We start from the raw sequence: 57,671 nt of genomic DNA, 5'->3' as shown, positions 1-57,671 counted from the left end.
GATCGGTGAGGAGGAGACCGCCGATCTGCGGTACGTCGTCAGCGGGCCGGGCGGATACCTGAGGGTCCTCGGCGGTATGGTCCGCGCCAACCAGCCGTGGCGGTTGGTGCCGGGCCTGTCGAAAGCCCTGGCGGCCGCCCTTGCCACGGGGGCCATCGCCACGGTGAACTCCACCCTCTGGAGTCTGTCCGAGGCGCTGAGCTCGCTGCGTCTCGTGATCGCCATGGTCGGATCCGTCGCGCTCATGATCGGCTGGTTGATCGTGGACGCGCACCTGTGGCATCGATCGGCGGACGACTCGCCGGAGGAGCGGAAGAGGACGGCCCTCTACAACGCGTCCACGGTCGTGACCGTGGGCATCGGCGTGGTCGTCTGTTACGCGGGCCTGATGGCCGTCAACCTGGTGTGGGCGCTCTTCATCCTCAACGACCAGGTCTTCGCCTCGATGACACGCACCCCGCTGCATGCCGCGGAGTACTGGACGCTGTCCTGGTTCGTCGCGTCGATCGCCACGGTGGGCGGCGCGCTGGGATCCGGCCTGGAGAGCGACGAGGCGATCCGGGCAGCCGCCTATTCCAAGCGCGAACAGGAACGTCGCCGCATGCTGGCGGACGACCACGATGACTAGCCGGTCACCCGAGTCCGAGACGTGCCCCGCATGACGGCCGTCCGAGTACGGCACATCCGCTGATCGATCGATGGAGGGCCGTTTCACGTGGCATGCCGACGGGGACCCGCACCGCACGCCGCCGGAGTGCCGAAGCTCCGCCGAGCAGGCCGGCGGCGGAACCACCGTTCCACCTGATCCGGGTGAACGGTCCGCAGAGGCGTGCCGGAGCCACGGACTCCGTCGTAGCACTTTTGAGAACCAGGCTCTTCGCGCCGTCTCGTCATCGCCGTGCCGCGGTCAAGCCGTGACACCGAGAGAAGTCATCATGAAAGCAGCGGTATACGAAGGTCCGCGAACGGTCACGGTGAAGGACGTACCGGACGCGAAGATCGAGCACCCCTGCGACATCATCGTCAAGATCACCACCACCAACATCTGCGGTTCGGACCTGCACATGTACGAGGGCCGCACCTCGTTCGAGTCCGGCCGCACCCTGGGACACGAGAACATGGGCCAGGTCGTGGACGTCGGCCCGGCCGTCCGCAAGGTACAGGTCGGCGAGTACGTGGTCCTGCCCTTCAACATCGCCTGCGGCTTCTGCAAGCAGTGCGAGCAGGGCCTGACCAACTACTGTCTGACCATGCAGCCGGAACCGGCCCTCGCGGGAGCCGCCTACGGATTCGCCGACATGGGCCCGTACCAGGGCGGCCAGGCGGAGCTGCTGCGCGTGCCCTACGGCGACTTCAACGCGCTGCGTCTGGGCGAGGACGCCGCCGAGCGGCAGACCGACTACGTGATGCTCGCCGACATCTTCCCGACCGGCTACCACGCCACCGAGATGGCCCACGTCAAGCCGGGCGACCAGACCATCGTCTTCGGCGCCGGTCCCGTCGGGCTGATGGCGACCTACTCCGCCCTCCTCAAGGGCGCCGGCCGCGTCTGGACGGCCGATCACCAGCCCGACCGGCTGCGCAAGGCGGAGGAGATCGGGGCCATCCCGATCAACACCGCCGAGCAGAACCCGGCGGAGGTCGTCAAGGAGGCCACCCTCGGTCTGGGCGCCGACAACGGCTGCGAATGCGTCGGCTATCAGGCGCACGACCCCCAGGGGCACGAAGACGCCAGCCTCACGCTCAACGGCCTGATCGACTCGGTCAGGTTCACGGGCGACATCGGCGTGGTGGGCGTGTTCCTGCCCCAGGATCCCGGTGGCGCGGAGGCCCAGGGAGAGCTGGAGGCCCAGGGCAAGGTACCGATCGACTTCGGCATGATGTGGTTCAAGGGCCAGCACATGGGGACCGGGCAGGCGCCGGTGAAGAAGTACAACCGGGCCCTGCGGGATCTGATCGCCGGAGGGAAGGCGAAGCCGGGCTTCGTCGTCTCCCACGAACTCGGCCTGGACGAGGCCCCCACCGCCTACGAGCACTTCGACGCTCGTGACGAGGGCTGGACCAAGGTGGTCCTGCATCCCAACGGACACGGCAACGGCCACAAGCGGTAGAGAACCAAGGCCGCCGGCTGCCCGTTCTCCGGGACCGGCCGGCCGACGAGTGCGGTCCGGCCCCGGCTTCTGCAGGGGCCGGACAGGCCGTCGTCGCGATCCATTCCGTCCGGCCCGGGAGGACGGAGGGCGCCACCCCGGCACGCAGTCTGACCGGCGTCACTCGTACGGCAGGGCCCTCGTCGAACCCCGAGCACGCGTCACATGCCCGCCGCGACGGGACGGCTGCGCGCGTCCGTGACGGGAGTCGAGGATTGGACGCGCGCTTCGCGGAAACTCCGGCGTCGTCCGTTGTCCGCGCTGCCCCTTCTCCCTCAGGTGGCACGCCTTCCGTTCACCTCACCGCACGTCGGGAGCACTCGATGAAGACAGACACCCGTTCCGCCTCCCGCCCACGGCACGATCCGCTCGTGCGTGGCCTGGGCTGGGCCAGTGCGCTCCTGGGCGTGCCCCAGGTCGTCGCCCCGGCCGGGTTCGCCCGGGCCTTGGGGGTGGGCGACGCCTTCCGGCACCGCTCGGCCACGACCGCCGTCGGCGTGCGCGAGCTGGCGGTGGCGACCGGGCTGCTGGGGCGACCGCATCCGGCCTGGCTCTGGGGCCGCGTCGGCGGCGATCTCATGGACCTGACGATGCTGACCCGGGCCCTGAAGAACCACAACGGGCGCGGCCTCGGCCGCACCGTCGCCGCGACCGCCGCGGTCACCGCCCTCACGGCCACGGACGTCTACGCGGCCGTGACCCGCACCCGTAGGAGCACTCCCATGGAACTGACCGCGGCCACCACCGTCAGCCGGCCCCCGGACGAGGTATACGCCCTCTGGCGGGACCTGGAGCGACTGCCGGACTTCATGGCGCACCTGGAAGAGGTGCGCGTCACCGGCCCGCGCACCAGTCACTGGCGGGCCGGCGCGCCGTTCGGCAAGGCGGTCGAATGGGACGCCGAGATCACGGAGGAAGTCGCCGGCCGGCGGATCGCCTGGCGGTCGGTGGACGGCGCCGACATCGACAACTCCGGCGAGGTCCGCTTCGAGCCCGCCCCCGGCGGCCGGGGCACCGAGATCCGGGTGACCCTGCGCTACGACCTGCCCGGCGGAGCAGTGGGCAGGGCCGCGGCGCGCTACTTCGGCGAGGAACCGCACCAGCAGCTGGACGACGACCTGCGCCGCTTCAAGCAGATCGCGGAGACCGGCGAGGTCGTCCGCTCCGAGGGCGCGCCCGGCGGCAAGCGGGCCCGCGGCGAGTTCCCGCAGCACCCGGCCCGACCGCTGACCGAGGACGAATTGAAGGAGGCCCTGGCATGAAGGCGAACTGCTGGACGGGACGCAACTCGGTCGAGGTGCAGGAGGTGCCGGACCCGTCGATCCTGAGCAGCCGCGACGCCATCGTGAAGATCACTTCGACGGCGATCTGCGGCTCCGACCTCCATCTGCTCGACGGCTACGTCCCCACCATGCAGAAGGGCGACATCATGGGCCACGAGTTCATGGGAGAGGTCGTCGAGGTCGGCCCCGGCATCACCGACGGCAAACTGCGCGTCGGGGACCGGGTCGTCGTGCCCTTCCCCATCGCGTGCGGCGCCTGCGCGTCCTGCCGCGCGGAGCTGTACTCGTGCTGCGAGAACACCAACCCCAACGCCGGCCTCTCGGAGAAGTTCTTCGGCCACCCCACCGCCGGCATCTACGGTTACTCCCACCTCACCGGCGGCTTCGCCGGCGGCCAGGCCGAGTACGCCCGGGTGGTGCTCGCCGACGCCAACGCCCTCAAGATCGAGTCGGATCTCACCGACGAGCAGGTGCTGTTCCTGTCCGACATCCTGCCGACCGGGTACATGGGCGCCGACATGTGCGACATCCAGGAAGGCGACGTCGTCGCCGTCTGGGGCGCCGGTCCGGTCGGCCAGTTCGCCATGGACAGCGCCCGGGTCCTGGGCGCGGAGAAGGTCATCGCGATCGACAAGGAGACCTACCGGCTCGACATGGCCGCCGCCCAGGGATACACCACCATCAACTTCGAGGACACCGACGTACGGTCCGCCCTGCTCGACCTCACCGGCGGCCGGGGCCCCGACAAGTGCATCGACGCGGTCGGCCTGGAGGCCACCCACGGAGCCTCCCACGTCCACCTCTACGACCGCGCCAAGCAGGCGGTCCGCTCCGAGACCGACCGGCCGCACGCCCTGCGCCAGGCCATCATGTCCTGCCGCAGCGGCGGCGTGGTGTCGGTCATCGGTGTCTACGGCGGGCTGATCGACAAGTTCCCGGCGGGTGCCTGGATGAACCGGTCCCTCACCCTGCGCACCGGGCAGTGCCACGTGCACAAGTACATGAAGCCGCTGCTGGGTCTCATCGAGCAGGGCAAGATCGACCCCACCCGGATCATCACCCACCGGCTGCCCCTGACCGACGCACCGACCGGCTACGACCTGTTCAAGAACAAGAAGGACCACTGCGAGAAGGTCGTTCTCACGCCGTGAGGGCCGTGAGGGCCGTCATGGACTGCGGGGTCCTCCGCGTACGGTGACGTCTTCCGCGGGGCGGCCGAGCCCGGCCTGTGCGACCTCGGGCATCAGACAAGCCGGGACCGTACCCCGCGGCGTTCCCGAACTGCCCGGTGCGCCGCCAGGAACGGCAGGACGACGCCGGCCATCTCGTCGGGCACTTCCTCCGCGAGGTCGTGGCCGGCGTCGAAGACGTGTCCGGTGACGTGGTGGGCCACCAGCCGTGCCTGGGACTCGTTGCGCTCGCCGATGAAGGCGGAGCCACCGAGCGCGAGCACCGGGATGTCCAGCTTCTGCCGTGCGGCCTGCCGGTTCTGTTCGGCGTCGGTGAGCATCGCCCGGTAGATGGCGAGCATCGCGCGGATGCCGCCGGGCATGGAGTAGCAGCGCACGTACTCCTCGATCGCGTCGGGGGTGGCGGTGTCGGGGTGGCTGCGCTCGTTCTTGATCATGTAGGTGATCAGTTCGCGTTCGTGTCCGGCGATCAGCATCTCGGGGACGTCGGGCTGGAAGTAGAAGCCCAGGTGCCACAGGTGCATGCCGCCGCAGACGTTCTCGGGGGTGAGGGCGGTGTGCTCCTCGAAGCCGAAGCCGGGAAGCAGGGCCTCGGCGAAGACCAGGGCGGTGACGTGGTCGCGGCGGCGGGCGGCGAGCTGGTAGCCGATCACCGCACCCCAGTCCTCGCCGATCACGGCATAGCTCTCGTGTCCGAGGCGGGCCATCAGCTCGGCGATGTCGTCGCTCATCGTCGCGGAGTCGTAGCCGTCAGCCGCGCGGGCGGAGTCGCCGAGACCGCGCAGGTCGGGCACGACGACGGTGTGGCGGGGCGTCAGCTTCGGGACGAGGTGGCGCCAGTGGTAGCCGGTCTTGGGCACGCCGTGCAGCAGTACCACGGCGGGGCCGGATCCGGCCGTCCGGTAGTGCAGGCCCGTTCCGTTGACGGCGGCGCGGCCGGTGCGCAGGGGCGTCGTGGTGTGGTCGTACATCATGACGTGGTGCTTCCTGTTCTGGGTGGGTGCGGTGGGACGGATCCGTATTCTTGATCGAGCGTTACAGATTCCGGGTATGGGAAACCCGGGCCGAGACGGCCGGCTCTTCAGCCGAGAGTGGTCAGCGCGAGTTCCACGAGGGGTTCGAGCGCCGACGCGTCCGGTGTGATCTTCGAGGAAACCAGCAGTCCGTTGAGGAAGGTGACCAGGAACGCGGCGACCGTCTGTGGGTCGTGCCGTGCCGCGATCTCGCCCCGTTCCATCGCGGTCCGCAGTACCTCGGTGAGCGCTTCCCGGCTCGCGTCCTGCATGTCGCGCACGGTGCGCCGGGTCGCCTGGTCCTGGGGCAGCCGCTCGCAGACGGCGTTGACGGCCAGGCAGCCCTGACCGCCGCGGTCGACGGCGATGCGGATCCGCTCCGTCAGCAGCGTGCGGATCGCCGCGCGGGCATCCGTCTCCTGCTCCAGGCTGCGCAGGGCGGCCGCCGCGAGGGTCGTGCGGTAGTGCTCCAGCGCGGCCCGGTACAGGCCCTCCTTGTCGCCGAACGCGGCGTACAAGGATCCCTGTCCGATCCCCAGGTGCTGGGTCAGGTCGCGGACCGAGGTCGCCTCGTAGCCGCGTGTCCAGAACAGTTCCATGGCGCGGCTCACGGCCGCTTCGGTGTCGAACTCCCGGGTCCTTGCCATGGTTGCACCGTAGCTTATCTGGATCGAACGCTCAAGAAAGAGGGTGCTGCGGTAGCGCACCCGCCGGCTTGCAGGTCGGCCGTTGTCATCACCGGCTCCGGCACAGTGCGTCCGAAGGCGGACCCTGATCAGTACGCCAGCTGCCCGATGCCCCCGTCGACGCGCAGCACGGTTCCCGCGGTGTAGGCGGATTCGTCGGAGGCGAGATAGACCGCTGCCTTCGCCAGCTCGGTGGCGGTTCCCAGGCGGTGCAGCGGCACGGTCTTTCGGAGCTGCTCGTACAGGGCGGCCTGGCGCTCCGGACCGAGGGGGCGCGAAGGCGTTGGGGACCGTCGGGCCCGGGCAGGGCGGGCAGGAGCGGGCCGGTGTCGAGGGCGGCGGTCAGATGCCGCTCGTAGACCTCCCAGTAGAGCCTGACCGCTTCGAGGTAGAAGCGGCGTTTGTCGCCGAACGCGCCGTAGAGGCTGCCGCGCTCCACGCCCAGCGCGTCGACCAGGTCCTGGATCGATGTCGCCCCGTATCCCCGGGACCAGAACAGTTCGAGTGCGCGCTCCAGCGGCTGTCGCCGTTCTTCCTGATCAGGTACCTGCTGCCGCTCTTCTCGCAGCAGTCCTCGGTCATCCTCGTCGGATCGGTCTCCGCGTACATCGGCCACGAGGACGCGACGGTCTACGGCGCGGCCAGGCGGGCCTGCTCTCCTACACTCGCGGACTGACCCATGAACTGAGGGACCGGGGCATCCGCGTCAACGGACTGAGCCCGAAATCCTGACCCATCCCGCGAGGCTCGACGAGCTGATCTCCGACGTGGGCGCGCCGCAGGGCTGCCTGGTAGGCAACACGACCGCCGAACTCGTCCCCCAGGACAGCGACGCCACACAGATCGTCAACCGCTCCTACCGCCGGTTCACCGACATCGTCGCCGACGCCCTCCGCCGCGCACAGGCCACCGGAGAAGTCACGGACACGTCCTCCCCCGAGGCCCAGGCACAGCTCTTGCTCTACATCGTCCAGGGCCTGTCGCTCGTATCGAGGGCGGGGCTCGACCGGACGGCGGCCCTGACGGCGATCGAGACGGCGCTGGACGGACTGCGGGCGTGACCCGAGCCGCTGGAAGAATTCGCCGCTCAAGTACTCCTGGCAGTCGGGGACCTGCTCGGCTTATTCGGCACCGAGCCTCACTGACGGCTCCAGCAGCCCGCCACTCTCCCCGGCCGACCGGCCGGGACGCTTGGGCGAAGATGCGTGCCCACCAGGGCGGCGGCGTCGCATGACCCCGGCCCCGGCCCTGGACCACACCGCCCTGGCCGCCCTGTTCCGTACGGACCCCTTCTCCACCGGCCTGTGCGCCGAGCCTCGCGCGGCACGGGCCGGGTCGTCATCCCGTTCCCGCCCGTGCCGGCCGCCGAACGGCAGGTCGCCGAAGCGGGCAGGCACGCGGCACGGGGCAGAGTCTCCCGCCCGGCCCCTGGCCGCGCACACGTAGCGCCGGGCAGCAGGGCGGGCGTGCCTCCGAGCGTCGGGGCGTCGGTGCGGTTCGCCCCGTCGGCCGGCTCCTCGCTCGTCCTGCGGGCCCTCAGGGCCGCTCGCGCGACGCCCGCCATGCGCCCGCCATCTGGATCCGGGCGTACCCACCGCCGGCTGCTCACGCTGTACGACGTCTCGCGCAGCCGGGGGGTCAGCGGGCGAGGAGGGGGAAGAGGACCTCGGCGTTCCCGCGGTCGATGGCGTCGGCCTGCCCCGGGGCGTAGTCGGGGTAGGTCTCCAGGTAGTGGTTGTAGTAGCTGCCGGCGTCCTGCGGGGCGAAGGGCCAGTCGCTGCCGTAGAGGACGTGGCCGGGTTCGGCGAAGGCGAGCAGGGCGGGCAAGGCGCTCGGGCTGGCGGACAGGGCGGTGTCGAAGTAGAACCGCTTCAGGTCGCGCAGGACGTCCTCGGCCGTGCGCCGCCGGTCGACGACGGTGGAGGTCAGGCCGGTGAAGCGGTACGCGGCGTAAGGGAGGAAGCCGCCGCCGTGGGCGAGGATCACCCGTACGTTCGGGTGGCGGCGCATGACACCGTTCAGGACCAGGTTCAAGGCACTGCGAGTGGTGTCGAAGACGTAGTCGGCGAGCGGGGCGGGGGTGCTCGGGAGCAGGTCCATCGGGGGCTGGGCGGGGTGGATGAAGACGATCGCGCCGCGGCGGTCGAGCTCGGCCCACAGCGGTTCGAAGTCGGGGTCGCCGAGGTAGCGGCCGCGGGCGTTGGACATCAGTACGACGCCGTCGGCGTGCAGGGTGTCCAGCGCGTGGACGGCCTCCGCCACGGCGGCGTCGACGTCCGGCAGCGGGATGCTGGCGAAGTGCCCGAACCGGTCGGGGGAGTCCTTGACGACCTCGGCGCCGTACTCGTTCACGCTGCGGGCGAGATCCCGGGCCTGCGCGTCGTCGCCGAGGTGCACGCCGGGAGCGGTGACGGACAGGACGCCGGCGGCGATCCCCTGTTCGTCCATCATCGCGATCGCGCTCGTCGGGCTCCAGGCCGGGATGGCCCAGCCGCCGGAGTCCAGTCCCTGCGCGGCGAGGGTCTCGGCCCAGACAGGCGGAACGATGTGCTGGTGGACGTCGATGCGAGCAGGGAAGGACATGGTGTTTCACTTCCTGACGCTTAGCTTGCTAATAAAATTCATTTAGTAAGCTAACAGTCATGCGAGAGGTCAGCAATCCCGAGACCGGCAGCGCCCCCGCCCTGCCGGTGGATCCTGGTGTCGAAGAGCTGGCCCAGGCCGCCGACCGGCTCTTCTACGCGATGCGGCGCTCGCGGTCCGCGACCGTCGGCCAGTCCGCCGCCGGCCTGTCCATGGCCCAGCTGGCCCTGCTCGCCCCCCTGGCCGAGGACGCCGCCGGCGAGGGCCTGCCCGTCGGCCGCCTGGCCGCGCACGCCGAGGTCAGCGTGCCCACCGCCACCCGCATGCTCAAGCAGCTGGAGGGCCGGGGCGTGGTCACCCGACGCCGCTCACCACGCGACGAGCGCCAAGTCCTCATCCGCCTCACCCAGGAAGGCGCCGAGCACCTCGCGGTCATGCGGGCCCGGCTGCGCGCACGCCAGTACGCGGCCCTGTCGCAGTTCGCCCCGCACGAGCAGCACGTACTCGCCGCACAGCTGCGCCGCCTGGCCGGCCTCATCAACGAGACCGTTCCCAGGGCGGCCGGATCGGCGGCGGACGAGGACTGAGCGTCCAGCGACGGATATCGCTGACCCGGCCCCGACGCCGGGCACCGCAACCCCTGCGAGCCGCAGTACGTTCGAGGTGGTCGGGCGAGCGCGGCGAGGAGTTCGACCAGGGCGTCGGCGGATGTCGCCAAGCCTTCGGTGCCGTCGGGGGTGCGGGTGGGGCGAGGGGTTCCCACACGGAGTCGCCGACGCAGGCCCAGGCGGCCTCGGCGAGCGGCCCAGGGGGAGGCGGAAGTCCCGGGCGAGCGGGAGACCTTGGCGCAGGCAGGCGACGAGCAGCATCCGGTCGCGCCCGCTGTCCTGGGCAGTGGTCCACTGGGCACCGGGGGCGGCCGGGGCGCGTTCGGCGCCGCGGATCCGGTGGCTGCCCGTCCAGCGGTCGTGGGCGGCGTCGCCGGCGCGGGCCCCGGCTTGGTGGGCGCTCGTGTCGGCGGGTCGCCGGGCTGGGCTGTCGCCGTGGGCGAGGATGGCGGGGTCGGCGGTGGTGCGGCGTGTGGGAGTGGAGCGGTGGCACAGGACCGGGTCGGTCTGGCGGGGCTTTTGGCCGAGGCGGAGGCTGCGGCGCCGGTGGCGTCGTTGGACCTGGTCGCGGCGAATCTGCGGGACCGGTTCGGCGCCCGTTACGTGTCCTTCCTGTTCGTTGATGTCGTGGGCCGGCGGATGGTGCGGATCAGTGAGGACACGGCCTCGCAGCAGGCCCGGCGCGCCGATCAGATCCCTCTGGCCGGAAGTCTCTTCGACCGGGTCCTGCGTGAGCAGACGCTGCTGCAGGAGCCCGATGCCGGGCAGGGGCAGCGGGTGGTGGCCCCGGTCACCAACCGCGGCGATGCGATCGGGGTGCTGGAGCTGTTCCTTCCGCAGGCGGGCCCGGACGTGCTGGAACAGGTGCAGGAAGCCGCGCACGCGCTGGCCTACATCCTTGTGACCGACCGCCGTTTCACCGACCTTTACCTATGGGGCCAGCGCACCGTCCCGCTCAGCCTGGCCGCCGAGATCCAGCGTCAGCTCCTGCCCTCCGCGCCTGCCTGCGAGGCGCCGGAGTTCGCCCTGGCCGCGGCACTGGTGCCGGCCGACTCCGTGGCCGGGGACACCTACGACTACAGCCTCGACCACGACACCCTGCACCTGGCCGTCACCGATGCCATGGGCCACAGCGTCGACGCCGCCCTCATGGCCACCCTCCTGGTCAACGCCTCCCGCGGCGCTCGCCGCGACGGAGACGACCTGGCCACACAGGCCCGCCGGACCAGCCAGGCCCTCCTCGACCACGGCCGCGGCACCCACGCCACCGGACAGCTCCTGCGCATCGCCCTGAACGGATCGGGCGCACAGATCGTCAACGCCGGCCACCCCTGGCCCCTGCGCCTGCGCGACGACGTCGTGGACGAAGTCCACCTGGACGTCGACCTGCCCTTCGGCGTGCACGCACCCCTCTCCTACCGGGTGCAGGAGCTGGACCTGCGACCGGGCGACCGGCTGCTCCTCTATACCGACGGCGTGCAGGAACGCGAAGCCGAATCCGTCGACCTGCCCGACGTGCTGCGCAACACCGCCGGCGACCACCCGCGCGAGGTGGTCCGCACCTTCACCCAGGCGATCACCGACGCCTGCGGGGGATCCCCGAGGGACGACGCCACCGTCATCTGCCTGGACTGGCACGGCCCCCGGCGAGCGGACCGGCAGGCCCCGACCGGATCCGACGACTGAGCCGGCCCGCACCGAGTTGCGGCCACCGGCGGCTGCGCGGCGCGGCTGGGGCCGATGCCCGACGGCAGGAGGGCTACCCGGGGTGCATTCTTCTTGACCTCCTACGGTCCGCTGCCTCCGGCAGAGCAGGGCAGCCCCGGCCCAACCGGGCCGGGTGGGGGTCAGGTGAGTGCCGCCACCGGCCCGGCGTGGCCGTCCCGAGTGGCGTCAGCCGCGCGGCGGGACGGGGACGAACGCCTCGCGCGGCGAGTGGCTCGGCGTGTAGCGGGTGACGCCCGGCGTGGGCGGCACCAGATCCTTGTGGATCGCCTTCGCCACGTTCTGGATCGTGGCGACCCCGTACTCCATGGTGCTGTTGTCCTGCGTCAGCACACTGATCATGTAGTCGTGGCCGGCACCGTTGAAGGTACCCAGGCTGTGCACCCGCCAGCCGTGCGTGGAGCGCTGCAACCAGCCGTTCTTCACGTGGACGGCGACGGACGAAGGCGCCCCCGCCGGCGTGCCCCAGCGCTGGTCCGCGATGACCTGGCCCATCAACTTCAGGATGTAGGCACGGGAGTTGTCGCTCAGTACGGTGTTCTTGGCGGTGATCAGCTTGAGCAGCTTCTGCTCGTCCTCGACGTTCTCCTGGGTCAGACCCCAGTAACCGTCCGCACCCGGCACGGTCTTCGTCATGCCGGCCGCCGTCAGGAAGCCCTGAATCTTGGCCACGCCCAGCTGCTTCCACAGCTTGCTGGTCGCGTCGTTGTCCGACACGGTGATCATCGCCTTGGCGAGGTCGGCCTCGGTGTCGGTCAGGTACCGGTTGGTCTTCTTCGCGTCCCACAGCAGCGCGGCGAGGACGGTGACCTTCACGGTGCTGGCCGAGTCGAAGGCCGTGGCGCCGTTCAGCGTGCAGGTGGTGCCGGTGGAGCGGTCGTAGACGCCGAGGGCGACGGTGCCTTCGCGGTTCGCGAGGGCCGCCGTGATGTCCCTTGTCAGCTTCTCGGCGAGGCCGGCGGTGGCCGACGTGCACTCGACGGCAGCCGCCGGTGCCGCCGCGGCCGGGAGGGCGGTGGCACCGACGAGCAACGTTGCACCGAGGGTGGTCGTGATGGCCCCGGTTCCGCGGGATATCCGGTGGGTCATGAAAAATTTCCCCCTTGACGTTGGACGGACGTCCTGTGGGTACGCATGTTCGCAGCAAGGGAGTTGGCCCGATCGGGTGGGGTCGGCCACCGGGGTCGCGGCCCGGCGGCGAGTTGTCGGCCCCGGGAGCGGAATGCCGGCCCGGCAGCGCGCGCGGCATCGTGGGGAGGACCCCCTCTGGGGGCGCAGCGGTGGACGTCGGCGGAAGTGAGCACCTGCCACCGCCGGCATGTCCCCAGCGACCGTCGGCGGTGTCCCTGGCCGACCTGCAGGTGGCCGGCCCCCGGGCGGCGGGCCACTCGTCACCGGCGGGCCGCGTGCTGTCGCCGGCGGTGTAAGCGGGGGAGGGGGCAGCCGAAGAACGAGGGCTCGGCGAGGAAGGCGACGGTACGTCCGAGGCGGTCGCCGCTGCTGTCTACGACGACGGCAGCGGCGACGACCGCCACACACAGGCGGCTGTGGCCGAGGCTGGTGCGTTTCGCGTGGGCGGGCCGGAACCGCTCGTCGGACGACAGGTCCCGGGCGAGACCGATCAGGTCGGCTACCAGCGTCGGCTGAGGCGGATCGGCGGGCCCGGTGACGGCCGTGGTCTGGCTGGCGAGCAACTCACCGCATGCCTGCGCGAGGCTCGGGGGCTGTCGGTCGACCGGATGGTCCCTTCGGCAGAGCCCTTTCCACCAGCCGGCGTGGATCATCGCCCATGCCCCGCCCGCTCACGACACCGCCCCTACCAGCAGTGCGCCGATGTCCTGGACGCCGGCCGTCTCCCGGGCCGGCCTCGCCAACACGCCGGCCAGGTCCTCGACGTCCTGCCCCCCGGCGCCGGACGTGCGCCCTCAGCGCTGCCGCTCCCACTGTTCCTTGGTGATCTCGTACCGTACGCCACCATGCTCGGAGCCCTCGACCATCTCCATGTCGGGAGGAGTGGGGATGGTGTCCGCGAGTGACATGCCGAGCTTCTCCATGACGTTGCGCGAACCGCGGTTCACGGACATCGTCTCGGCCCAGACCACGCGTACGCCGAGCTCCGTGAACGCCTTGGCCAGCAAGGCACGGGAGCCCTCGGTGGCATAGCCCCTGCCCCAAGCCGCCCGCCGCAGCCGGTAACCGAGTTCGACTTCGTCGAGCGGCCCCTCCGGCTCGGGACGCAGGATGTACCAGCCGATGAATGCGCCGCCGTCCTTCTCGTGCGCGGCGAACAGTCCGAGGTCGCCGCCCCACTTCTCGTAGCCGGCGAGGATGTTCGGCAGATAGCGCTCGCGGACGATCTCCGGCGGGGTGGGAATGCCGCCGGACAGATAGCGCATCACCGCCGGGTCGCTGTCCAACTCGATCAGCAGGTCCGCGTCATCGGCGGCGAAACGGCGCAGGGTGAGACGCTCGGTCTCCAGGTAGGTGTCCACGAGTCGATCATGCCTGGAACAAGCCGGGCGGCCCAACGGTTTTCCTGCGACTGCGGGTGCTCCCGACGCCGCCTACGACGTCGACCGGATCGCGGAGATGTCGAACTGCAGCCGGACCTTCTCGCTCACCATGGTGCCCCCTGCCTTGAGGCGCTGGTTGTAGACCAGGCCCCACTCGGTGCGGTCGATGGTGGTGGTGCCGTCGAAACCGGCCCGCTCGAAGCCGAAGGGGTCCAGAACCGAGCCGAGGTAGTCGAGTTGCAGGTCGACGGGCCGGGTGACGTCGCGGATGGTCAGGTCCCCGGTCATGCGGAAGGTCTCTCCGCCTTCGTGGACGGTGGAGGTGCTGCGGAAGGTCATTTCCGGGTACCGGCGCGCGTCGAAGAAGTCGGCGCCGACGATGTGCGCGTCCCTCTGCTCCACGCCCGTGTCGACGCTGGCGACCCGGATGACGAGGTCGGCCCGCGACTCGGAGGGCTGGGCTCCGTCGAAGTACAACGTGCTGTCGTAATCGGTGAAAGCCCCCCGGACCGTCGTGACCATGGCGTGCCGTACGGAGAATCCGATGCGGCTGTGCGGGCGGTCGATCGTCCATCGCCCGGTCAGGGCTTGAAGTGCCGGGTCGAGTGCGACACCCCCGGACGTGGCTCCCGCGAGAGCCGGGGGCGGCTCGCTGACGGCGGTCTGGCGTCGGCCGAAGATACCCATGATCGTGAGCCCTTTCCCATCTGATTGCTCGTGCTGCCAAGGTGCCGCCGGGGCGCTGCCCGGATCGGTGACCCCGCCCGAGGCGGATGCGGTCGACGGTGAACCCGCTGCCCAGCGCTACCTCGGCGGCGTGGGCGTGTCGTGGGTGCGGTACATCGCCTGTACGTCCAACTCCAGTTGGACGGTCGGCCCGACGACGGCGATGCCGCGGGCGAGCATGGAGCGCCAGTTGAGGGTGAAGTCCTCCCGGTGGAGTTCGGCCTTCGCGAGGGCCGCGCAGCGCAGTTCCTGTTCGTAGCCCCCGTTGATCGACCCGAGGTAGGTGGTGTCGAGGCCGACGGAGCGGCTGGTGCCGTGCATGGTGAGGGTGCCGTGCAGGGTCCACTTGGAGCCGCCGAGGTGGGCGAACCGGGTGCTGGTGAAGTCGATGTACGGGTAGCGTTCGACGTCCAGGAAGTCGGCCGAACGCAGGTGGTTGTCGCGGGTGTTGTTGCCCGTGGTGATACTGGAGGCGTCGATGCGCACCGCCACCTGTGAGTCGGCCATGTTCGGAGCGATGCGGATGCTGCCCTGGAAGCGGGTGAACCGCCCGTGGACATGGGCCATGCCGACGTGCTTGGCGATGAACCGGATCGCGGTGTGCGGAGGGTCGAACAGCCAGGTACCGGCTGTCGGAAGTTCCAGCTGACGGGCGGGCTGGAGCGCGACCTGTGCGGTGGGCAGGGCCACCCCGGCCGTGATGTCGAGGTCCTCGCGGGCGGGCGACAGGCCCTCGGCCACGATCATCACGCTGTAGGAGCCGGGTGGCAGCGTGGCTATGAAGTAGCCGTGGGGGTCCGTGACGCCGCGCGTCGCGATCCGGTGGCTGTCCAGCGCGGTCACGGTGACCTCGGCTCCGCCCATGGGCTGCCCCATGGGATCGAGCACCTCGAAGCCGAACGCCCCGGCGCCGGGCGGCAGCGGGACCGAGATGCTCGACACGGCACCGGAGGCACCACGGGAACGCCGACGACGGAGCAGCCCGAGAGGCATGGAGTTCACCCTTCTTCCCCTGCGTCTCGGTCACGCGACTCGCTCGGAGTTCTTGCATTCCCGGTCGCCAAGAAACGTCGACGGCAGGAGAACGGACGCAAAGCCAGTAGTTCGCCGACGATCATAAAGCGCTCCGCGAGTAGGCCACCCGAGCCGGTGTCGTAGCTGCTCAACCCACTCGGGTACGGGTGCGAGGCCACATATCGGTACATCGGCCGACCATATCGCCACAGCTCGATTCGTTGCTTTGCAGCAATGCTGTGGTGAAGGGCACGGAAAGAAGCCCGGACATTCACAACCGATCTGCGGTTTCATCACGGGCCCGACACAGAACTCGCCGTGCTGCCGTCCTTCCATGGGCCGGAGAGCGGGAGGCGCTGCCAGACGTCGACGAGCATCTCGACATCCACACCGCCCATCGGCCGACCCGCTGCGCGCCGGCCTCGCGCGCACCGAGTCACCTGACCAGGGGGTGCGTCTGCTCCAGCTTCCGCTCCTCGTTTCCGGGGAAGGGCACGCCGAGCGCGGCGACCACAGCGCGTACCACTCCTCGCCGACATGCCTGCACTCGCGATCAACTGCCTGGGCACGGACCGGTAGCACGTGCGCTATGGCCATTGGGGCGTCGGCGTACCGTCCGGATCCAGGCCGTACGGCCACAGGCTTTCGAGCGTCGCCGGCATGTCATAGAGCTCCAGGGAGCGGGTGTTGCCGTGGTCGGCGACCTGCCGGGCCAGAGTCTCAGCGCCCTCCCGGTCCCCGGCTTTCTCCCGCATCTCGGCCAAGAGGAGCAGGGCATCGATGTTGCCGTGGTGGGCGGCCTGCCGGGCCAGAGTCTCAGCGCCCTTCCGGTCTCCGGTCTTCTCCCGCCTCAAGGCCAGGTCCTCCAGGGCGTGGATGTGACCGCGGTCGGCGGCCTGCCGGTAGAGGGCTTCGGCGCCTTCCCGGTCTCCCGCTCTTTCCCGCATGTCGGCCAGGGTGTACAAGGCGGTGAAGCTTCCGTGGTCGGCGGCCTGTCGGGCCAGGTTTTCGGCGCCCTCGCAGTCCTGGGCCTCCTCCCGTAGCCGGGCCAGGCGCTCCAGGGCATGGGTGTGGCCGTGCTCGGTGGCCTGCTGGTAGAGGGTTTCGGCGCCTTCCCGGTCCCCGGCCCTTTCCCGCAGTTCGGCCAGGCGGATCAGGGCGTAGGTGTGGCCGCGGTCGGCGGCCTGCCGGTAGAGGGCTTCGGCGTCCTCCCGGTCCCCGGCTCTTCGCCGCATGGCGGCCAGGGTGTACAAGGCGTCGAAGTCCCCCTGATCGGCGGCCTGTCGGGCCAGGTTTTCGGCGCCCTCGCAGTCCTGGGCCTCCTCCCGCAGCCGGGCCAGGTCCTCCAGGGCGCGGGTGTGGCCGTGCTCGGCGGCCTGCTGGTAGAGGGTTTCGGCGCCTTCCCGGTCCCCGGCCCTCTCCCGCAGTTCGGCCAGGCTGTACAAGGCGTGGGTGTGGCCGCGGTCGGCGGCCTGCCGGTACAGGGCTTCGGCGGCCTCCCGGTCCCCGGCCCTCTCCCGCAACCTGGCCAGGTGGTCCACCCCGAGAAGCGCGTGGGTGTGGCCGCGGTCGGTGGCCTGCCGGTAGAGGGCTTCGGCGCCCTCCCGGTCCCCGGCACCTTCCAGCATCTGGGCCAGGCGCTCCAGGGCGTAGAAGTGACCGTGCTCGGCGGCCTGCCGGTAGAGGGCTTCGGCGCCCTCCCGGTCTCCGGCCCTCTCCCGCAGTTCGGCCAGGCTGTACAAGGCGTGGGTGTGGCCGCGGTCGGCGGCCTGCCGGTACAGGGTTTCGGCGGCCTCCCGGTCCCCGATCCTCAACCGCCACCGGGCCGAATCGTGCAAAGCCTGGGCGTTGCCGTGGTCCGCGGCGCGAAGGCGCAAGTGGTACGCCCATTGCAGGCGGTGCCGGTCTTCGGCTGCCTCGGTGAGGTTGTACAGGTCGTCAGGGTTGGTGAGGTGGGTGTGGGCGGCGTGCCAGAAGGAGGCGGGCGGGCACAGGTGCCGACGGGCAGTGCGCCCGTACTGTTCGAGGTAGTCGGCGAGGCGGAAGACCGGCCCCGGCCGTGGGGCGGAGGCGTCGGCGGGCGAGGAGGGGCTGGGCGGGCGCCGTTGCGGTCGCGGGCTGATCCGGGTGAGGGGGGCTTGTTTGCCGTGCACCTGCTCGGCGAGTTCGGCGTAGGCCTGCGCCGTCCAGCCGTCGGTGAGCTGGTTCCAGTCGGTGTCGTGAAGATAGTCGGGGGCGGCGTCGGTGAGGAACGCCTGTGGCAGGTACGGGCTGACACCGAGGCGACGGGCGTCGATGGCGGCTTCCAGCAGTGCTCTGGCGGCCGCGCTGCCCGTGCGGTAGCGCTCCAGGAGCGCGGGGCCGCCGGCGAGGTCCTGTGTGACGTGTCCGTCGGCACCGGCGGCGCGGGAGAGGGCCTCGGCCAGCAGCCGGTCACCGGCCTCGGCCAACGCGGCCGCCGCGGCCAGAGCCTGGGTGTCGAAGGCGTCGGCGACGCTCACGGTCCGTCCCGCGAGGAGCTCCCTCACCCGACTGTGGGGGTCCGGCCCACCCGGTGCGGGCAGAGCGGTGTACTGCTTGACGTATTCGGGCCAGAGGGTGCCCAATACGAGGACCGGCCCGCGCCGCGGGTCGGTCAGCAGGTGGTGCACGGCCGCGGCGATCCGCTCACCGGCCGCAGGATCGCCGAGATAGTGCTGGGCCTCGTTCAGCCACACCACCGTGCGCGGGCCGATGTGGCTCACATCCTCCAGCGCGGCCTCCGCCCGGGTGGGATCGAAGGGATGCCACAGCAGCCAGCCCTGCTCCGCCAGCGGCTGCACGGCCTCCCAGCACGCCCGCGTCTTCCCCGTCGAGGACGAACCGACCAGGACCAGCATCCGGCTGTGACCCCGTTGGACTTCCTGCACCGCCTCGACCAGGATCCGGTCGTGCTCGCGCGCCACATAGCCGGGCAGCACCTGCTGCGCCGGCACCCCGGAACCACCCTGAGCGATACCGGCCGGGTGAACCTCCAGCGCGTGCGGATCCCACTCACCGATGGGCCGGCCCGGCCCACTGCCCACAACCGAGCCTGACCCCTCGGCTGCCGACCGCCGCAGCTCCAGCAGCTCCCGCTCCGGCAACCTCAGCACACGGGCCAGCGCCACCACCGTCTCCGCGGACGGCACAGGCTTCCTGGAGGAGAACGCCTCCGACACGGTCGTGCGCCCCAGCTTCGCCCGGGCAGCGAGCTGCGTCTGGTTCAGCCGGGCCTGAGCCAGCGCGGTGACCAGCCTCCCGCGCAGTTCCGCCAGAGCCACGTCCGCGGGGCGGCCGGACCGCTCGTCGTGCATGTGCCCACACTCCCTGGTGACGGTGAGTTCGCCGGTGTTCATCATCGTCCCGGCGAACCATGACGGACACGCCTTCCGACACCTTCGTCCACGTCAACACCCCACCATCCACCGGGAGTCCGTCGTGAACGCCGCACTCGTCCTCCTCACCGCCGCGCTTGTGTTCGTCGTTGCCCTGCTGGCTGCCGCCGGCGCGGGCAAGCTCGCCCGCATGGACGGCGCCTCCTTCCCCACCGCTCTCACTCGCGCCGCCGCCGCCTTCACCGCGGTCATCACCCTCGCCACCACTTTGGCCGGCACTTTCGACACCCTGCTCACCTGACCACCGCACGACGGCCCAGCCACTTGCCTCACCTCACCGCACTCGGCCACCTGCCGTGTATGCCCCCGGGCAGAGCGACTCGTATCCAGACCGTGTCCTATGCGGTGACGCGGAGGAGGCGCTTGTAGCAGCACAGGGCGGCGGCGAGGTCGGGTGAGGTGGAGGGCGGCAAGTACGCCTGCACCGAACCCTTCTGGGGGCGGCTGGGACGGGAGCGCGAGCAGACGCCGACGGCCGCGTGTCACCAGCAGACGAGCGCGCAGGCGAGTGACATGAGCGAGTCGCGGCGGGAGATGACGGGAAGGACCCGACGCCTGGTCAGCTCCCGGCGGACCCCGCCGGCACAGCCGGTCCTCCACCGGCCGAGGCCCCGGCGACCGCTCCGGCCATACCGACCGGATCGGCTCGATCAGCGCCCACAGCTCGTAGTTGACATCCACGGTGCGCTCCCATCGTCCCAACGGGCGAATCGTCACATGAGACACGGCCATTGGTCGGCTCCCACAAGATCCTGTGATGAACTCTTACGAGTCGACTCACCAGCCCCCGAAAACGGCAGCACCGATCACCCGCCTCGCCCATCACGGAAAACACCCAGCACTCCAGTTTTCCCTTTCCGAAGGGAACTTCGGGCAATCTCCCCGCGGCGCCCCGAAATCGATCCGTCCAGGGCGGCCGCACAGATCGTTCACGCCCCAGTGGCCTGCGCACTCGCAAGATCGGGAAAATACCGCAATCGCCCCGGGCATTTTCCGGTACGTGAAAGGGGTCCGCACGGGGCAACGACTTGTCGCTCGGCCCTAGCGACGCGCCCCGCTCTTCGGGGAGACTCGGCAATCGGTATCCACCAGCCGAGTACCCAGGGGGCCCCATGACGTGGAGCAGTGCCTTACGTGCCGACGGAGATCCCGAGAACGGATCTCCGGAAATCCGGGGGCACGGCGACGACGGCGTGAGTACGGACGCCGTCGTGAGTGGTGAAAGCCGGCCGGGGCCGGATTCGACGGCGCATCCGCTGTTCTGGGACATACACGCGGACGGCACCGTCCGAGACTGACCGGACCCGCCGCGGTGATTCGATCCGGTGACACCTCGACGTTGCGCGCGCCGACGGGGACGGGTTCCGTCAGACGCGTCGTGGGGAGGATCCTGCCCCTGGGGCTTCCTCTCGCCGTCGGCTACATGGCGCAGATCTCCATATCGTTCACCGACGCCGCCCTGGTGGCCAGGTCCGGCTCCGAGGCGCTGGCCGGAGTGACCCTGGCGGTCAGTCTGTTCAGCCTCGTCATGCTCTTCGGCCTCGGACTCGTCACGGCCGTGGCACCGAAGGTGGCGGCCGGCCACCAGGCGGGCGCAGCGGACGAGCTGCGCGGCTGGACGGTGCAGGGGGCCTGGCTCGCGCTGCTCGCCGGCGGTCTCGGCATCGTGGTTCTCCTCAACACCGAGCACATCCTCGTCCTCATCGGCCAGAACCCCGGCGTCGCGGCCATCGCGCAGGACTACAACAACGGCGCGGCGGCGGGGCTGCCGTTCTTCCTCCTGTACGTCAACGCGCGCTGCCTGATGACCGGGGTCGGCCGCCCGAAACCGGCGACCTGGATCATGCTGGCGGCGGTGCCCCTGAACCTCGTCCTGGGGTACTTGATGATCTTCGGGGCCGGCCGGCTTCCCGGGCTGGGCGTCTTCGGGGCGGGGCTCGCCAGCAGCGTCGTGCGGATGTTCGCGTCGGTACTGGTGGGCGTCGTCCTCCTGCGCGGCAGGACGTTCCGCGAGCTGGACCTCCGAGCGGGCTCACCGGCGCCCAGGCCTCCGATGCTGCTCGAACTGGGCCGGGTGGGCGTTTGGATCGGGGTTCGCATACTCCTCGGCGAGGGGTTCCTGCCCGTCCTCGCGTTCTTCGTCGCCCGGCACGGAGCCCATGCCGTCTCCGCCCACGCCGTGGCCTTGCGGCTGGAGTCGCTGATCGTCGTCTTCGCCCTCGGGTTCTCCAGCGCGGCGACGGCGGCGGCCGCGTGGGCCCACGAGGGAAAGGACTGGCGCGCGCTGCGCGACCTGCGCACCGCGCTGCTGCTGATAGGCCTGGTCTACTCCCTCGTGCTCTCCTCGGCCGTGGCTCTCTGCTTCCACGGCATCGTGCGCGACGTCTTCGGCATCCACGACCGGGGAACGCAGACGACCCTCTTCTCCCTGCTGCCCCTCCTGATCGTGTACATCGTCGCTGACACCCTCGTGACCATGCCGATGGGCTATCTGGTGGGGCTCTCAGACACCCGGGTGCCGACCGCCGTCGTGGCCGTCGGGAACTGGATCCTCGGGCTGGGCTCGGGCGTCGCCCTGTCCGAGTTCACCCCGCTCGGTTTCTACGGCCTGTGGTTCGGCGCCGGCATCGGCACCACCTGCGTGACGGCCTTTTGCTTCGCCCGCGCGGGACAGCACATCAAAACCCTCAGGAAATCGGTGGTGCATCAGCATGAATGACCTGACACGGCGCGATGTGGAAGGCGAAGCGAGTACGAGCGACGCCATCGCACGCTACATCCGCCGCAGCGTGCGAGCCGTGAAAGAGGACCCCCGGTCGCAGCTCCGGCTCCGGCGCAAGTGGGAGCACGAGCGACAGCGACTGCAAGGACGCTACCGAATGGCACCCGAGGAACGCGCGGCCTGGCAGCTGGAAAGGGTGCGGTGCCTCGTGGACTCGGCGTTCGCCACCGTGCCGTTCTACCGTCGGCTCTACTCGGCCGTCGGCTTCGAACCGGGAGACCTGGTCACCTGGTCGGACTTCGAGAAATTACCCCTGGTGAACAAACGCATGCTCGTCGAGGCGGGAATGGGGGAGGAGGCGGCACGGCACGCCGACGGCAGAACCGTGCATTCGGCACGCACCTCGGGATCGAGCGGATACAACATCACGATCTACCAGGACAACGCGAGCGTGGACTACCGGACGCTGCTGCACATGCGCCACTGCGAAATCGGCCTGAGCGGACCTCTGAAGCCCGACGACTGGCGCTACAGCGTGTACTTCGTCGCCGAACGGTTCACCTCGCTCGCCGGCGGCTACCCCTTCGTGACGGTCTCGCTGGACTGCCCGCCCCGGCTGGTGCTCGAACACCTCGCGGAGCTGCGGCCCCGGCTCATGGCTGCGTTGCCGAGTTACCTCCAGCGGCTGGCCGCGGAGAACGTGGCACTCGACGCGTTCGGTCTGGAGGCCGCCTACACGAACTCCGAACGCAGCAGCAGGGAGGAGCGGGTGAAGTACTCGGAGGTGTTCCGGGTGCCGGTTCTCGACGAATACTCCTCCGAGGAACTCTCCCTGATCGCCTGCGAATGCCCCGAGCGCAGCTATCACGTCGTCGAGGACAGCGTCTACCTCGAGGTCGCCGACGCCGACCAAGACGGCTTCGGACGGCTCGTCGGGACCTCCCTCGGGAACTTCCTCATGCCCTTCATCCGGTACGACCAGGGCGACATCGCCCGCCTGTCCGACACCGACACGCGCTGCGGTTGCGGCTCCCGCTTCCGGACGATCACCGAGTTCAGGGGGCGCGAGGACGAGCACCTGCGCGACGGCCCGTCCCGCACGGTGCCCGCGGACATCGTGCTCAACCTGTGCGACCGCACCCTGGTCCTGGAGGCGTCGAACGTACGGCAGTACCAGATCGTGCAGGTCGCGCCCGCCCGGATCCAATTGCGCGTCCAGCCGGTCGACCCGGCCGCGGCCGTCGAAGACAACCCGGTGGTGGCCGAGTTCGTGCGGGAACTGCCGGGCCTGTTCCGCACCGTGCAACCCGACGTCGAGGTCGTGCGTGCCGACGACTTCGCCCCCTTCGCCTCCGGCAAACGACGGCTCATCCACCTCGAAGGAGCATGGGCCGGACACCCCGCGGAGCCGGACCTCTCGGGCAGGTGAACGGGGCAGGTGAGCCGGACACCACGGGGCCCGCACGGCGCCCGAGGCCTGCCGGGCCGGCCCCGCACGGGCGGGCACGAGCCCCCGTGCGGCGAGTCCCGGTCGACCCGAGGCCGGTCGCGGTGCACCGCAGGCAGCAAGTCGGACGGACGGCGGTAGCGCCCTCACCTCGACAGGAGACACATTGACCAGCGAGAACCGCTACACGAACCTGACCCGGTACGAGGACATCGGACTCAACTCCAAGTTCAACCTCGCCGACGGGCACGCCCACCAGGGACAGAACCTCACCCAGCGGGAGATCGTCGCAAGCCTCCCCGAGCTCTTCCACGCCGCGGAGGAGGCGTTCCAGTCGGACTCGGAGCGCGAGTTCCAGCAGGCCTTCTACTCACTCGCCGGACAGCACTCCGCGACCGGGCACCCCCACACGCTCCTGTGCTACTCGGCCTCCCTCTCCACGGACCTGGCCGCCACCTACCTGGCGAGCCGCGGTCTGTCCGTGGCCCTGCTCCAGCCCTGCTTCGACAACCTCGCGACCATCCTGCGGCGCAGGAACGTCGCCCTCACCCCCCTCGGCGAGGACCGCCTGCGGAACACGGCGGCCCTGGACGAAACCCTGGACGCGGTGCACACCGACGCCGTCTTCCTCACGCTGCCCAACAACCCGACGGGTTTCAGCCTCACGCCCGACCGGTTCCGCGCGATCGTCGACCACTGCCTGGCACACCACCGCATCCTCATCCTGGACTGCACGTTCCGCTTCTTCGACACCTCGCCCCTGTGGGACCAGTACGAGATCCTGGAGGGTTCCGGCGTCAGCTACCTCGTGATCGAGGACTCCGGGAAGACGTGGCCGACGCAGGACCTCAAGTGCAGCATCCTCGCCGTGAGCCGGGACCTGTACGCGGGCGTGCTCGAACTGCACGACGACATCCTGCTCAACGTCAGCCCGTTCATCCTGCGGCTGCTGACCGCCTACATCCGCGACACGCAGGAGGCTGGACTGGAACGCACCATATGGAGCACCATCCGGCAGAACCGCCAGGCCCTGCGCAAGGCCCTGGCCGGCACGATCCTCACCCCGGAGTTCCCCGACAGCACCGTGAGCGTCGACTGGCTGCGCATCAACCGGCCGGACATCCGCAGCGAGGACGTCGTCGCCACGCTCGGCCGCGCCCAGATCGGCGTCCTGCCTGGCGACCACTTCCACTGGGCCGACCACGAGGCCGGCGCCCGGTTCATACGGATCGCCCTGGCGCGGCCCCCTGAATGGTTCGCCACGGCCTGCGGCCACCTACGAGACGTCGTCCTGTCCACTCCGGAGTTCACCGCATGACCGCCGCCCCCCCGGCCGGCGCCGCGCGCATCGTCTACCTCGACGAGCCCACCCACATCACGGCCGCCTTCCTGGCGTGCCTCTCCGGGCTCGGGAGCGTCCGGGTCCACTTCGACCGCCCGGGGCCGCAGGAGACGGTACGGCGGTTGCGGGAGGCGGACGTCGTACTGGTGGAATGGACCCGCCTGACGGCGGAGATCCTGCGCGCCGCGCCGACGGTTCGGCACATCGCCACCATGCTGTCGGCCACCGACCAGATCGATCTACGGGCGGCCGCAGACCTCGGCATCAGCGTGTCGCACTGCCCGCGGTACTCGGTCGCCGCCGTGGCCGAGCACGTCCTCGCCTGCGTCGCCGCGCTGAGCCGCCGGCTCCTGCCCGCACACGGCGCGGGAGCGGCCGGGGTCAGCCACCGCTATGTGCCGTTCCTCGGCCGGGAGGCCCACGAACAGGTGCTGGGCGTGGTCGGCACCGGGCGCATCGGGCAGGCCGTCGCGGCCCGGGGGCGGGCGCTGGGCATGCGCGTACTGGGCAGCAACAGCCGGTGCTCGCCGGTCCCCGGCATCGAGGTCGTGGACCTCGCCGAACTCGCCCGCCGCAGTGACGTGATCTGCGTGCAGGTCCCGTTCACCGACGCGACGCGGGACCTGCTGTCGGCCGAGCTGATCGATGCCGTCCGCGTCGGCGCCATCGTCGTCAGCGTCTCCCGGGCAGGGACGATCGATCTCGGTGCCCTCGCGCGCCGGCACGCGGCCGGGGAACTCGGAGGCGTCGCCCTGGACGACACGCCCGCCGATCTCGTGCCGGTGCTCGCCGACGTCCCCAACACGCTCCTCACGCCCGGCACGGCCTGGTACACCCGGCGCTCCCGCGCCGAGAACCTCGCCGAGGTCCTGAGGAACGTGCGGGGATTCCTGGAAGGCGAGGCAGTCAATGTCGTCACCTGACACGGGGCCCGAGGCAGCGGCGGCCCGCGCCTTCGGCTGGTTCCAGGACCAGGCGCGCCACCTCGGCGCCGGTACCGAGGTCCGCCTCGACCCGTTCGGCGCGCGCACGCTGGAGGTACGCGTCCACCCGCGACTCCCCGCCGAAGTCGGCCTGCTGGCCCGCTGGCAGGAACCCGGGGCAGCGGGCCCCCTCGGCGTCACCTCCGACGTGTCCGTGTCGGCGCTCTACCTCCTGGAGGTCCTCGACCATGCCGTGACCGACGCGGGCCCGGGCGTCATGGGGTACGCCATCGCCCACGACACACCAGTGACATCCGTGCAGCCGCCGGCGGCCGGCCCGCGGGGGCCCGGCGGTTCGAGTCGCCCGCGAGTCGTCGTGATCGCCGCGGGGAGTGTGCCGGGCGGCGGAGTCGTCGGGACCACGGACCCGGCCTTCCCGCCCTCGCCGCTTCTCTCACCGCCCCGGGCGGATGCGACGGCCCTCGCCCCGGACGTGGCCCGTCTCCTGGCCTCCTGTTCCGAACAGGGGATCGCCGCCTGCGTGTTGGACCCCGTGTCCGTGCGTGGGCACCTCTCGCCGACCCCCGCCGAGTTGTTCGCCGCGATGACGGGAGCAGGCGCATGACCGACGCCGCCGGCCCCGGCCTCACCGTCACTGCGTCGGAAGCCGCATGCCGTCCACCACGTCGCCGTGCAGCGTTCGTGCCGGGCGGCGGCCTTGGCCTTCCCGAGCCGTGACGGCGCCTCCCCGGCCGGCCCCGCGGCCGCGGCCCCCGGTGCGGTCGCCGTCCGTCGGCGTCCCGGAGGGACCGGCCTCCGTCATCGGCCGCCCGGCCGCGAGCGCGAGGGCATCAGGGTGTTGTTCATGCCCGCGCCGAACAGAGGCGCGGTGCCCGGGCCGACGGCGGGAGCACCCGTCGCTCCGACTCCTCGATACGACGCAGGCCCCGGCAGTCACCGACAGGCTTCGGTGACTGCCGAGGCCGTCGCTCAGCCGCCGAGTTCACGGGTCGCCAGGGCGGTTCCTTCGATGCGGGCCCCGATCTTGGCGAAGGCGGTGTCGCGGGACGTGGAGGTGTCGTCGGCGAAGGGGGAGAAACCGCAGTCGTCGCAGGTGCCCAGACGCTCCGGCGGCAGGTGACGGGCGGCGGCGAGGACGCGGTCGCGTACCTCCTCGGGCGTCTCGATCCGGGGGTCGATCGGGTCGGTGACGCCGATGAACACGTGAGCGCCGTCGGGGAGGTGCTCGGCGAGTACCGCGAGGACCCTGTCCGGGTCCCGCTCGCTGGCGAGCTGGATGTAGAAGGCGCCGGCCTCGAGCCTCAGGAGTGCCGGCAGCAGCTCCGCGTAGTCGACGTCCAGGCTGTGGGTGGAGTCCTGATCGCCGCCGGGGCAGGTGTGGATGCCGATCCTGGTCCGTTCGGTGGGGGAGAAGCGTTCCAGAACCCGGTTGTTGAGGGCGATGAACTGTTCCAGCAGGCTTCCGCTCGGGTCCAGTTTCAGCGCGAGACGGGCCTCGGTGAAGTCGATCTGGACGCGGTGGGCTCCAGCGTCCAGGCACCGGCGGATGTCCGTTTCGGCCTCGCTGGTGAGGTCGTCGAGGAATGCCTCGCGGGGGTAGCCGTCGATGCCGTCGGGCGGGTAGAGGAGGCTGACCGCGGAGGGCGCGATGACGGCCTGCTTCACCGGCGCGACCGCGTGCCGTAGCGCCGTGCTGAGGTAGCGGTCGGCGTACACGCCGTAGCGCAGGGGTCCGGCCGTCAGACGGGGCAGCTGCCGCTGGTGTCCGTCGGCGAACGGGATGACCACGCCATCGGGTGCGAGGTGCCGCAGGCCGGTCAGAGGGTAGGTGGCGAAGCTGGGCTTGGCCTGTTCGCCGTCGGTGACGACCGGGGAGCCGATGTCCTCCAGACGGCGGACGGTGTCGGCGACCGCGCGGTCCTGGGCGGCGGCGAGGTCGTCGTCGCCGATCCGGCCCGCGGCGTGCTCCGCCATGGCGGCGAGCAGCTCGACGGGCCGAGGGATGCTGCCGATCGGTTCGGTGGGAATGCCCGCCGTGGCCCCGCTCACGGCACGATCTCCAACTGTGCCTCACCGTCGCTGCCCCGCAGCCCGGACAACAGGCAGGCGGTGGGCAGCTCGTCGGGGAGCGCGGCAACGGTCCGATGCGCCGACAGCCCTTCACCACGGCCCTCGACGACCCGGCCCGACAGCCTGACCACGAGGACGCCGGCGACACGGATACTGGTACTGCTGTCGTACGCGATCGACGAACGTTTCCCGTCGGCGTAGTGGACGACTTCCCCGAGGCGCGGGCTGTTCACCGTGACGCAGGACGCCCCGGGCGATGTCCCTTCCATCGAGCCGGTGGCCGGCACCGTCCGGCCGGCACCGATGCCGCAGGTGTAATCGGCCTGTGTCCGGACGTGGGTCTGCCGGGGCAACAAGCCCAGGGGCGGGTCGTAGGTGCTGGTGCTGGAGCCCGTACACACCACACCCGTCCTGCGCACGGGCTCAAGGGCCCGGCCGGTCGGAGCCCACACCACCGACGAGCCCACCAGGGCCAGGGAACCGACTGCCACTGCTGTCCTGCGTCTGCCGAACATCCACCCTCCACGGATCGTGATCCTCCACAAGGGCTGCTTCTACCCGTGTCCGTTCCTGCCGTCGCGGGCTCCCTGAGGCACACCACCCGCGCACGACGCGCGGTACGCGCGCACAAACGCCTCCACGCCCCCCGAATGGCCGCCTTGATCGACAGGTGAAGGGATGGGACAACCAATGCGTGACGCAGCGCGCTCACACTCGACGCCACGACGGAGGGAACCACGATGGACCAGACGGCCGCGCAAAAGCTCGTCTTCGCCATGCTGGACGCGGACGGGGACGGAATCGTCTCCAGAGAGGAATACATGGCGCGCACCAGGAACGTGGCGCGGGCCATGGGACTGAACGAGGACGACCAGGTCGTCATCGCCGCACGCACCCTCGGCGAGCGCGCCTGGGCGTCGATGGACGCCGATGGCGACGGAAAGCTGTCCTTCGACCAGTACGCGGCATGGGCCGGCGCCGTAGCGTTCGACACCGTCTGCGCACCTGTCCTCGGCGCGCTCTTCGACCTCGCCGACACCGACCACGACGGCGCCCTCGACCTCTCCGAGTTCACGGCCCTGCGCACAGCGCTGAACAACCCAGCCGCCAATGCCGAAGCGGCGTTCGCGGCCCTGGACGCCAACGGTGACGGCCGCATCAGCCGCGACGACTACATCGCGTCCATCCGCGCCCACGTCACCGGCGAAGGCTCTCCCATGGGAAGCGCCCTGTACAGCAGGCCGCTCTCCGACCTCCCGGCGTGACGCCCAACGACATGGCGAAGTCCAGCCAGGCGCTGCGAGCCGCCGACTGCTCTCGCCGATGCCATCGGCTGCGGGACGACCGCGCGGATAGGGCGTCACGCCGCTGAACACCGGTCCGCAACCGGTGCGGAATCCCGTCGATCACCTGCCGGTGGTCCCGCCACCTGCCACGCCTGTTTGCTGACCGGCAGGAACGGCCGCAGCCGTTCCCACTCACCGCCGTCGACGACGGTGAGCCGCGGTTCCTGAGCGCGATCCTCACCTCGGGGGTCGCCGCCGACGTCATCACCTCCCTCCTCGAGCACACCCGTGCGGCGGCCGGGGCCGGGGTCGCGGCCGATCCGGGCCCGGGACGCCGCCGTGGTCGACATGGCGCTGGCGGCCGTCGACGTGCACCGCGATGGTGTTCGTGATGAACAACGCCGGCCGCCCCCACCGCCGGCACCTGCTCGCCGAAGCCCGTCGCCACCTCGCCTGGGTCTGCGCGGCCGCGACCGCGACCCCGGCCTGGCCGACCGGATCGTGGCCGCCGCCGTCTCCAGCCACTGCCTGGACGTCAGCGAGCCGAAGGCCGTGCGCGGCTTGGAGGCCGGCTACCGCCTCTACACCGCCCGGTGGGCCCTGTCCGACCTTCCCGCCCGCCGCCGGCCTCCGACCCCCAGCCGATTCCGGTGAGCCGGCCGCGCACCGGCCCCCGGGCCAGGGTGCGGGGGAGTGGGAGACCCCTCGCGTACCGCTCCAGTACGAGCGCGCCGTCCTCGCCGGCGTGGTGGTGCGCGAGAGGCTGCGCACCGCCGGGTATGCCGCCGAAGCGTGCGCGGCGGCACTGGACTGGCTCGAAGACGTTCTTCCGAGTGAGCCGGTGGTGCTCTCCACGCAGACCGCCAACGCTCGCTCGATGCGCCTCGCGGCGAAGCTGGGGTTCACCGAAGCAGAGCGGTACCGGGCCTGGGACGCCGATCAGTGGCTCGGCTTGCGGACCCCGGTCACGCCCTCCCGAACGCTGGTCGTGCGGTGGCGTCAACACCTCACCGCCCCAGCCCGGGACCCCCGCCTGTGAGTAGCCGCACCCTTGCCGTGGCAGGGTTCCGGCATGACTGCGATGCGCCGCCGACTCGGCACTGGCCCGGAAGCCCCTACCAGCACGATGCCCCCGGCAGGGGAGCAGCCACCGCGGCTGCTGCCGGCCGAGCGGAGCGCCACCGGCCCGGGCGGTGCCGAGGCCGACCACCAGGCCGCGGCCGGCCGTACCGGCAGGCGGCCATTGGGGGAGGGCACAGTGCGGGCCGCGGATGTTCTCGGGCCGGGTTGGCAGCAGGCGTCGCCCGTCGCCCACGACACCGCCACGGTTCCCACCGGTGGACAGCGCCGCGAGTCCCAGAGCGGGCTTCCAGGAGCATGAGGGCCGAAGGCGTTCCGCTGCCCGTTGTCGACCGCTCGCCCAGCCCTTTGCGAAGACCGGGTCGAGCCGCCTACGCCCCGGATCAGGGGAGACAGGCCGCCCCCACCGGCCCGCTCCACCGCACCGGGTCCACCCGGTGCAGGCCACTCCCGCGCCGCGGGCGGAACCGATGGCATCCACTTCCACGGTGGTGCGGCTACCGGTGGCCGCCGGGTGCGGGGTGGGCCGGGTGAACGTCCGACTACGCGAGCGAGCCCGTACCGATGCGGTCCGGTGTGACGGAGCTTGAATGGACGGGTTGAGTGCCTCAGCCGGCGACGGCAGGCGCGACGCCGGCCAGCTCCGCGCTCGCCTCCCACAGCCGACGTGCCGTTTCGGCATCCTCCAACTGGTCCCACAACCGCTCACGGCGCGGCCGCCCCCGCAGCCCGAAGACGCGCGGGCCCCACAACTCGCCCCCGCCGATCTCAGGGTCGAGGACCGCCCGGACCGCAGGCCGGGCACCCGCATGCTTGCCCTGGAGAACGAGCGCGGCGGGCGCCCCGCGCAGTGCCGCCCCAGCCTTGCGCACATGGACCGGCGGACGCGACGGGGTGAGCGAGTCCAGCGCACCGCCAGGGTGGACCACCACGCTGGACACGGTGCTGCCCGCGGCCGACAGCCGGCGGTCGAGTTCCAGGCCGAAGTACATCTGAGCCAGCTTCGACCGGCTGTACGCGCCCTTGGCCCGATAGCCGGCCCGGGACTGCAGGTCGTCCAGGTTGAGCCGTTCGGACTTGGCGGCGAAGCTGCCGACCGTCACAACGCGGGCGCTCGGCGCGGCCTCGAGCAGCGGCAGCAGCCAGTGGGTGAGTGCGAAGTGCCCGAGGTGGTTGGTTCCGAAGTGCACCTCATGGCCGTCCCGCGTCTCCCGCCGCTCCGGCTCTTCGAGGAGCACGCCGGCGTTGTGGACCACCGCGTCGAGGCGCTCCACCCGCAAGGATTCCGCGACTCCCCGAAGCGAGCCGAGGTCGGCGAGGTCCAGGCCCACCGACCGCACCCGCGCGCCGGGCACCCGCGCCCGGATCGCGTGCATGGCGGCCTCGGCACGCTCGGTGCTCCGGCTGCCCAGCACGACCGTGGCGCCGGTGACGGTCAACGCCTCGGCGGTGAAGTACCCGATACCTGCATTGCCGCCGGTGACCAGATACACGCGATCTGCGGCAGAGGGGGTTCGAGACATGGCGAGCGCTCCTGTGCGGTGTGGCGGCGGCTCCGGCGGAGCCGCCCGGCGTCCACAGTGCCGCCGGCCTCCGACAGATCACCGACAAACATCCGACGGGGCCGGATTCTGTTTCCTCGGTCGGCGTCGCGTCCGGATGAGGATGGCTGCTTGGAGGAGTCCGCGGTGAAGCCGACAGGGTCGTCGAACAACCCGCGCGGTGACGTGCTGTGCGTGCTCGGGGTGCTGAAGGTAGCGACCGCTGATCAGATGGTCCGTTCAGGATGGCCGGACCCCGGGCCGCACTCCCTCGCTGATGTGCGTCATGACCGGACGTAGGCGCTCCGCGAAGTATTTGTTGACCTTTCGCCAATTCCCTCCCTTGACGGCTGATCTGTCGAAGTGGGCCAAGTGGGGCTCCCAGCCCTGGGAGAAATAGATCATTGCCCTGAAGTAGAAGGCACGGGCATCCTTCGGGTCCACCGGTCCGGGAATATCCGGCAGGATGGGCGGCTGCCACGAATTGCCGTATTTTCCCTTGAGTTCGAACAGTACGCCCTCGCACTCGGCGATGGTGGAGGTCTTGAAACGCTGATAGTCGACCGGGTCGGTCACGAGGACGACAAGCCGGGAGGGGTCCCTGCGGCGCAGGATCTCGACGTATTCCCAGACCGTTCCGGGGCCGGGCCCGGCCCCGAGGATGATGAGGCGGGCATTGTCGATCAGCTCTCCGACCGTGTCCTTCCAATCGTCGAGGGGGAGGTACGTCCTGCGGGCGCCGGACCCTCCTGGTAACGGCTCACCAGGCCGGCCGATGGCAACCAGCGGACCGAACCTGCGGAACATCCGGCCGAGTCGTTCCTCATAGGTGCGGCCCGATCGCATGACGGTCCCGAGGGGGCTCCCGGTCTCCGCCCCCGGGGCGATGCCGTAGGAGGACAAGTCCTGCGTGAAAGGGCGCAGGTACAGCACGTACGACCCTGGTGCAAGATCCGCTGTGGAGTGGAGGAGACGCGTCATGTGGACGCGGGCACGCCTGCCCATGAGAAGACTGAACGTGAAGACCACGGCGCCCGCGAGCATGACGCCGACGTCGATGAACATCGCGACGTACCAAGGAGGTCCGTCGTAGTACGGCGAACTCGTGACGGAGCCGCTCACCCGGAGCCGTTGCACGCCGACGACGACGGCCAGAACGCCGGCTATCCGCAGAATCCAGCCCGTGATCCACAACGTACAGCCCAAGGGCTTGTGCTGTACCGGGACCGGGGCGTCTCCCATGTCACTACCCCCTCTTGTCGCGCACCGCGCTTGGCCGTCCGCCGCAGGACTCGCCGCTCGCCTGCCAGGCCCTTCGTTGATACCCGCGCACCGCCGCGAACGCCAAGGCTTGCGCCGGTCGGAACTTGGCGGCGTCGACCGACGCGGGCTTTCTCACGGGGCGACAGCTCGTGCAAGATGCAGCGCGGCAGGCGTGGACGCCGTGGTCGTCAAGGTGTCCACGTTCGGTACCTCCACAACCGCCGCACCTCCGCCGCCCGGGGGAGCGCCTTGCAGCAGGACACGGTCAGTCTTCCCTGTGGGTGGGCATGGGACCGTGGCGGCCCGAGCACGGGCGCCGATCCCCCTCCTTGATCTCCGGGGAGAAGATCTCCGGCCCGAACCGCCTGGTGAGGACCCCCCGCAGTACCCGGTTGCGTAGCGCGGCCTCCAAAGTGGTCGAGCCGAAACCGGAGGGCCCGCCCCGGACGACCAGCGGATGGAGGGCGGGCACATAGTTGTCGTCGAAGGTGATCAGAGCCTTCAGGTACTGCTTCGGCCCGAACAGGGAAAGGGCTCCAGGCCACTCGGGGAGTGTCGTGCCCTTCGAGCGGAAACGGTCCTCGGTTTCGCTCCGGAAGCGGTCGTAACTCTCTTTGGTACCACCGATCAGGAGCAGGAGACGGGTGGGCGGCAGGTCCGCCAGGGCGTGGTCGAGTTCCCACAGTGTGCTGGGGTTGAGGGCCGCACCCACTACGGCCAGACGACAGTTGTGGAGCAAGTCCATCACCCGGGTCTGCCAGTTGCCCCGGGTGACGTAGACCCGTAGACAACCCGGCGGAGGCAGACGTTCCGGGTCGGCGCCGCCCTTGAAGGGGTCGCCCAGCGCCACGACCTGGCCAACACGGGAGAGTCCTCGCACCAGTTGCTCCTCCTCACTCGCCTGCCCACCGTGAAAGAAGGACGAAGAGGTGGACTCGAGGCTCTTGGTCCGGGCATCGGACTCGAAGGGGCGCAGATAGAGGACGAAGGGCTGTTGGCGCAGCAGGTCGGGGCCACGCTGTTCAAGGGAGATCTGCCGGGCACGGTCGATGCGGGCACGGCCGTAGAAGCTGATCCTTCTGCCCAGCCCTACCAGGTAGGTCGACGCGCCGATGGCCAGGGCCGCGGCCAGGACGTGATCCGGCAACACGTCCCTCAGGATGGCCAGATAACCGACGACTCCCGTGGCGGAGACCAGCCGTCCGATTCGACGCAGCCTGATCCCCTCACGGCGCGTCTGAAGGATCCGCGCCTCGCTCACGCCCTGGGCTTCGGGCCACAGGGGCTCCGGTTCATCGTCCGGCAGGGTGTCCGTCACGCCGCCTCTTCCCTCAACTCGTCCGCACCGGCGCGCCGGCAGTCGCCGGGGATGGATGGCGACACCTGCCAGTCGGACCGTGCGGCAGAAAGTACGGCCATCGTCCCACCAGATTCCCCGGGGTGAAGTCGAAACTGAGAGGGCCTTTGTCATAGGCGTGGGTTGTTCGAGGCTTGATCAAATAGGCGGAGTGTGCTCCTGACTCGCGTCGGTGGGACTTGTCAGAAGTCCCTGTCGGCACAAGGAAAGAAGCACTCTCCGAGCTGGGCGGCGACGCCGTAACGCTGCTGCTCATGTGGTGGGAGACGCGACACCGACCGCGTCGCGGGCCCGTAGCCGACTACGGGCCTTGGGCGATCTCACCCAGCCCGGCCGGCACGCCGCCGTGCCCACCGGGACGGCCGTGGCGCGGTGGCGGCGTTGACGGCCCCGCCGAACGCCGCCAGGGCGGCTTCCAGGCGCGCGGTGTCCTCCACGTCGGACAGGGCGTTCAGCAGTTGCTCGGTGGCGGTGACGACGGCCGGGTCGGAGCAGCGCATCAGTGGGGCTGCGGCTGTGGCGGCCCGGGTGAGCGGCTCGCGTACGGCGGCCACGGTCTGCTTGCTCGCCACCCGCTCCCGGCTCAGGAGTTCGGCCGCGCGCCCGAAGCCCACGAGACCGCTCTGCACGTCGGTTCCGCCGGCGATCCGGGCGCGGGCGGCGCCACCGGCGAAGGCGAGCACCGTCAACAGGAACGTCCGGCCCCGCTCGGCCGGCCCCTCCCACAGCAGCCGGTTGGCGGCGGCTGCGCCCTGCAACTCCATCACCGCCACCGTCATCGCATCCGCCTGCACCCGCAGGGACCCGATCTCGGCTTGCTGCTCCTGGTGGTTGCGGGCGCGGTTGGTCAGCCACGACGCCAGAACGGCGATGATCGCCCCGGAGACGAGCGTGCTGGCCAGCTCGATCAACTTGTCCATCCTCGCAGGCTGCCCGGACACCGGTCTCGGTGCCCGGTCCGTTGCGCACCTGACGCACAACCCGCACGCCTCCGTTGCCGATAGGCGCGGAGGGTACCCCCGGGATGCCGGGATGCCGGGATGCCGGGATGCCCCGTCCGGTGCTGCTGCGCCGGTGCGGGGCCTCACACGCGTATCCGCGGGGGTCGGATGTTCATCACGCGCTGCCCTCCCCGACGCCCCGCACCGGGCTCCGGTCACGGCCGGGCGGCACCTGATCCGTCCCGGCCCGTGTGTCCGGCGACGGCGGATGGTGCCCGGCAGTCGGCGGGAGCCGGCGGCCGGGATGAAGAACAACACGGCGATACCCGGCTCGGTGACCACCACGCTCAGCAGGCCGATGGACACCGACGGGTCATCGACTGCCGCCACCCCGCACGGCACCGACGCCACGGCGACGAACGCGAGCGACGGGGCGATCCGCGGCTCGCGTCGGTTCCGGACGCAGCGACATCGACTGCATCGAGCGCCGGCTCCGTCAGGGGGCTTCGGGTTCGCTGTGTTGCGTGGCACTCACGCGCGCACCAGGAGGACGACCTCGCGTGCTGGGATGATGCCGTCCGCGCGGTCTTGAAGGGTGGTGATGCCGAGAGCGATGTCACGGCACATCGTCTCGATCTCGTCGTAGCCGGGATCACCGGGTGGCCGTGGGTTCTAGCCAGTCGGAGCCCCATCCTGTGGCTCCGGGGCGAAGGCGGCACGGCGTGGGACCGGTCCGGTGGGGGCGGTGTCCTGCCGCATAATCCTCGCGTGTCCGAAACTCCCGTCCCGATACCGCCGGGCTCCGTTCCGGCAGGTACGCCCGCATGGTCGTCTACCGATGCCGCCCTCTGGCTCCGGGCCCGCCCCGCAGCCTGGGCCCGGCCTGTGTGGTCCGTGACGGCGCTGCTGATCACCGTTGTATGGGCCATTGCGGCGGAGCCGGTACCGGCATGCAGCGATGCGGCGCCCTGCGGTCCGGACTGGGGCGGCATGACGGAAGTGGGTCTGGCGGTGGGCCTGTTGTACTGGCTCGCCCGTCTTCCGGAGCTCACGCTGATCGCAGCGCCCACGCTGGCGGCGATAGTGGCGTGGACAGAGCTGCCGGGCGCCGACCGGATGTCCCAGGTCGCGAACGTCGCCGTGATCGGGGCCCTGGCTCTCGGCTGGGCCGCGGCCCGCGGACGGCTGGCCGCCCGGTCCAGGCAGCGGCGGCTCGTGGAACGGGCCACCGGAGTGCGGCATCGGCTGCCGGAGCCCGTCGGCCCACTCGTGCGAGGCAGGCTCCCGTTCACCGCCGGGCTGGTCCTGTGCGCCGTGGCCGCAGGTGCGGTCCTGTTGGGGCTGAGCGGCATTCGCGCGGACGAACGGCACGCCAACCGGGCCGCGCACATCACGGCGACGGTGACCCACCGCGGCGAGGAGACGGTGCGCGTCCGCACCGTTGACGAACGGCGCATCACCGTCGACGCGTTCTACCCCGAGGACTACGCCGTCGGCAGCACGGTGACCGTGCTGGAGGACGGCTCGTGGCGGCGCCTGGTAGCGGAGCCGTACGACGCCTTCGGCCGGCAGCTGCTGGCCCTGGCGGCCGGGTTGCCCGGACTCTCCTTCCTCACGGTGGGCGTCCTCGCCCGCCGCCGTGCCGCGGCGCTGCGCCGCGTGCCAGTGCCGGCCCTGCGCGTACTGGATCGCACGGATCACGAAGGGCGGACCTGGGTTTACGCGGCCGACGACACAACCGGCCGGTCCCCGCTCTTCAGCTGTCTGTGGACGACGACGCTCCCTGACGACGACAAGCTGATGGGCCGCCTCGAAGGCGAGGCCGAGAGCGAGGACGGGGACGAGGAGGGATCGACCGTCGACACACGGTTGCACGAAGCGGTTCTGCTCGGCGCCCCCTATGAAGGCGGCGAACTGGTCCTCGTCACGACGGACCGCGCGGGGGACCCGGTCGTGATCCGCACCGCCAGCCCGGTCCGGCGCCCCCGAACCGGCAGGAAACCAATCCTGAAGGGCCACCCGGATACCGGTCCCGATACCTCGGGCCCGGAGCGACGGGACCGCATCGACCGCATCGCCGCCACCCTGCCACCCACCGGCCGCCCGGTGCGCTGGGGACCGGGCCCCGCGGCCCGCACCGCCGGAGTGGTCTTCACCGCGGCGATGACGACCGGGGCCTTTCTCATCACGCACCTGCTCGCCACGGACGGCTTCTCCTGGCACCTGCTGCTGCCCCTGCTCACCCTGCCGGTGTGGACCCACTTCACGGCCCTCCTCCTCAACTGGCGTGTCACCGCGGACAGCACCGGCCTGTGGCTGACCGGAGTCTGGACCGTACGGCGCGTCCCGTGGGAGCGGCTACGGAAGGCCGAGTACACCGACCAGGGCAGCGTCGAGATACACCGGACGGACGGCAGCACCTGGCACCTGGCCGGGCTGGGAGAGCCGCGTATCGAACGACGACTGCGACTGCGCCCGTCGTATGTCCGGATGACGGAGGAGGTCTCCGCTCTGCACGCCCACCCGGAACTGCGGCCTGCTGAAGCGAGCCCACGGAGCGACCAAGGTCTGCCGCTGGGGCCCGTCCTGCTCCTCCTGGTCGGTTTCGCCGTCACGGCCGTGCTCATCACGTGAGCGCACACCCCTCACCGGACGTCACCGGAACTGCGTCGGGAGCTCTGACCAGCGGGATGTTGCCGCATTCTCGGGGCGCATCCCCCGCGAGAGCTACAGGAGCCGTCCACGTGAGGGTGATTCACGGACGGCGCCGGATTCCTAGCGTGGTGGTCAGGTCGCAGGCTGTGCGACCGCTACAGGGGAGGTCGCGATGAGTACCACGTCCACCGCACGGCACGCCCAAGGCCCCGGCCCGGACACGGGCCCCGACGGTCACGACGCTCGCGGCGGTCGTCTCGGCCGGACCGTCCGCTCTCCGCTCGGCTGGATGCTGACGGGCCTGGTCGGCGTCGGCTTGGTCTCGGGCCTGACCGCCACGGGTCCCGGTCCGGTTCCGGTCCTGGGCGCGGTGGCCGCGCTGGCCGTGTACTGGCTGGTCATGCGTCGTGTCGCGCGACGCTCGACGTCGGAGATCGCCCGGCGGGGAGCCGGGCGGGAGGCGCTGCTGGGCGGCGCGATCGGCCTGGGCTTCGTTCTGGTGTCCGCCTCGCTGATCACGGCGTTCGGGGGCTATTCGTTCTCCTGGGCGGGCCACGGGTTCATGGCGGTCGTCTGGTCCGCGGTCATGGTCCAGATCGGCACCGCGGTCACCGAGGAGTTGTTGTTCCGCGGTCTCGCGCTGCAGGCTCTGGAGCAGATGTGGGGCAGCCGGGCCGCCATCGTGATCACCGGGATGTTCTTCGGCATCGCCCATCTGGGCACTCCGGAAGCCAGCGCGTGGAGTGCGCTGGCGATCGCCTCGGAGGCGGGCGCGATGCTCGGCGCCGCGTTCCTGTGGCGGCGTAGCATCTGGTTCGTCGCGGGTCTGCACTTCGCCTGGAACGCCACCGAGCAGCTGCTCGGCATCCCGGTCTCCGGGCACACCTCCGAGGGCTTGTTCACCGTCGACGTGCATGGCTCCGCTGTGCTGACCGGCGGTGGCTTCGGCCTGGAGGCGGCGCTGGTGCCCGTCGTCATCGGTGTGCTGCTCGCCGTCCGGATGTTCGTCCTCGCCCGCCGCGGCGGCCGTCTGCTGCCCCGTCGATCCGCACGACACACCCAGGCCGGCTGACCGGAGGAATCGCTAGTGATGCCCCCTCAGGCGCCCTGTAACGTTGCGCTGCTGCGAGCGCCGCTCGACTGGTGGGAGGAGCGGAACGCCTTCCTCAAGGACGGCGTTCTCGCCTTGACGCTGGCCCTGTTGGCCTTCGTGCCTACCCTGTCCACCATCGGAGGGCAGATCGGGGATCTGCCCGAGCGGCCGGCGAGCGCGCTGAGCGTCGGGCTGACCCTGGCCCAGACCCTGCCGCTGGCGGCCCGCCGACGGTGGCCCGCGGGCTGCCTGGCTGTCGTCGCGGGCGCGTTCGCCGTGCACCAGGCGCTGGGCTTCGCGACGACGTTCGGGAGCCTGGGCCTGTATCTGGCCCTGTACTCGGCAGGGGCCCACCAGGTCCGCTTCCGCCGTGGTCTGGCGGGCGTGGTGAGTGCGGGATATGTCGTGCTGGCCGTCGTCCTGGACCGCCTCGGCTCACCGCAGGGCATCGCGGACTACCTCGCGTTCTATCTCACCGTGGCCGCGTTCTGGCTGGTGGGAGCCGGCGTGCGCACACGGCGGGCGCAAGAGGCGCAGCGGCGGCGGCTGGCCGCCGAAGTGGCCACGGCCGCGGAGCGATCACGAATCGCCGGCGAGCTGCACGACGTGGTCACCCATCATGTGACGGCCATGGTGGTCCAGGCGGACGCGGCACAGTTCCTGCTCACCTCCGCACCGGACAAAGCCGGCGAGGGACTCGCGGCCGTCAGCGACACCGGCCGTCGGGCGCTGACAGAGCTGCGCTACCTGCTCGACGTGCTGGAGGCGACCGGCGACTCGGCGTCCGCGGACCCGGCACGCGCCGACCGGGCACCCACACTGGGACGGCTCGGGGACCTCGTCGAACAGGCCCGCAGGTCGGGACAGCCGGTCGAGTTCAGCGAGCGGGGCGAACGGCGAGCGCAGTCCGTGGACGTGGAGCTGGCCGCGTACCGGGTGGTGCAGGAGGCGCTCACCAATGCGATGAAGTACGCCGCCGGGCGGACGACACGGGTCCTGGTCCGGCACGGCGAGGAGCGCATCGAGATCAAGGTGGTCACCGACGGGCCCACCCCCTCCCCGGCGGCCGCACCCGCCGTGCGGAGGCCGGACACTGCGGGCGGGCGTGGACTGGCGGGGCTGCGTGCACGGGCGCGGATGGTCAATGGTGAACTGGAGGCCGGCCCCCGGCCCGACGGCGGGTTCGAGGTCCACGCCACCATTCCGTCCAAGCCCCCACCGGAGTGACCCCGTGAGCGATGCGCCGCCACCGATCCGTGTGCTCGTCTGCGACGACCAGGCGCTGGTGCGCACCGGCTACGTCACCATCTTCTCCGCCCAGCCCGACATGGAGGTCGTCGGAGAGGCCGAGAACGGGCACGAGGCGGTCCAGGCCGCAGGGCGCCTGCGTCCCGACGTGGTGGTGATGGACATCCGGATGCCCCTGCTCGACGGCATCCAGGCGACCCGGCAACTGGCCGGCCCCAACGCCGAGTCGCCGCCGAAGGTGCTGGTCGTCACCACCTTCAACGTCGACGCCTACGTCTACGACGCACTGCGTGCCGGGGCCAGCGGCTTCCTCCTCAAGGACGCACCCCCGGCGGAGCTCGTCAACGGCATCCGGACGGTCGCCAAGGGCGAGGCACTGCTGGCCCCCGCCGTCACCCGCCACCTGATCGGCCACTACGCCGAACACCTGCGGCCGGCCGATACCTCCCGGCCGGCCAGGGAGGACGTGGTACGGGCACTGACCCCGCGCGAGCTGGAGGTGCTCCGGCAGATCGCTGAGGGGCTGTCGAACGCGGAGATCGCCGCCGCGCTCTTCATCACCCCGGAGACGGTCAAGACCTACGTGTCGAGGATCCTGGCCAAACTCGGCCTGCGCGACCGAGTCCAGGCCGTCGTCCTCGCCTACCGGGTCGGGCTGGCGTCCGCCACCGGCTGAACCCACGCGCTCGGAGACTCCGGCAGGGCGGGGCCTGTCCGCTGTACGGCGCTCACCGGGGCTCGAGGCCGTAAGTGGTGCCGTCGGCGACAGCTTGGAGTTTGTCCGGGTTGGCCACGTTGTGAATGGCAGTGATGTGGCCGTCGGCGTCGAAGTCGAAGGTGATGGTGGCGATCACGCGCCCATGCCCGCTGAAGACCATGCCCGGGCCGCCGTTGATCCCGACGAGTTCGACTTCCATGTCGGCAGGCTCGATGCCTTGGTAGGTGACGGTGCCGAGGGCCGCGAACCAGTTGGCCACGGTGGCCGCGCCCACCACCGGCAGCAGGGCCTGGCGGACTTTGCCGCCGCCGTCGGTCCACAGGGTGACGCTCGGGGAGAGCAGGTCCATCAGGGCGTTGACGTCACCACCGGTCGCGGCGGCAAGGAACCGCTCGGTGACCTCGCGCTGCCGCGAAGGGTCCGCGGTGAATCGCGGCCGGCGGGCCCGCACGTGCTCGCGGGCCCGGTGCGCGGCCTGCCGCACCGCGGCCTCGGAGCGCTCCACCGCCTCGGCGATCTCGGCGTGGCTGAAGCCGAAGACCTCCTTCAGCACGAACACCGCGCGTTCCAGCGGGCTGAGAGTCTCCAGAACCACCAACATGGCCATCGACACCGACTCGGCGTCCGTGATGGCCTCGGAGGCGTCCCCGCCGGTGAGGATGGGCTCCGGCAGCCACGGCCCCACATAGGTCTCGCGCTGGTGCCGCGTGGACCGCAGCCGTTCCAGCGCCAGGTTCGAGACGATCCGCGTCAGGTATGCCCTGGGGTCGGCGACCTGCGAGCGGTCGGCGGCCGACCACTTGAGCCAGGCGTCCTGGACGGCGTCCTCGGCGTCGGCCGCGCTGCCGAGGAGGCGGTAGGCCACGGAGAACAGCAGTCGCCGGTGCTCGTGGAAGACTTGCTGATCGGGGTGGGCGGACAGGTCGGTCACCGGGCCTCCCGGACACGGGTGAAGCGGCCCCCGCGGGGCCAGAACGCGCCCGAGGCGGGCATCTTCTTCATACGGCCGTATGTCGGCCAGGGGGAGGCGCTCACCGTCTCCTTGTACCGGACGGCCATGCGGCCCGTCAGGCAGATTGGGCGCGCGCTGTCGTCGGGGCGGGTGAACTGCACCACGGCGTCCCCGCGTCCAAGGCTCACCGGCGTGTGGTAGTAGCCGAAGCGGAACGGCTTGGGCTGCTTGCCTTTGAGTACACGGTCGATCGACAGCGCGGCGTGCACCCCGGTCGGCATGCCGCCCTGGCAGGTGCCGTGCATGACGCCGTAGCCCTGGCGGATCGCGGCCGCGTCGCCGATCGCGTACACCTCGGGGTGGGACACCGACCGCAGCGTGGCGTCGGTGACGATGCGGCCGTGCTCGTCCAAGGTCAGGCCGGCGGCGGCGGCCAGCGGTGACACCCGCGTGCCGCTCGTCCACAGGACCGCGTCGGCCGCGATGCTCTCCCCGCCCGCCAGCTCGATCGCGTCGGGCAGTACCTTCACGACCTCGACGCCGGTGCGCACCTGGATGCCCAGTCGGTCGAGCGCGGCGTGCACGTACGCCTTGGCCTTGGGGTTCATGGCCGTACCGGGCTCATGCCTGCCCAGCAGCACGACGTTCAGATGCGGGTGCCGTTCGGCGATCTCGGCGGCCGACTCGATTCCGGTCAGCCCGCTGCCCGCGACCACCACGGTGCCGCTGCGGAGCCGCGCCAGCCGGTCGGCCAGCAGCTCGGCGTCCTGGGCGCTGCTCAGGGTGTACGCGTGGTTCTCGGCCCCCGGCACCGCCGAGGTGTCGGTGACGCCGCCCAGCCCATACACCAGCGTGTCGTAGGAGAGCACCCGGTCGTCGTCGATCCGCACGGACTTCGCGTCGGTGTCCACCGCCGTGACCCAGCCGCGCACGAATCGCGCGCCCGTGCCCTCCAGCATCTCCGGGACGTTCAGCCTGGCGAGCCGCTGCCCGGTCGCCGTCATGTGCAGCCGCATGCGCTCGGTGAACCGCTCCTGCGCGTTCACCACACTCACCCGCACTTCCTCGCTTCGCCGCACCCGGGCCGCAAGCTGGACGGCCGCGGCCATGCCCGCGTATCCCGCCCCCAGGATCACCACCCGGTGCGGGGTCGCCGTGCCGGTCTCCTGCTGTGCGCTCATCGTCGCATCCTCCTCGGCTCGCCTGCTGACGCCCACCAGATGGAAGCAGGCGGCCTGGATGTGACACGGGTCGGATGTGATGCGCACCACAATCAATCAGGGGCCGTCACAAGGCGGCCGAAGGGAACGAAGAAGACCGCGACGAATCCCGACACCACCTGCCACAGCACCGCTTCACGCCCGCTCTCCTGAGCGGGGGCCGGTCCATCCCCCGTGCTCAGCCCGCTCCGGGAACCCGCGCCCACCCCCGGTACTCCGCCGCCTCAACCCCGCCGTCCTCAAGGCCCCGGCGGCGGACCCACGACGTACCCCCGGCCGCCCCGCTCCGCCGCCGCCTCCACAGCCGCGCCACGACCTCCTGCTCCGGCTCCCCGAGCACCGGGTCGGCGGGCAGCACGACCCGCACCGGCCTGGTCCCGTCACCGGAGGATGTGGTCACGATCCCACGGTCGGCAATGCCGCTGCCGGCTGACGGACGTCACCGCTCGGGCAGCTTGCGGCGAAGCCCGTCCATCGCCTTCCGCACGTCGGCAAGCTGGTCGCCCAGCACCCGCTTACGCCGGTCCACGCGCTCCATCCGGGCCGCGGCCGTCAGCGACGCGAACGTCTGCGCCAGCTGTGCCGCGCCCGCCTCCGCGTCCTGACTGCCGCATGCGGCCCTTTGCCGACGGCGACGGAAAATGGGCCACCGTCGTCTCCTTCCCCGTGCCGTCGACGAAGCGTTCGCAGTCGGCGACACCACCCGCGACACTGCCAAGGCCGCCGCCTGCGTCATCAAGACCGTGGAGGGCAACACCCAGGTGCGTATCGACTGATCGCCGACTTCCGCGGCTTCACCGGCATGGACCGGCCGCATCGGCCCACCGACTTCGACCTGGTCGGCGTCAACCCTCACAGCCTGGCCGACCGGGCACCGTCACCAACCGGATCTCCTTTTTGACCGCTCCCAGCCATCCGCGTGAACGCGACGTGCCCACCGGCAAGGCCAACGCCGCCTGGCAGCAGCAGCCCAGCAGTTGAGGCTGCTGTCTGTCTCGGGCGGCGGAGCCCGTAGGGTGATGCGCATGGACATGCGGAGGATCGTTGCCGTGCTCGCTGAGGAAGCTGAGCAGCAGATCCAAGACCGGGTGTGGAAGCTGGCGCCGAGCGACCGCGCACTTGCTCTTGAGACCAAGGACGGTCTGCGTGACGCTGTCGGCACGCCGGACGTCCAGGAGATGTTGCCGCAGATCAAGCGGTTGGAGCATCTACGGGAATCGCTTGCCGTTCTGGCCATCTCCCTCGCGCGCACTCACGGCCGCTTGGCCTGGTTTCTCTCCGGCGCCCTCAACGCGCTCGAACCGGTCCTGCGCTGGCGGGCCTTGCCATCTGACCATGGCGCCACCTTCGGCACTGTCCTTCCCAGCCCTGAGCAATACACGGAGGCGGAGGATGCCGTCCGCCGACTCCAGGACGCCCTTGCGCAGATCGCCGCCGAGGCGATTGTCCTGGGCAGCGTTCACCCGGATCAGGAAACGAACGAGGTCTGAGCAACATGCGCGACGGCCCACCACTGAGCGGCGGGCCTCTGTCGTCATGGCCGGGACTGTCATGACCTTCCCGGACGCACCACACCGTCATGGCCTTCGGCGGGTCAGGTCGGGCCTGCCGTGGTGCTGTCCTCCCAGTCGTCGACCGCTGGGCGTAGCTGTTCATGGAGCGGGAGTGCCGGGCCCATCCGCCTTGGTCGGCGATCGGCCACGGCGTCCGCCTCTTCTTGCGGCCGCTCGTGGCCGGGCCGAAGCGGAGGCTGACGTTCAGGTCGAAGGCTCGTGCGTCCCGCCTCCGTCGTGGTGACCAGCTCGGGGGAGGCCGTGCGGACGGTGGCGCAGGAGTGCGGCTGCGCGGGCGGTGAGGGCGAAGCTGCGCCGGACCGTGCTGAGTGGATCGGCACGCTTCGCGTCGCTCATGCCGGGTTCGCTCCAGCCGACCGTCTCGGCAGGAACGACGGCGGCCCGGCCGTTCAGGGCGCCGTTCCTGACATCGGATGAACCCTCGCTATCCGACGCCAGGCGGGAGCGCTCGGAAAGATCGGGAACTCCGGGTCGTGGGGGGACCGGAGCGGGCGGCTGATCGGCCGGGAGGCGCCGGTTCGCTGGTGCTCACCGAAACGGCCTGTGACGCACTTCACTGTTTGGCGAAATCGCCGAATGACAATTCTCTCCTTGACGACAGAGGACCCACGCTCCGCATGGAGGTGGGTCCTCATTGCTGTCCGGGACCCGTCGGACCTCTCAAGGGGCGTAGGGCCCCGTATCCGCAGGGCCCTGGTTGGGGCCCGTCCGCCGGGATCTTGGCGGGTCGAGGCGACGGGCCCCCCGAGCCGAAAAGGCCCGTCATGACGGTACACATCGAAGGTGTTCGCCTCACGATCCTCGTGATCGCCTGTGTCGTGGGCTACGGCCTCTACCGCCGCTCGCGGACACAGACGGCGCCCGGCAACGCGGGCGAGGCGATCATGGTCGCCGCCGCCGTGGTGACCGCACTGGTGCTGATCTTCACCGGCGCCGACGGAGAAGCCAGCGACCGCGACATGCCTACTGAGCGGCACTCCTCCACCAGCCCGTCGCCCGCACCCTCTGCCGCTCCTTCGGGAGCCCCGGCCCCGTGATGGGCTCAACGTCGCTACCGTGGAGGCGGCCGCCCTCGCGTCGGCCCGACGCCGAGCCGGACCGCCCACGCCGGGACGGCGACGAGGACAAGGGGCCGAGCCTCGTGCGACGTCAGACCGCCCCCAAGTGCCCCTCGTGGTCCATCGACGCCACTGCGGCCGATGCGTGGATTCCGCAGCCGGGAGAGCGATCGGTCACGTCCACCGACGAGCACACCAAGCGCGCCGCCCGCGACCTCGCGACGCGAGAGGGCATCTCGTACACCGCCGCCCGCAGCCGCCTCACGGCCGGGCCGGTCGGCCAGGAGCACCGGGAGCAGCGGCCGCCGGTCGCCGTCATGACGATCACCTCGCCGTGCCCGAGGGGCGACGGCTCGGGCCACGGCGGGCACCGCGTGCCGGCTGTGGAGGCCGGCCGCCGCGACACGATTGGTGAGCTCGGACGTGCGCCCCACCGCCGAAGTCCCCGGCGGTTCGGGCGGACCAAGGCATGCGGCGTGACGAGAGGCGAAGGAGTCAACCACCTCCCGGTGGCACCGCCTCCAGGCGGGGGAGGCGAAATGGCTGCTCGCTCTCGTCCTCGTGATGCTCACGGACCGACACCCCGAGTTGCAGCCGGACCGCGCGCGACTGCGGATCGCCGTCGAGGCGGACAACCTGGCAACGGCCGACGCGGTGGAGCCGCCGGCCCGTGCCGCCGCGCGCCTCGTGACGAAGGTGCCGGCAGTTTGGTGGGGCGAGGTGAAACCGCGGATCGGCGCGTATGCGGACGCCGTGCGGAGGGACAACCGGGAGCCGAGGTCGCCAGGAGATCACGGCCGGCGCGTCGCGGGCCGCGAGTCCTACTCCACGACGATTGGGCCGCGAGCTGGGTGTACGCGTGAATGAGGCGGCTCGTCTGGCTTGGCTTGTAGCAAGGAGCTGGACGACAGCCTGGTGCCGAGCCCGTCCACGCCGAAGGGCGAGCGTGCGGAGGGCCCGGTTCGGTACGCGACGCCGACGGTGGCGCACGCGGTGGAACTGGGTCACGGGCTCACCGTTGCCGGCGTCGAGCAGGTCGTCGCCGAGAACGCGGCCTGCTCCACGACTCTGTTCCTGGTGTCCTGGCCGCCTCCCTGCGCCGGCGCTCACCCTGGCCAGTGGCGAGCGGTCCCCGGCTGTGCACCGCCCACCGCATGATCTGGCAGAGCGCAGCTCCGCCGCGTACCGGAGACGCTGCTTGTGCAACTTCGCCCTGACCTGTCGAAGTCGTACCTCGTCTTGAGGAAGTTGATCTAAAACCTCCCGGCTGGGTCCGCGCTCGCTAGGGTGTCATGTACGCGTTCGAATCATGCGTCTGACCTTGTGATTGCGCCTCACACCGTGTCAGGCGCCAAAGAAGTCAAGTTTGGCCGACGAGCATGCGTAGCCGAAACCTGACGCATGTTCCAGCGCCACTGACATCTCTATGCCAGGAGAAAAATGAGACCCGTTCGAATACGCCATCGGATCAGCGCGCTGGCCGTCGCGGTGCTGGCCGTCGCGGGTTACACCGTCCTGGCACCGCCCAAGGCGGCGGTTGCCGTGTCCGGCACTACCGATCACGTCATCTTCTGGAACAAGGTCCTTCTCGACGCATACCGGCAGACCCGCAATACCGGGCCCGGGCCCTTGGCGCACGCGGGAGCTGTGATGCACACGGCGATCTGGGATGCGGTGAACTCCGTCCTGCCCGCCGCCGACCGTCGGTTCCGTCCGTACCTGACCGTGGTGTCCGCTCCCGGTACCGCGTCAGTTGAGGCGGCCATCGATCAAGCCGCGCATGACACTCTGACCGGGCTCTTCCCCGACTTCAACCCCGGCCACGACTTCACCGCTGACTTCCGCCAAGCCCTCGCCACGGCACGAGCCACCATCCCGGCCTCCGTCACCGAGACCGCCCTCGGCCAGGGAGCCGCTGTTGGAAGCGAGGTGGCCCGGGTCGCGGTGGAGAGCCGGCCGAATACCACATCCGCTTGGGACTCGTCCTACACCCTGGACAATGTGCCTGGCGCCTGGCGGCCCACAGATTCGGGGCAGTCGGCCCCGGTCAACCCCAACTGGGGCCGACTCACTCCGTTTGCCATGACCTCCGGAGCACAGTTTCGCCCCCAGACTCCCGCGCAGGCCACCTCCTATGCGGCACTGCTGAGCGACTCCGCGTACGCCACGCAGGTCAACGAGGTCAAATCCCTGGGCTCGGCCACCTCAACCACTCGCACCGCCGATCAGACCAGACAGGCGTTCTTCTGGGCCAACGACGTAGACGGTACCTACAAACCGCCTGGGCAGCTGTTCGACATCACCCAGACAGTGGCCCTGCAGAAGGGGCTGACCCAGACGGAGAACGCCAGGCTGTTCGCCTTGGTCGCGGTGGCCCTGGCCGACGCTTCGATCGTTGCCTGGGACGCCAAGTACACGAGCAACATCGACTTGTGGCGCCCGCAGAGCGCGATCCGGCTCGCGGATCCGAGCACCAGCCCGGCGATCACGCCGGACCCGAATTGGGAGCCCTTGTCCGTCAACCGCGCGGGCCAGCGCTTCAGCCCGCCCTTTCCCGCCTACATCTCAGGACATGCCACCTTCAGCGCCGCCTGGGCCGGGGTGATGCGCGGCATCTTCGGTGACCAGGTCACCTTCACCGCCACCACCGACGACCCTCAAGCGGTAGGGGCCACCCGCACCTTCACCACCTTCACCGCCGCAGCCAGAGAAAACGCCCTGAGCCGCATCTACCTCGGCGTGCACTACCGCTGGGACGCCGACGCCGGAATAGCGGCAGGCAACTCCCTGGGCGCCTACGTCCGCGGCAACGTCCTCACCCCGACACCTGCCTACGTTCCCGGCACCGGATGGACCTTCGCGGGAATCGCCGACTACGACGGTGACGGCTACCCGGACACCATCGCCCGGGAGGACGCGAGCGGAAAACTCTACCTCTTCCCCGGTGCCGGAGACGGCTACAGCAGCCGGGCGCGCGTCGAGATTGGTGCTGGTTGGCAGGACTTCACGTTCGTGGGTGTTGCGGATTACACCGGTGACGGGAAGCCGGATGTCGTTGCCCGTAACAACGGGAATGGCAATCTGTATGTGTATCCCGGCGCTGGTGGTACTGGCCAGGTTGGTGCGGGTCGTGAGATTGGTGCTGGTTGGCAGGACTTCACGTTCGTGGGTGTTGCGGATTACACCGGTGACGGGAAACCGGATGTCGTTGCCCGTAACAACGGGAATGGCAATCTGTATGTGTATCCCGGCGCTGGTGGTACCGGCCAGGTTGGTGCGGGTCGTGAGATTGGTGCTGGTTGGCAGGACTTCACGTTCGTGGGTGTTGCGGATTACACCGGTGACGGGAAACCCGACATCGTTACCCGTAACAACGGGAATGGCAATCTGTACGTGTATCCCGGCACCGGCGGTACCGGCCAGGTCGGCGCTGGCCGCGAGATCGGCAACGGCTGGTGACCTACTGAGCCGGCCCGAGGGCACCATACCGACCAAGAGAGGCTCGCCGTCCGGGGCAGAACGGCCTGCCGGAGGGGGCGGATGCCGCACCGCGGCTGCCGGCCGACGGGTTCACCGACTGCCTGGCGGAGAACGGCGGCGAGGGCCTGATCGCCACGCCGTACGGGTGGCTGATCCGACGTGGCTTGGTGCAGCGTCTGGCGCGAACCGACCGGCGCTGCGATGACGGGATCCGGTCGGACACCGGCGGTGAGTGAGAGAACCGCGGTAACGTGATCTACCTGCGCCGCGCCCGGCGTGCGAGAAGCGCGGCGCAGGTTGACCGGGAACTGCCCGGCCTGCGCGACCGTGAGCGTCGCCGGGTCCTGGAGGACCGGCTGCGCTAGCAGGCCGCACAGCCCGTGAGCCGCATGGTCCGGCTCACCCTCAACGACGTGGCCCACGCTGGAGATCCCGTACGTCCACGCTCGGAGAACCAGCCTCACCCGTCCCCGCACCGGTCGGCTCCATGCTGCTGGAGCACATGGCGAACCGCGGCAACAGGGACATCGCCACCGACCCGGCCTCCCACTGGCTCTTGCCCGGTGGCCGGGCAGGGCAGTCCACCCACCCTGACCACTTGGCCGCGCTCCTCCGTGAAATCGGGGTCCCGTCCGCCGGAAACTCCTTGAACTCCCTGCCCCCGTCGTTGCAGACGCTCTCGGCTACCACGGAAGGACCACTAGCCGTCTCCTCAGGGAGAGCGGTGCGGTCTGGAGCCGATACGCCGCTGGCGATCACGGCCGAGCACCAGCAGCTGGGTTCCTCGGGCGACCGTAGCATTTGCCAGTCGGCGCAGAGCCGTAGCCGTGTACTTCAGGTGCGGTCTCCGAGCCGGAGCCTCAACTGTTGCCCAGGGCGCGGCCCAATAGAGGGAGCAGGCGGTCCCAGTGACGCTTCAGGCCGGAGGCGCTGAAAGCGTCGGTGTCGGACATGGTGAAGCCATGGATGGTGCCGGGGTAGATCTCGGAGGTGTAGCCGACACCTGCGGCATCAAGGGCCTGATTGAGTTCGCCGAGGGCCTCAGGCGTCAAGTCGCTCTCGGCATGGCCGAAGTGCACGTCAGCGGTGAGCTTCGAGAGGCAGTCGGGCCCGTCGGCTCCCACTGGGCCGTGGAATGCGGCGAGGGCGGCCACTTGGCCGGGGTGAGCGGCGGCGGTGCGCGTCGCCAGGAGGCCGCCGATGCAGTACCCGGTCACCGCGACCGGGCCGGCGTCGACCTCGGGCTGAGCGGTGAGGGACCTGAGGTAGGCGTCGGCGTCGCTCAGGACGCGTTCTGTGGTGTGCGCCTCGATCATCGGCATCAGCTGGGCGAAGAGAGCGGGCCGGGCCTCATCTCCGATGTGCTCAGGAAGCTCGATCACCGGAGCCGGACCGTGCCGATAGAAGATGTTGGGGACGAGCACGTAGTACCCGTGCCCGGCCAGTTCGCGGGCCATCTCCCGCAGCGCGGGCCGGATACCGAAGCCGTCCGCGTACATCAGCACCCCCGGGTACCGCCCGCCACCGTCGGGGAAGGTGGCGAATGCGTCGGCCTGGCCGTCCGCGGTGGGAATCTGCAGCTTCTTGATGGGCATGGGATCTCCTGTCGTGGTTGATGTGTCGAGCCTGTGATCAATACGACGGAGGCGGAGCCCGCGCAGCGGCGCAAGAACCTCGATCGAGCAGCGGGCCCGCACCGGCCCGTACGGCGCTCAGAAGAGCACCGGGTCACCCATCCGTGTGCGGCGCGATGCCATCCCGGTAGTCATCCCCACAACATAGTCCACCGCCCCGACCATCCGGTGCGACAACGTGACTGGGAGCGGAACGTAACGGCCGTCACGCTTCGCACTCGCAGGAATGAGTAGTTCTGACAGCTCGACCGCCAGCAGCCGACCGCAGGGCAGGATCTCGTCCGCACAGTTGAAGGGCCTGCGCTGGGCCCCTACTGCGCCCAGGACGTAACCACAGCAGAGTTTCGGCTCTTGTGCCAGGACTACGCCGGCTGACACGCTCACGGATCGTGACCGGCAACGACGCGCTCGCGGCAGCCGGGCCGACCACCCCCTCGGCGGCTGTCGGCCCTGGTGTCGGCGACGTCCCGGGAGCCGTGGGACCGCGACGCGGCCGAATTCGTCGAGGCCGCTCTCGCCGTCGCGCCCGCACAACCGCTCCCGTGGTCCGGTCCGCTGCCGGGCACGTCCGGCTTCGCCGGCGTGCTCGCGTCGTTCGCCGAGCCGGCCGGGCGGCGGCTGCTCGCCGAACTCGGCCCGGACGTCAACCGGTCGGCCGAGCCGAACGGCCTCATACGGGAGTTCACGGCGACCACGGCCGCTGTGTGCGTTGCGCGATGCTGGACGCCCGGGCCCGTCCGGGCCCGAACTTCTCGCTCCCGGGCTGTCGTCCCCGAAGCGGATGCCGGCACGACCTGCCCCAGCCCGGCCACGGGTTCTCGGGGCAGGGGGGCAGTGGACGGGTGCCGCCCGGCGGGCGGTGGCGGCGCCGGTACGCCTTCCGTCGCACAGCGGCCGTGCTGCTCGTCGAAGGCGGCGGCTCAGTACCCGCGCGCGACGGACACGAGGAGGTCGGGTACGTGTCCGTTCGTGAATGCCTGCCAGCAAGACGCGAAGTCCTCCGCCACATCGGCGTCGGTCACGATCCCCGAGCAGTGCGAGGTGACCACGGTGCGCGGAAGTGTCCAGCACGGAGCGTCCGGGCCGGGCGGCTCCTCGTTGAGCACGTCGAGTACCGCCTGCACGACGACACCCTTCTCAAGAGCCTCCGCCAGGGCGGTCAGGTCGAGCGTGCCGCCCCTGCCGACGTTGAGGATGCTCGCCCCGTCCAGGTGTGCGAATGTGCGCTCGTCGAGCAGTCGGTCGGTCGCGGAGGTCAGCGGCAGCGCCCCCACCACCCACCGGGCGCCGGGCAGGAAGGCGTTCACCTCGGACACCGTCACAATCCGGTCGAACCCGTGGACGGTGGACGCTTCTGGGACCGACTGCCGAGGACGCGGGGAACGGGCCACGCCCACGACGCGGATACCGCAGGCGCGCAGCAGTCGGCCGATGGCACGGCCCACGTGTCCGACTCCATAGACGACGGCGAGTCGGCCCGCGACTTCCTCCGTGGACAGCCGGTGCCAGCGGTGGGCCTCGTGCTGCTCGGCATAATCGCGTACCCGTTGACTCTCGGCGAGGATCCAGCCCAGGACGTACTGCGCGATGCGCTCGGGCATGGCGCCCACCGTACGGGTGAGCACGGCGCCGTCGGGCCATGGGCCGCTGCGCAGCACGTCGTCCACGCCCGCCTTCGTGCAGTGGAACCACACCAGGCGGTGCGAATCCCGTATGTGGGCGGGTGGTTCGGGACCCACGTAGACCAGAGGTTTCGTCATCGATGCCGATGTGCTGCTCGGCACAGAGGCGGGGGAACCGGACGCGGTGATATGGAGCGCAGCGGACAGGTCTGCGGAAAGGGACCCGTCCACGAGCAGCGTCACGTCGTGAAGCGCGGGTGGAGCGGGATGAGACGTCGCGGTCGGGGTCACGGGTGGGTCCTCGCATCGGCCGTGGTCGTCAGGGAATGTTGTGCAGTTGACTGATCTTGTGTCGAGTGGGTGTACGCGGGGCATCCGGGCACAGGTGCCGGGGGTGGGCGCCCGAGGCCCGCCCCGGGTCGCGCTGTGATCAAGCCTCCGTCGCCGTCGATGTCGGCCCTTCAATCCCGTAGCGCTCGGCGAGCTCTCGCAATCGGTCGGCGGTTGTTGCGTCGAGCGGCACCCCCGCACGCCGATTGGTCTCCTCGCGCTCCTGCTCAGGGTCGCCGGGGCTGAGGACGGCGACGGACGCGGCGGGCGGCGCCTGGCGTGCTCCGTCGACGAGGTCGCGCAAGCGGTCGCCGAACCTTTCCCTGCCCGCGAAGACCGCCGGGTCCAGGCACAGGAGGAAGTGCGCCACCCGGCGACCGCGTCCGGGTGTGGACTCCTCGATGTGCTCCAGCTCCCAGTCGAGCGGGGCATCCGCCAGCGCGGCCGTCATCAGCGACACGAGCATCCCGAGCCCCTGCCCCTTGTGGCCGGCGCCTAGCGGTGAGAGCGCGACGGCATCCTGAGCGCGGACAGCGGGCCGACCGGCGGAGTCCTTGGCCCAGCTGGGGTCGAGGGGCAGGGCGCGGCGCCCGCGCTCCTTGACCTCCCCCAGGCAGACCTGACTGGTGGCCATGTCCAGGACGAACTCGTGGTGCCCGGACCCGGCCGCGACGCTGATGGGGTTGGTGCCGAGCAGCGGCTCACGGCCGTTGTACGGTGCGACGCGCGCTGACGCCGAGGTCATGCTCCAGCCGATGAAACCTTCGGCGGCCATGCTCCGGGTGTAGACGGAGGCCGCTCCGAAGTGGTTGGACGCGCGGATGACCACCGCGCCGATTCCGGTGGCGGCTGCTTTGTCCGCAGCCAGGCGTGCACCGCGCAGCCCGGCGACCACGCCCAGCGCGTCGTCGGCGTCCAGAAGTGCGGCGGCCGGGGTCTCCCGGACCACCCGCATAGCAGGCTGGGGATTGGCGATCTCGGCCTCCAGATCGGCGAGGTACTGCGGCAGCAACCGCAGTCCGTGGGTCGCGACGCCGCGCAGTGAGGTCACGGTGAGCGCGTCGGCCACGGCCGCGCGGTCTGCCCGGGGCACCGCATACGCGGACAGGGCACGGTCCACCAAGGCATAGGCGGCGTCAGCCGAGATCCGCCACGGCGCGGGTAAGCCCTCGGGCATGTCTGCGCTGGGGGTGTCGTGTCGTGTGGCGAGGGCATCCTCGTCGGACCTGCCGCCCAGTGGAGGTGTTGAGTGTGGTGAGCGGAGTGAGTTCTTCGAATCGGGAGCAGTCATCGTGTGGGTGGTCCCTTTCGTGTCCTGGGGAGGACGCCGTCACCGCGTGCCGCGGCGTCGGCGGGGGAGGGAGCTTGTCGCGGCATGAGCTCAGAGGGGTGCGTGCGGGTGTGCCGGGCGCGTTGCGTGGCCACGACGCCGAGGAGCACGACGGTGCTGCCGGCGAGCTGGGGTACGGTCAGTACCTCGCCGAGCAGGGCGAAGGCGACACCGGCGGCGAACAGCACCTCCGTGGCGGCGAGTTGGCTCGCGACGGCTGGAGCGAGTTGCGCCTGGGCCTTCACCGCAGCGACACAGGCGAGCAGTGTCGACACCACCGCGACCCAGACGAAGAGCTGCCATGCCGGGACGAGCAGTGGTCCGCACGGCACCAGACGACCGAGTCGTTCGAAGGGGAAGGGCGTCACAACGCTGAGCGGAAGCAGCAGGAGGGCTCCCACGGCGAGTCCCCACGCGGTCAGGGACAGCGGATCCGTGTCGCGTAAGCCCCGCTGGGCGATGAGGAACCGCGCGGCGAGTGCCACAGCGGTGCCCAACGCTGCGAGTACGCCGAGCAGATCCAGACTCGGCTCGGCCCAGACCTCGCCCACGAGCAGCAGCCCGACGAAGACGGCGGTCGCGCCGGCCCACACCGAGCCCGGTTGCCGCACCCGCCGTACGCAGCGCAGCCACAAGGCGACGAGGAGCGGCGCGGTGTATTCGAGAGCGACGAAGACGCCGACAGGAACCCGGGAGACGGCGATCCCGAGCAGCGTTTGAAGCAGGGCGAAGGCGACGGCACCCAGGGCTATGATCGACGGCCACTGCCGACGGCTCGGCACAAGACGGTGCGACGGCACCGCGGCCGTCAACGACAGCAGTAGCACCGCGGCAACCACCATGCGAGCCTGTGCGATGTGCACCGCTGAGAATCCCGCTGTGTCAAGGGCTTTGGTGACGGGCCCGGCGGTGGCGAAGCTCCCGGCCGAGAGCACGGCCCAGGCGGTTCCGCGCGTCCGGCCGGGGAGCACCCCGGACCCGGCTGCCGGAGCGGTGCCGTGAGGTTTCACCTGTCCACGGTGGGGAGAGGGGAGCGCGCCGGGGCGAGGACGTCGATGCGCTCGGAGGGCGTCCCGGTGTGAACGGGTGGGGGGAGACGGGAAGGGAGGGCGGCAAGTGCGGGAGAGTGGGCGAAGAAGCGCTGGTCGTGGTCCGAGTGGGGCCTCAGATCGGTCCACCACTGGGCGGTGGGATCGAAGCGCGCGTGAAACGGCAGGCCCACCAGGTCGGCGTCGCGGGCCTGAAGATAGTGCAGGGCGAAGGCGGGGCCGTCAGGCAGCTCCGTCACACCGTCGACAACGATCTTGCCGCCAACGGCCGACATGACCGGGCCCCGTGCTGTGCGGGCGAGCCCGGACACCTGGGTGAGCGCCGCGCGGTAAATCTCATGAGTGCGTGCCAGCGGAAGGCCGAAGTACCGTTGGGCCCCGGTGTCGCGCTCCACGAACATGTAGTACGGATGGATCCCTTGCTCGATTTGGGTGGTCCACAGGTCGGACCAGACGCCGGGAGCATCGTTGACATGGCGGACGACCGGGGCCTGGGAGCGCAGTTGGGCGCCCGTGTCACGCAGCGCGGACAGGGCTCGCCGCGCGAGGTCGGTCTTCAGCTCACGCGGATGTGACTGGTGCAGCATGACGGCGAGCTGCCGTCCGGAGCGGACCACACGCTCGAACAACCGCAGCAGATCCGCCGCGTCCGGTGCGGTGAGGAGGCGCTGCGGCTCGAAGGACAGCGCCTTGGTACCAATACGCAATGTCCGCACGTGTTCATGGCCTTCGGCCAGCAGGGCATCCACGTACCGTTCAAGCAGCGTGGTCCGCATGACCAGAGGGTCGCCGCCGGTGAGCAGCACGTCGCTGATCTCAGGGTGCTGCCGCACATAGGCGGCGAGGCGTTCCGGCCCTTCGTCGGCCATCCGCAGGTCGGCGTCCTTGACGAACTGTGCCCAGCGGAAGCAGTACCCGCAGTAGGAGTGACAGGTCTGTCCCTGCCGGGGGAAGACGAGAACGGTCTGCGGGTACTTGTGCTGGAGGCCGGCGACGGCATCCCCGTCGAGCTGCGGAACGTTGAGAGTCAACTGGCCACCGGGGTGCGGGTTGAGCGCACGCCGGATCTCGGCCACGACGGCGCTGAGCCGTCCGGGTTCGCCGGTGTTCAGGGCCTGTTCGACGGCGCGGAAATGGGCGGGGACGAGCATGTCACGGTGAGGGAAGACCAAGCGGTAGAGAGGGTCGTCCGGGGCAGCTTTCCAGTCGATGAGTTCGTCGATGACATACGAACTGACCTTGAAAGGCAGCACCTTGCTGACCACATCAACCTCGTGTGCCAGTTGGGTGTCTTGGCATCTTTGCCGAACGATGGCAGACAAGTGTCTGCCTGTCAGGGTCCGTTGCCGTCGAGTCGCCGTCCGCGGTTCTGCGGGCATGAGGAATGCGTTCCTTTCACGGGTGCTTTCGTGGTGGGGCGGCCTGATCGACGTTTCGGTCGCTGGCTGGGGCGGAGGTCTTGGTGCCGCCTCCGGGCGGCCCGTGGTGGCTCCGCGCAGACCTTTGAGGGCGGTTTGCCTGGCCTCGCTTCCGGTCCTTCTCCCTGGTGAGTGCCGGTGCCCGTTGGGGTCGTCACGGAGGGTGCCGTTTGGGTGAGGCCGACGCGATTCGCCTCAAGACGGAGCCAGGAACTCCGCCCTGGCCAGGTCGCGGGTCACGTGTCGGCGAGCCAGTAACGCGTCAGATGTCGACGCTCGTCGTGATATTCCGAACGGGCGTGCAGCATGCGCTGGTTGTCCCAGATCAGCACGGCGTCCTCGGGAATGAGTACAGGGCTCCGGTACCGGTCGAAGAGTTCACTCACCTGGTAGGCGAGTTCGTGCCCCTTCTGCCCCAACGGCAGATCGTCCAACGGGGTGTCCGGCCGGAGCGGGGCATGCAGATCGCCGGCGGTCAGCAGGTTGAAACTGAAGCGCAGCAGGAAACGGTCGGGTCCTTGCCGCAGCATCGGTGTGGTGACCTGGGTGGCACTGCCGTCCGGCGCGGCGGGTCCGGGGAAGCTGAGCGGTCGCTCGGTCAGCAGGTCGAGGCTGTCCGCCTGGAGAAGATCCAAAAGGCGCTGCCCGTCCAGGAGGTCGGTGTGGCCGCCGCCGCAGCGCGCCTGGCGATGACAGTAGAGCGCGAGATAGCGCGGGCTCGGGTCCCACCCCGGCGCCTCGGTGTGGGGACGGATTCCGTTACGGCTCTGTGAATAGGCGCGGTCATCGTTTCCGGGACGGTAGACAACCTCGTGCTCAAGCGACCCCGAATACTGTGGCACCAGTTTTCCGATTTCCTGGATCAGGGCGATGGCGTAACGCTGGCCCCCCAGGTCCTCGACCAGTGTTTGGCCCCTTTTTGCTAGCTCGGATCGCACGTGGGACAGGTGCGATTCCGTGACAGTGGGATGAGGCATGGCCGCACCCTAGGACGGTTGAACAGTGAATGATGAGTTCCGTATGTGCACCTCCTGCGGTGGGAAGGTGCAAGGGGAACGAACGAGTCTGACCCTGATGCGTCTTGCTCATGTCTTGTTCAGCGTGATACTGCCGATACCCGAATCTGTTGATTCTGCGGTCAAGTGGTGCCTGCGCCGAGTTGGATGTGGGAGGCGTTTCAACGGCAGGCTGAATCGCTCTCTTCGATACCCGGTCGACAACTCGGAATTGGCTGGATGTGGGCCATGTGATTACTGAGGCGACCTAGCGGCGTGAACATTCCGACAATAGATCTTAGACCGTGTCCTACGTGGTGAGGCGGATGAGTCGCTTGTAGCAGCACAGGGCGGCGGCGAGGCCGAGAAAGGCCAGGTAGTTGCGCGGGTCGCGC

At 70.3% G+C, this 57,671-nt stretch carries 48 protein-coding genes and 2 pseudogenes (1 of these 50 running past the window's edge); 24 read left to right on the top strand and 26 right to left on the bottom strand.

All coding sequences use genetic code 11. The features are described 5' to 3' along the window. From ACZ63H_RS24380 to ACZ63H_RS24365, 4 genes are all read left to right on the top strand, one after another. A protein-coding gene (locus ACZ63H_RS24380; RefSeq protein ID WP_469868318.1) for a hypothetical protein crosses the window boundary here: on the top strand, positions 1-628 show its 3' portion. It extends 491 nt beyond the left edge of the window; only the last 628 of its 1,119 coding nucleotides appear in the window; its start codon lies beyond the left edge, outside the window; its stop codon occupies positions 626-628. Between the two features lie 307 nt (positions 629-935). Continuing rightward, positions 936-2,111: a glutathione-independent formaldehyde dehydrogenase gene (locus ACZ63H_RS24375; RefSeq protein WP_469868316.1), complete on the top strand. Its 1,176-nt coding sequence runs from the start codon at positions 936-938 to the stop codon at positions 2,109-2,111. A gap of 362 nt (positions 2,112-2,473) precedes the next feature. Then, on the top strand, positions 2,474-3,412 hold the full coding sequence (locus tag ACZ63H_RS24370) for an SRPBCC family protein (protein ID WP_469868314.1): 939 nt from the start codon (positions 2,474-2,476) through the stop codon (positions 3,410-3,412). Beyond that, positions 3,409-4,584, top strand: a complete 1,176-nt coding sequence (locus ACZ63H_RS24365; protein WP_469868312.1) for a zinc-dependent alcohol dehydrogenase — start codon at positions 3,409-3,411, stop codon at positions 4,582-4,584. The genes ACZ63H_RS24370 and ACZ63H_RS24365 overlap by 4 nt, the downstream gene beginning before the upstream one ends. Before the next feature lie 92 nt (positions 4,585-4,676). Here ACZ63H_RS24365 and ACZ63H_RS24360 read toward each other — a convergent pair whose 3' ends face one another. The 4 genes and pseudogenes from ACZ63H_RS24360 to ACZ63H_RS24345 form a co-directional block, all read right to left on the bottom strand. After that, the gene (locus ACZ63H_RS24360; RefSeq protein WP_469868310.1) at positions 4,677-5,597 is read right to left on the bottom strand and encodes an alpha/beta fold hydrolase; all 921 of its coding nucleotides are present in this window, start codon (positions 5,595-5,597) and stop codon (positions 4,677-4,679) included. A 107-nt stretch (positions 5,598-5,704) separates the two neighbouring features. Then, entirely contained in the window at positions 5,705-6,283 is a 579-nt protein-coding gene (locus ACZ63H_RS24355; RefSeq protein WP_469868308.1) for a TetR/AcrR family transcriptional regulator, read from the bottom strand. A gap of 128 nt (positions 6,284-6,411) precedes the next feature. Continuing rightward, positions 6,412-6,543, bottom strand: coding sequence for an SDR family oxidoreductase (locus ACZ63H_RS24350; protein WP_229850826.1), 132 nt, complete (start codon positions 6,541-6,543; stop codon positions 6,412-6,414). A gap of 221 nt (positions 6,544-6,764) precedes the next feature. Next, positions 6,765-6,938: pseudogene (locus ACZ63H_RS24345) on the bottom strand (hypothetical protein); the annotation flags it as partial. 151 nt (positions 6,939-7,089) lie between these two features. On the opposite strand from ACZ63H_RS24345, the gene ACZ63H_RS24340 reads away from it, so the two are divergent. Continuing rightward, positions 7,090-7,383: a TetR family transcriptional regulator C-terminal domain-containing protein gene (locus ACZ63H_RS24340; protein WP_469868306.1), complete on the top strand. Its 294-nt coding sequence runs from the start codon at positions 7,090-7,092 to the stop codon at positions 7,381-7,383. 577 nt (positions 7,384-7,960) lie between these two features. Here the strand turns inward: ACZ63H_RS24340 and ACZ63H_RS24335 are convergent. Further along, a complete protein-coding gene (locus tag ACZ63H_RS24335) occupies positions 7,961-8,905 on the bottom strand; it encodes an amidohydrolase family protein (RefSeq protein WP_469868304.1) in 945 nt (314 codons plus the stop codon). Between the two features lie 59 nt (positions 8,906-8,964). Here ACZ63H_RS24335 and ACZ63H_RS24330 point away from each other — a divergent pair, with 59 nt between their 5' ends. Next, on the top strand, positions 8,965-9,492 hold the full coding sequence (locus ACZ63H_RS24330) for a MarR family transcriptional regulator (protein WP_469868302.1): 528 nt from the start codon (positions 8,965-8,967) through the stop codon (positions 9,490-9,492). Positions 9,493-9,999: 507 nt separating this feature from the next. Beyond that, a complete protein-coding gene (locus tag ACZ63H_RS24325; protein WP_469868300.1) occupies positions 10,000-11,199 on the top strand; it encodes a PP2C family protein-serine/threonine phosphatase in 1,200 nt (399 codons plus the stop codon). Positions 11,200-11,406: 207 nt separating this feature from the next. Here ACZ63H_RS24325 and ACZ63H_RS24320 read toward each other — a convergent pair whose 3' ends face one another. The 6 genes from ACZ63H_RS24320 to ACZ63H_RS24295 form a co-directional block, all read right to left on the bottom strand. Further along, positions 11,407-12,327, bottom strand: a complete 921-nt coding sequence (locus tag ACZ63H_RS24320; protein ID WP_469868298.1) for a serine hydrolase — start codon at positions 12,325-12,327, stop codon at positions 11,407-11,409. 302 nt (positions 12,328-12,629) lie between these two features. Continuing rightward, complete coding sequence (locus ACZ63H_RS24315; protein ID WP_469868296.1) at positions 12,630-12,932, bottom strand: hypothetical protein; 303 nt, start codon at positions 12,930-12,932, stop codon at positions 12,630-12,632. Positions 12,933-13,163: 231 nt separating this feature from the next. Next, the gene (locus ACZ63H_RS24310; protein WP_469868294.1) at positions 13,164-13,730 is read right to left on the bottom strand and encodes a GNAT family N-acetyltransferase; all 567 of its coding nucleotides are present in this window, start codon (positions 13,728-13,730) and stop codon (positions 13,164-13,166) included. Between the two features lie 72 nt (positions 13,731-13,802). Beyond that, entirely contained in the window at positions 13,803-14,438 is a 636-nt protein-coding gene (locus tag ACZ63H_RS24305; protein WP_469868292.1) for a YceI family protein, read from the bottom strand. A gap of 117 nt (positions 14,439-14,555) precedes the next feature. Then, positions 14,556-15,470, bottom strand: coding sequence for a YceI family protein (locus ACZ63H_RS24300; protein WP_469868290.1), 915 nt, complete (start codon positions 15,468-15,470; stop codon positions 14,556-14,558). Positions 15,471-16,078: 608 nt separating this feature from the next. Next, positions 16,079-18,826 (bottom strand): helix-turn-helix domain-containing protein, encoded by a 2,748-nt coding sequence (locus ACZ63H_RS24295; protein ID WP_469868288.1) that lies wholly within the window; start codon positions 18,824-18,826, stop codon positions 16,079-16,081. Positions 18,827-18,950: 124 nt separating this feature from the next. On the opposite strand from ACZ63H_RS24295, the gene ACZ63H_RS24290 reads away from it, so the two are divergent. The 6 genes from ACZ63H_RS24290 to ACZ63H_RS24265 all read left to right on the top strand — a co-directional run bounded on the left by ACZ63H_RS24290 (position 18,951) and on the right by ACZ63H_RS24265 (position 25,966). Next, entirely contained in the window at positions 18,951-19,148 is a 198-nt protein-coding gene (locus ACZ63H_RS24290) for a hypothetical protein (RefSeq protein ID WP_469868286.1), read from the top strand. A gap of 1,137 nt (positions 19,149-20,285) precedes the next feature. Further along, positions 20,286-21,626 (top strand): MATE family efflux transporter, encoded by a 1,341-nt coding sequence (locus tag ACZ63H_RS24285; protein WP_469868284.1) that lies wholly within the window; start codon positions 20,286-20,288, stop codon positions 21,624-21,626. A gap of 160 nt (positions 21,627-21,786) precedes the next feature. After that, on the top strand, positions 21,787-23,058 hold the full coding sequence (locus ACZ63H_RS24280; protein ID WP_469868282.1) for a phenylacetate--CoA ligase family protein: 1,272 nt from the start codon (positions 21,787-21,789) through the stop codon (positions 23,056-23,058). Between the two features lie 184 nt (positions 23,059-23,242). Further along, entirely contained in the window at positions 23,243-24,394 is a 1,152-nt protein-coding gene (locus ACZ63H_RS24275; RefSeq protein ID WP_469868280.1) for a pyridoxal phosphate-dependent aminotransferase, read from the top strand. Then, complete coding sequence (locus tag ACZ63H_RS24270) at positions 24,391-25,341, top strand: 2-hydroxyacid dehydrogenase (protein WP_469868278.1); 951 nt, start codon at positions 24,391-24,393, stop codon at positions 25,339-25,341. Before ACZ63H_RS24275 ends, ACZ63H_RS24270 begins: the two co-directional genes overlap by 4 nt. Then, entirely contained in the window at positions 25,328-25,966 is a 639-nt protein-coding gene (locus ACZ63H_RS24265) for a hypothetical protein (RefSeq protein WP_469868276.1), read from the top strand. The genes ACZ63H_RS24270 and ACZ63H_RS24265 overlap by 14 nt, the downstream gene beginning before the upstream one ends. Positions 25,967-26,331: 365 nt before the next feature. On the opposite strand, the gene ACZ63H_RS24260 is transcribed toward ACZ63H_RS24265, so the two are convergent. Both ACZ63H_RS24260 and ACZ63H_RS24255 read right to left on the bottom strand, forming a co-directional pair. After that, positions 26,332-27,411: a cobalamin-independent methionine synthase II family protein gene (locus ACZ63H_RS24260; protein WP_469868274.1), complete on the bottom strand. Its 1,080-nt coding sequence runs from the start codon at positions 27,409-27,411 to the stop codon at positions 26,332-26,334. Then, positions 27,408-27,923 carry a hypothetical protein gene (locus tag ACZ63H_RS24255; protein ID WP_469868272.1) on the bottom strand — a complete coding sequence of 172 codons (516 nt, stop codon included), beginning with the start codon at positions 27,921-27,923 and terminating at the stop codon, positions 27,408-27,410. The genes ACZ63H_RS24260 and ACZ63H_RS24255 overlap by 4 nt, the downstream gene beginning before the upstream one ends. A gap of 249 nt (positions 27,924-28,172) precedes the next feature. Between ACZ63H_RS24255 and ACZ63H_RS24250 the strand changes: the two genes are divergently transcribed. The 3 genes and pseudogenes from ACZ63H_RS24250 to ACZ63H_RS24240 form a co-directional block, all read left to right on the top strand. Beyond that, positions 28,173-28,697, top strand: a complete 525-nt coding sequence (locus tag ACZ63H_RS24250; protein ID WP_469868270.1) for an EF-hand domain-containing protein — start codon at positions 28,173-28,175, stop codon at positions 28,695-28,697. Positions 28,698-29,057: 360 nt separating this feature from the next. Beyond that, positions 29,058-29,372: a hypothetical protein gene (locus ACZ63H_RS24245; protein ID WP_469868378.1), complete on the top strand. Its 315-nt coding sequence runs from the start codon at positions 29,058-29,060 to the stop codon at positions 29,370-29,372. 88 nt (positions 29,373-29,460) lie between these two features. Beyond that, a pseudogene (locus tag ACZ63H_RS24240) lies at positions 29,461-29,757 on the top strand (GNAT family N-acetyltransferase); the annotation flags it as partial. A 649-nt stretch (positions 29,758-30,406) separates the two neighbouring features. Here the strand turns inward: ACZ63H_RS24240 and ACZ63H_RS24235 are convergent. The 4 genes from ACZ63H_RS24235 to ACZ63H_RS24220 all read right to left on the bottom strand — a co-directional run bounded on the left by ACZ63H_RS24235 (position 30,407) and on the right by ACZ63H_RS24220 (position 34,879). Then, entirely contained in the window at positions 30,407-31,321 is a 915-nt protein-coding gene (locus ACZ63H_RS24235; RefSeq protein WP_469868268.1) for an SDR family NAD(P)-dependent oxidoreductase, read from the bottom strand. Positions 31,322-31,579: 258 nt separating this feature from the next. Next, the gene (locus ACZ63H_RS24230; RefSeq protein ID WP_469868266.1) at positions 31,580-32,581 is read right to left on the bottom strand and encodes a hypothetical protein; all 1,002 of its coding nucleotides are present in this window, start codon (positions 32,579-32,581) and stop codon (positions 31,580-31,582) included. A gap of 286 nt (positions 32,582-32,867) precedes the next feature. Further along, positions 32,868-33,920, bottom strand: a complete 1,053-nt coding sequence (locus tag ACZ63H_RS24225; RefSeq protein ID WP_469868264.1) for a hypothetical protein — start codon at positions 33,918-33,920, stop codon at positions 32,868-32,870. A 359-nt stretch (positions 33,921-34,279) separates the two neighbouring features. Beyond that, complete coding sequence (locus ACZ63H_RS24220; RefSeq protein WP_469868262.1) at positions 34,280-34,879, bottom strand: hypothetical protein; 600 nt, start codon at positions 34,877-34,879, stop codon at positions 34,280-34,282. Positions 34,880-35,890: 1,011 nt separating this feature from the next. On the opposite strand from ACZ63H_RS24220, the gene ACZ63H_RS24215 reads away from it, so the two are divergent. From ACZ63H_RS24215 to ACZ63H_RS24200, 4 genes are all read left to right on the top strand, one after another. Next, a complete protein-coding gene (locus tag ACZ63H_RS24215) occupies positions 35,891-37,534 on the top strand; it encodes a hypothetical protein (protein ID WP_469868260.1) in 1,644 nt (547 codons plus the stop codon). Between the two features lie 193 nt (positions 37,535-37,727). Further along, complete coding sequence (locus ACZ63H_RS24210) at positions 37,728-38,627, top strand: lysostaphin resistance A-like protein (RefSeq protein ID WP_469868258.1); 900 nt, start codon at positions 37,728-37,730, stop codon at positions 38,625-38,627. A gap of 18 nt (positions 38,628-38,645) precedes the next feature. Beyond that, positions 38,646-39,875 (top strand): sensor histidine kinase, encoded by a 1,230-nt coding sequence (locus ACZ63H_RS24205; RefSeq protein ID WP_469868256.1) that lies wholly within the window; start codon positions 38,646-38,648, stop codon positions 39,873-39,875. A 4-nt stretch (positions 39,876-39,879) separates the two neighbouring features. Beyond that, a complete protein-coding gene (locus ACZ63H_RS24200) occupies positions 39,880-40,572 on the top strand; it encodes a response regulator (RefSeq protein WP_469868254.1) in 693 nt (230 codons plus the stop codon). A 52-nt stretch (positions 40,573-40,624) separates the two neighbouring features. Here the strand turns inward: ACZ63H_RS24200 and ACZ63H_RS24195 are convergent, their stop codons facing one another. From ACZ63H_RS24195 to ACZ63H_RS24185, 3 genes are all read right to left on the bottom strand, one after another. Beyond that, positions 40,625-41,545: an RNA polymerase sigma-70 factor gene (locus ACZ63H_RS24195; RefSeq protein ID WP_469868252.1), complete on the bottom strand. Its 921-nt coding sequence runs from the start codon at positions 41,543-41,545 to the stop codon at positions 40,625-40,627. Next, positions 41,542-42,747: an NAD(P)/FAD-dependent oxidoreductase gene (locus ACZ63H_RS24190; protein ID WP_469868250.1), complete on the bottom strand. Its 1,206-nt coding sequence runs from the start codon at positions 42,745-42,747 to the stop codon at positions 41,542-41,544. The genes ACZ63H_RS24195 and ACZ63H_RS24190 overlap by 4 nt, the downstream gene beginning before the upstream one ends. A 478-nt stretch (positions 42,748-43,225) precedes the next feature. Beyond that, positions 43,226-43,642 (bottom strand): hypothetical protein, encoded by a 417-nt coding sequence (locus ACZ63H_RS24185; protein WP_469868248.1) that lies wholly within the window; start codon positions 43,640-43,642, stop codon positions 43,226-43,228. Between the two features lie 169 nt (positions 43,643-43,811). Here ACZ63H_RS24185 and ACZ63H_RS24180 point away from each other — a divergent pair, with 169 nt between their 5' ends. The 4 genes from ACZ63H_RS24180 to ACZ63H_RS24165 all read left to right on the top strand — a co-directional run bounded on the left by ACZ63H_RS24180 (position 43,812) and on the right by ACZ63H_RS24165 (position 48,877). Then, complete coding sequence (locus ACZ63H_RS24180; RefSeq protein ID WP_469868247.1) at positions 43,812-44,276, top strand: hypothetical protein; 465 nt, start codon at positions 43,812-43,814, stop codon at positions 44,274-44,276. Positions 44,277-45,124: 848 nt separating this feature from the next. Further along, positions 45,125-45,397, top strand: a complete 273-nt coding sequence (locus ACZ63H_RS24175; RefSeq protein WP_469868245.1) for a hypothetical protein — start codon at positions 45,125-45,127, stop codon at positions 45,395-45,397. A 903-nt stretch (positions 45,398-46,300) separates the two neighbouring features. Continuing rightward, positions 46,301-46,576, top strand: coding sequence for a hypothetical protein (locus ACZ63H_RS24170; protein ID WP_469868243.1), 276 nt, complete (start codon positions 46,301-46,303; stop codon positions 46,574-46,576). A 282-nt stretch (positions 46,577-46,858) separates the two neighbouring features. Next, the gene (locus ACZ63H_RS24165; RefSeq protein WP_469868241.1) at positions 46,859-48,877 is read left to right on the top strand and encodes an FG-GAP-like repeat-containing protein; all 2,019 of its coding nucleotides are present in this window, start codon (positions 46,859-46,861) and stop codon (positions 48,875-48,877) included. Positions 48,878-49,758: 881 nt separating this feature from the next. Here the strand turns inward: ACZ63H_RS24165 and ACZ63H_RS24160 are convergent. From ACZ63H_RS24160 to ACZ63H_RS24135, 6 genes are all read right to left on the bottom strand, one after another. Beyond that, on the bottom strand, positions 49,759-50,493 hold the full coding sequence (locus ACZ63H_RS24160) for a dienelactone hydrolase family protein (protein WP_469868239.1): 735 nt from the start codon (positions 50,491-50,493) through the stop codon (positions 49,759-49,761). A gap of 959 nt (positions 50,494-51,452) precedes the next feature. Next, on the bottom strand, positions 51,453-52,292 hold the full coding sequence (locus ACZ63H_RS24155; protein ID WP_469868237.1) for an NAD(P)-dependent oxidoreductase: 840 nt from the start codon (positions 52,290-52,292) through the stop codon (positions 51,453-51,455). A gap of 292 nt (positions 52,293-52,584) precedes the next feature. Continuing rightward, complete coding sequence (locus ACZ63H_RS24150) at positions 52,585-53,661, bottom strand: Ldh family oxidoreductase (protein ID WP_469868235.1); 1,077 nt, start codon at positions 53,659-53,661, stop codon at positions 52,585-52,587. A gap of 110 nt (positions 53,662-53,771) precedes the next feature. After that, positions 53,772-54,785 carry a DMT family transporter gene (locus tag ACZ63H_RS24145; RefSeq protein WP_469868376.1) on the bottom strand — a complete coding sequence of 338 codons (1,014 nt, stop codon included), beginning with the start codon at positions 54,783-54,785 and terminating at the stop codon, positions 53,772-53,774. A 35-nt stretch (positions 54,786-54,820) separates the two neighbouring features. Then, a complete protein-coding gene (locus ACZ63H_RS24140) occupies positions 54,821-56,128 on the bottom strand; it encodes a KamA family radical SAM protein (RefSeq protein WP_469868233.1) in 1,308 nt (435 codons plus the stop codon). A 389-nt stretch (positions 56,129-56,517) separates the two neighbouring features. Next, positions 56,518-57,258: a TauD/TfdA family dioxygenase gene (locus ACZ63H_RS24135; protein ID WP_469868231.1), complete on the bottom strand. Its 741-nt coding sequence runs from the start codon at positions 57,256-57,258 to the stop codon at positions 56,518-56,520. Positions 57,259-57,671 lie beyond the last annotated feature (413 nt).

The sequence above is a fragment of the Streptomyces sp. NPDC104831 genome, assembly GCF_055583025.1.
The sequence above is the reverse complement of the archived record's forward strand: the minus strand, read 5'-3'. Positions and strand labels throughout refer to the sequence as shown.

What these genes read in the sequence shown, in the direction of transcription:
- ACZ63H_RS24375 (WP_469868316.1), top strand. Translation starts at nt 936, where the DNA reads ATGAAAGCAGCGGTATACGAAGGTCCGCGAACGGTCACGGTGAAGGAC.
- ACZ63H_RS24370 (WP_469868314.1), top strand. Translation starts at nt 2,474, where the DNA reads ATGAAGACAGACACCCGTTCCGCCTCCCGCCCACGGCACGATCCGCTC.
- ACZ63H_RS24365 (WP_469868312.1), top strand. Translation starts at nt 3,409, where the DNA reads ATGAAGGCGAACTGCTGGACGGGACGCAACTCGGTCGAGGTGCAGGAG.
- ACZ63H_RS24360 (WP_469868310.1), bottom strand. Translation starts at nt 5,597, where the DNA reads ATGATGTACGACCACACCACGACGCCCCTGCGCACCGGCCGCGCCGCC.
- ACZ63H_RS24355 (WP_469868308.1), bottom strand. Translation starts at nt 6,283, where the DNA reads ATGGCAAGGACCCGGGAGTTCGACACCGAAGCGGCCGTGAGCCGCGCC.
- ACZ63H_RS24335 (WP_469868304.1), bottom strand. Translation starts at nt 8,905, where the DNA reads ATGTCCTTCCCTGCTCGCATCGACGTCCACCAGCACATCGTTCCGCCT.
- ACZ63H_RS24330 (WP_469868302.1), top strand. Translation starts at nt 8,965, where the DNA reads ATGCGAGAGGTCAGCAATCCCGAGACCGGCAGCGCCCCCGCCCTGCCG.
- ACZ63H_RS24320 (WP_469868298.1), bottom strand. Translation starts at nt 12,327, where the DNA reads ATGACCCACCGGATATCCCGCGGAACCGGGGCCATCACGACCACCCTC.
- ACZ63H_RS24305 (WP_469868292.1), bottom strand. Translation starts at nt 14,438, where the DNA reads ATGGGTATCTTCGGCCGACGCCAGACCGCCGTCAGCGAGCCGCCCCCG.
- ACZ63H_RS24300 (WP_469868290.1), bottom strand. Translation starts at nt 15,470, where the DNA reads ATGCCTCTCGGGCTGCTCCGTCGTCGGCGTTCCCGTGGTGCCTCCGGT.
- ACZ63H_RS24295 (WP_469868288.1), bottom strand. Translation starts at nt 18,826, where the DNA reads ATGCACGACGAGCGGTCCGGCCGCCCCGCGGACGTGGCTCTGGCGGAA.
- ACZ63H_RS24280 (WP_469868282.1), top strand. Translation starts at nt 21,787, where the DNA reads ATGGCACCCGAGGAACGCGCGGCCTGGCAGCTGGAAAGGGTGCGGTGC.
- ACZ63H_RS24270 (WP_469868278.1), top strand. Translation starts at nt 24,391, where the DNA reads ATGACCGCCGCCCCCCCGGCCGGCGCCGCGCGCATCGTCTACCTCGAC.
- ACZ63H_RS24265 (WP_469868276.1), top strand. Translation starts at nt 25,328, where the DNA reads ATGTCGTCACCTGACACGGGGCCCGAGGCAGCGGCGGCCCGCGCCTTC.
- ACZ63H_RS24250 (WP_469868270.1), top strand. Translation starts at nt 28,173, where the DNA reads ATGGACCAGACGGCCGCGCAAAAGCTCGTCTTCGCCATGCTGGACGCG.
- ACZ63H_RS24235 (WP_469868268.1), bottom strand. Translation starts at nt 31,321, where the DNA reads ATGTCTCGAACCCCCTCTGCCGCAGATCGCGTGTATCTGGTCACCGGC.
- ACZ63H_RS24230 (WP_469868266.1), bottom strand. Translation starts at nt 32,581, where the DNA reads ATGGGAGACGCCCCGGTCCCGGTACAGCACAAGCCCTTGGGCTGTACG.
- ACZ63H_RS24220 (WP_469868262.1), bottom strand. Translation starts at nt 34,879, where the DNA reads ATGGACAAGTTGATCGAGCTGGCCAGCACGCTCGTCTCCGGGGCGATC.
- ACZ63H_RS24215 (WP_469868260.1), top strand. Translation starts at nt 35,891, where the DNA reads ATGACGGAAGTGGGTCTGGCGGTGGGCCTGTTGTACTGGCTCGCCCGT.
- ACZ63H_RS24210 (WP_469868258.1), top strand. Translation starts at nt 37,728, where the DNA reads ATGAGTACCACGTCCACCGCACGGCACGCCCAAGGCCCCGGCCCGGAC.
- ACZ63H_RS24205 (WP_469868256.1), top strand. Translation starts at nt 38,646, where the DNA reads ATGCCCCCTCAGGCGCCCTGTAACGTTGCGCTGCTGCGAGCGCCGCTC.
- ACZ63H_RS24190 (WP_469868250.1), bottom strand. Translation starts at nt 42,747, where the DNA reads ATGAGCGCACAGCAGGAGACCGGCACGGCGACCCCGCACCGGGTGGTG.
- ACZ63H_RS24180 (WP_469868247.1), top strand. Translation starts at nt 43,812, where the DNA reads ATGGACATGCGGAGGATCGTTGCCGTGCTCGCTGAGGAAGCTGAGCAG.
- ACZ63H_RS24175 (WP_469868245.1), top strand. Translation starts at nt 45,125, where the DNA reads ATGACGGTACACATCGAAGGTGTTCGCCTCACGATCCTCGTGATCGCC.
- ACZ63H_RS24165 (WP_469868241.1), top strand. Translation starts at nt 46,859, where the DNA reads ATGAGACCCGTTCGAATACGCCATCGGATCAGCGCGCTGGCCGTCGCG.
- ACZ63H_RS24160 (WP_469868239.1), bottom strand. Translation starts at nt 50,493, where the DNA reads ATGCCCATCAAGAAGCTGCAGATTCCCACCGCGGACGGCCAGGCCGAC.
- ACZ63H_RS24155 (WP_469868237.1), bottom strand. Translation starts at nt 52,292, where the DNA reads ATGACGAAACCTCTGGTCTACGTGGGTCCCGAACCACCCGCCCACATA.
- ACZ63H_RS24150 (WP_469868235.1), bottom strand. Translation starts at nt 53,661, where the DNA reads ATGCCCGAGGGCTTACCCGCGCCGTGGCGGATCTCGGCTGACGCCGCC.
- ACZ63H_RS24135 (WP_469868231.1), bottom strand. Translation starts at nt 57,258, where the DNA reads ATGCCTCATCCCACTGTCACGGAATCGCACCTGTCCCACGTGCGATCC.